We start from the raw sequence: 57,671 nt of genomic DNA on the forward strand, positions 1-57,671 counted from the left end.
CGATCCGCTCGGCGGGCTGGGCCGGGTCCAGCGGCAGGTACGCCGCCCCTGCCTTGAGGACGCCGAGCAGCGCGGGCACCAGGTCGGCGTCCCGGTCGAGGCAGACCCCGACGACGGTCTCCCGGCCGGCGCCGGCCGCGCGCAGGTGGTGCGCCAGACGGTTGGCGGCGGCGTCGACCTGGGCGTACGTCAGCTCGACGGCGCCGGCCACCACCGCCACGGCCTGCGGATCGCGGGCCAGCTGGGCCTGGAACAGCTCGACCACGGTGCCGGTGACCGGCTCGTCCGCGCCGGTGTCGGTGACGCCGAGCAGCCGGTCGCGCTCGCCCCCGGGCACGCAGACCGCCTGGCAGTCGCCGTCGGGGTCGGCGACCATCGCCTCCAGCACCGCCCGGTACATGCCGGCGATCCGGTCCAGGTTGGCCTGGCTGACCAGCCCCGCCCGCGCGGAGAGCGCGTAGCGGCCCCGCTGGGCGAAGCAGGAGAGGTCGAACTCGGTGGCGCCCTCGCCGGCGTTGCCCGTGACCACCGGGCCGGAGCCGTCGCCGCCCTGCGTCGCGCGGGTGAAGTCCTGGTAGTTGAACAGGACGTGCAGCAGCCGGTGGCCGGCCTCGCGCTGCATCTCGGCCAGCGGGAACCGCCGGTGCGGCCACAGCGCGACCTCCCGGTCGAACACCGCGGCGACGAGGTCCCGCCAGCTGCGGGCGGTCCGGTCGTACGGGAACGGCACCGTGTTGAGGTACATGCCCTGCACCCGGTCGGCGCCGAGCACCTCGGGCCGGGCGTCGCAGACGAGGCCGGCGTGGAAGCCCGGCTCGCCGGTGAGCTGGCTGAGCACCTTCAGGTGCGCGGCGTGCAGCACCGCCTTCACCGACACGTCGGTGTCGCGGGCCAGGGCGCGCAGCGCCTCGTCCAGGTCGGTGAAGTCGACCGTGGCGTCGACCGTGGCGTCCGGCGCGTCCGGCTCGCCCCAGCCGGTGGGCAGGGTGAACGGGGCGCGCCCGTCCCACACGGACCGCCAGTGCTCCCGGTCGACGGTCGACTCCAGCGCGGCGAGCTCGGCGGCGATGAAGTCGGCGTAGCGCACGGGCGGCACGTCGGCCGACGCCGGGGTGCGGCCGTCGACCAGCTCGGCGTAGGCGTCGAGCACCTCGGTGACCAGCCGCGCGCTGCTCCAGCCCTCGGTGACGACGTGGCTGATGGTGAAGGTGAACCACCAGCTCTCGTCGCTGTCCGGGTGCGCCGTGACGCGCAGCAGCGGCGCGGTGGAGACGTCGAACGGGCGGGCCCGCTCGGCGGCGACGAACTCCGCGAAGAGCGCGGCATGCCGCTCGGCCGGGACGTCCCGGCCGTCCTCGACGCGCACGTCGGGCTCGGCGTGGGCGTGCACGAGCTGCATCGGCACCGAGTAGCCGACCAGGTCGAACGACGTGCGCAGGATCTCGTGCCGGGCGACCACGGCGCGGACCGCGCCGCGCAGCGCCTCGGCGTCGAACGGCCGCCCGTCGCGGACCTGGTGGGCCAGGACGCTGTGGTAGACCGCGCGGTCGCCGCTGACGGCCGACTCCACCAGCATGCCGAGCTGGGTGCGCGACGCCGGGTAGGCGTCCACCAGGCCGCCGGGCAGCCGGGCCCGGTCGGCGGCGTCGATCAGCGCGTACGGCGCGACCGGGCGGAACTCGTCGGCGTCGGCGTCGCCCAGCGCGGCGGCCAGCCGGCGTACGGTGCGGTGCGCGAAGACGTCCCGCACGCTGGTGCGGTGCCCGGCGGCGCGCAGCGTGCCGACCAGGGTGACCGCGAGCATCGAGTCGCCGCCGAGGTCGAAGAAGCTGTCGGTGACGCCGACGCGGGCCACGCCGAGCACCCGCGCCCAGATCCCGGCGATCTCCTCCTCCACGTCGCCGGCCGGGGCCTGGTAGTCCCCGGTGGCGTACGAGCCGGCGTCGGGGGCCGGCAGCTGGCGCCGGTCGACCTTGCCGTTCGGGTCCTTCGGGACGGCGTCGACGGTGACGTAGGCGGCCGGGACCATCGCCTCGGGCAGCGCGGCGAGCAGCCGCTCCCGCAGCCGGGCCGGGGTCGGCGCGTCGCCGGTGGCGGGCAGCACGTACCCGACGAGGGTGCGGCGGCCGTCGTGCTCGCGTACGGCGGCGACGGCGTCGGCCACGCCGGGGCAGGCCCGCAGGGCCGTCTCGATCTCCCCCAGCTCGATGCGTACGCCGTGCAGCTTGACCTGCGAGTCGAGCCGGCCCAGGAAGTCCACGGTGCCGTCCGGTCGCCAGGCCGCCGCGTCCCCGGTGCGGTAGAGCCGCGACCCGGGCGGGCCGTACGGGTCGGGGACGAACTTCTCGCCGGTCAGCCCCGGCCGGCCCAGGTAACCCCGGGCCAGCCCCGTCCCGCCGACGCACAGCTCGCCGGGCACGCCGACCGGCACGGGGTCGAGCCGCCCGTCGAGGACGTACAGCCGCAGGTTCGGGTGGGGCGTGCCGAGCGGCACCCGGGACAGCCCGGCCAGGGCGTCGGCGGTGCACCGCCAGCTGCTCACGTCGACGGTGGCCTCGGCCGGCCCGTACGTGTTGTGCAGCTCGCAGCCGGGCAGCGCGGCCAGGAACGCCCGCGCCACGTCGACGGCGATCTCCTCGCCGCCCACCGCCACCGACCGCAGCGACCGGCACCCGGCCAGCCCTTCGGCGAGCAGCGCCGGGAGCATCGACGGCACGAAGTGGACGGTGGTGACGCCCTCGCGGGCCATCAGCTCGCACAGGTACGCGGGGTCGCGGTGCCCGCCGGGGCGGGCCACCACGATCCGGGCGCCCGCCGACAGGGCCGCGTAGACCTCTCCCGGCGAGACGTCGAAGCCGATCTCGGTCTTCTGGAGCACGACGGCGTCGGAGTCCAGCCGGTAGACCTGCGCGCCGACGTGCCCGGTGCGGTTGACCAGGGCCCGGTGCGACAGCAGCGAGCCCTTGGGGCGGCCGGTGGAGCCCGAGGTGTAGATGACGACGCTGCCGTTGTCGGGGCCGGTGAGCGGTTCCGGGTCGGTCGGCGGCCGGTCGGCCCCGGCGTCCGGGTCGTCCAGCAGCACCACCGTGGCCTCGACCGGCGGCAGCTGCGCCCGCAGGTCGGCGGTGGTGAGCAGCACCGGGGCTGCCGCGTCGGCGAGCATGAACGCCAACCGCTCCGCCGGGTACGACGGATCCAACGGCAGGTACACCCCGCCGGCCTTGTGCACCGCCAGCATCGCCACGACCTGCTCCACCGACCGGTGCGCACACACCCCGACCAGGACCTCCGGCCCGACCCCCAGCTCGCGCAGGTGGTGCGCCAGCCGGTTCGCCCGGCCGTTGAGCTGCCCGTACGAGAACGACACGTCCTCGGCCGTGATCGCCACCGCGTCCGGCCGCCGCGCCGCCTGCGCCTCGAACGCCGCCGGCACGTACCCGCCGACCTCGACGGTCCGGCCCGGGGTGAACCGGGCGAGGTCGGCACGCTCCCCGGCCGGCAGGCGCGGCGCCGCCGCGTCCCCGTCCGGGTCGGTCACCATCGCCGTCAGCACCTCGCGGAACATCGCCCCGATCCGCACCAGGGCGGCCGGGTCGGCGGTCCGGCTGTCGCTGACCAGGCGGACGGTGCCGCCGCCCGCCCCGACCGACAGGCCGAACTCGGTGGCCCCGGGCCCGCCGACCTCGACGAGGTCGGTGCCGGCGGCGGACGCCTCGGCCACCCCGGCGCCGTCCTGCCGGGTCTCGACGTAGCCGAAGACGACGTCGATCGGGCGGGATCCGGCGTCGGCCATCCGCGCCACGGCCGGCAGCGGGTACCGCCGGTGCGGCCACAGGTCCACCTCGCGGTCGAACACCGACCGCACCAGCTCCCGCCACGTCCCGGCGGTCCGGGCGTGCGGGAACGGCAGCACGTTGATGTACATCCCGTGCACCCGCTCCGCGCCCCGCACCTCCGGCCGCGCGTCGCACACCAGGCCGGTGTAGAAGGCGGACCCGCTGGTGAGCTGGCTCATCACCTTCAGGTGCGCGGCGTGCAGCACCGCCTTGACGGAGGTGCCGGTGTCGCTGGCGAGGCGTCGGACCGCCGCGTCCAGGTCGTTGACGTCCACGGTGTACCGGCAGACCGCCGCCGCGCCGGAGCGGTCACCGAACGCGTCCGGGAGGGTGAGCTTCGGCCGGCCGGTCACCACCGCCCGCCAGTGCTCGGCGGTCTCCGGCGAGCGCAGCGCCGCCAGCTCGCCGGCGACGTGGTCGGCGTACCGGACGGCGGGGGGCTCGACCGGCGTCGGCGCCTCGCCGCGGCTGCGCCGCCCGTACTCGCCGAGCAGCTCGGCGAGCAGGGCGTTGAGGTCCCAGCCGCCAGTGACCAGGTGGCTCACCGCGAGGGTCAGCCACCAGGCCCCGGCGCCGTCGGCGTGCGCGGCGACCCGCAGCAGCGGCGCGTCCGACTCCAGGTCGAAGGGGGTACGCCGCTCGGCGGCCAGGTGTTCGGCGTGGCCGGCGGCCGGGTGCACGGCGACCGGCACGGCGGCGCTCGCGCGCACCAGCTGCATCGGCACCGAGTAGCCGGTCAGGTCGACCGAGGTACGCAGCGTCTCGTGCCGGGCGACCAGCGCGTCGACAGTCGCCTGGAGCGCGTCGGCGGCGAACGGCCGCCCGTCGTCGACCCGGATCGACTGCACGATGTGGTACAGCGACCTGTCGGGGTCCTTCTGGATCTCCACGGCCATGCCGACCTGGGCCTGCGTCGCCGGGTACGCGTCGACCAGGCCGCCGGGCAGCCGGGCCCGGTCGGCGGCGGCGATCAGCGCGTACGGCTCGACGGGGCGAAAGGCCCCCTCCTTGGCGGTGTCGGCCTCGGCGAGGGCGGTGACCAGGCGGCGGATCGTGCGGTGCGCGAAGATGTCCCGCACGGTGACGTCGTGGCCGGCCGCGCGCAGCGACCCGACCAGGGTCACCGCCGTCATCGAGTCGCCGCCCAGGTCGAAGAAGCTCTCGGTGACGCTGACCCGGTCGAGGTCGAGCACCCACGACCAGACGCCGGCCATCGCCGACTCCACCGGGCCGTTGGGGCGCTCGTAGCGACCCCGGGCGTAGGACTTCGCGTCCGGCGCCGGCAGTTGCCGCCGGTCGACCTTGCCGTGCGGGTCCACGGGCACGGCGTCGACGGTGACGTAGGCGGCCGGGACCATCGCCTCCGGCAGCTCCGCCAGCAGCCGCTCGCGCAGCTCGCCGGGGGTGAGCGCGGAGCCTTCGTCGGCGACGAGGTAGCCGACGAGGGTGCGTCGGCCGTCCTGTTCGCGGACCGCGGCGACCGCGTCGGTCACGCCGGGGCAGGCCCGCAGGGCCGTCTCGATCTCGCCCAGCTCGATGCGTACGCCGTGCAGCTTGACCTGCGAGTCGATTCGGCCCAGGAAGTCCACGGTGCCGTCCGGGCGCCACGCCGCCGCGTCCCCGGTGCGGTACAGCCGCGACCCGGGCGGGCCGTACGGGTCCGGCACGAAGCGCTGCGCGGTGGTGCCCGGCGCCCCGAGGTAGCCCCGGGCCAGCCCGAGCCCGCCGACGCACAGCTCGCCGCGCACCCCGACCGGCACCGGTTGCAGGTGCTCGTCGAGCACCCGGACGGTGAGGTTGGTGAACGGGGTGCCGAGCGGCACCCGGGACAGCCCGCGCAGGGCCTCGGCGGTGCAGAGCCAGCTGGTGACGTCGACGGTGGTCTCGGCCGGACCGTACGTGTTGTGCAGCTCGCAGCCGGGCAGCGCGGCCAGGAACGCCCGCGCCACGTCGACGGCGATCTCCTCGCCGCCCACCGCCACCGACCGCAGCGACCGGCACGCGCCGATCCCCTCGGCCAGCAGCGCCGACAGCATGCTCGGCACCAGCTCGACGGCGGTGACGCCCTCGCGGACAATCAGCTCCCGCAGGTACGCCGGGTCCCGGTGCCCGCCGGGGCGGGCCACCACGATCCGGGCGCCCGCCGACAGGGCCGCGTAGACCTCGGCCGGGGAGACGTCGAAGCCGATCTCGGTCTTCTGGAGCAGCACCGCCCCCTCGTCGAGGCGGTTGATCCGCCGGCCGGCGTACGCGGAGCGATTGACCATCCCCCGGTGCGGCACGACGACGCCCTTGGGCTGGCCGGTCGAGCCGGAGGTGTAGATGACGTAGCAGCCGCTGTCGGCGTGGGTGCGCGGCTCAGGATCGGTGGCCGGCTGGCCCGCCCAGGCGTCCGGGCCGTCCAGCAGCACGGTGACCGCCTCGGCCGCCGGGAGCTGACCGCGCAGCTCGGCGGTGGTGAGCAGCACCGGGGCCGCCGCGTCGGCGAGCATGAACGCCAACCGCTCCGCCGGGTACGACGGATCCAACGGCAGATAGACCCCGCCGGCCTTGTGCACCGCCAGCATCGCCACGACCTGCTCCACCGACCGGTGCGCACACACCCCGACCAGGACCTCCGGCCCCACCCCCAGCTCGCGCAGGTGGTGCGCCAGCCGGTTCACCCGGGCGTTCAGGTCCCGGTAGCTCACGCGGGTGCCGTCGCAGGTGAGCGCCACCGCGTCCGGCCGCCGCGCCGCCTGCGCCTCGAACGCCGCCGGGGCGTACCCGCCGACCTCGACGGTGCCGCCGGACGACCAGCCCTCGATCTCGTCGCGCTCCGCCGCCGGCAGCCGGACGGCGACCGCGTCGCCCTCGGGGTCGGCCACCATCGCCGTCAGCACCTGGCGGAACATCGCCCCCACCCGGGCCAGCGCGGCGGGACCGAAGACGTGGCTGTCGCCGACCAGGTCGAGGAAACCGCCGGCGGCGGTCACCTGGAGGGCGAACTCGGTGCCGCCCTCCCCGGCGATGGCCTCGAAGTCGACGGACTCGTCGGCGACGGCCCCGGCCCGGCGGAACTCGGTGTAGTCGAAGACGACGTCGATCGGGCGGGACCCGGCACCGGCCATCCGCTGCACCGCCGGCAGCGGGTACCGCCGGTGCGGCCACAGCTCCACCTCGCGGTCGAACACCGACCGCACCAGCTCCCGCCACGTCCCCGCCGTCCGGGCGTGCGCGAACGGCAGCACGTTGATGTACATCCCGTGCACCCGCTCCGCGCCCCGCACCTCCGGCCGCGCGTCGCACACCAGGCCCGTGTAGAACCGTCCCTGGTCGGTGAGCTGGCTCATCACCTTCAGGTGCGCGGCGTGCAGCACCGACTTGGGCGACACGTCGAGGGTCGACGCGAGCGCGCGCAGCTTCGGCTCCAGGTCCTGGTAGCTGACCCGGGTGCGCAGGCTCTCCCGTGGGCCGTCGGTGCGGCCCCAGCCGTCCGGCGTGGTGAAGCCGGCGTACCCGTCGACGACGCCCCGCCAGTACGCCTCGTCCTCGCCGCCCTTCAGCGCCGCCAGTTCGGCGGCGACGAAGTCGGCGTAGCGCACGGCGATCGGCTCCGGCGACTCGGGCACCATGCCGGCGCTGCGCCGCTCGTAGCAGCCGATCAGCTCGACCAGGAGGGTGTTCAGGTCCCAGCCGCCGGTGACCAAATGGCTGACGGCGACGGTGAGCCACCAGCCCCGCTCGTCGGTGCGGTGCGCGGCGACCCGCAGCAGCGGCGCCGGCTGGTCCAGCTCGAAGGGGCGCGCCCGCTCCGCGTCCACGTACGCCCGCAGCCGGGCCTCGACGTCCCCGCCGGTCAGCTCCGTCACCCGCACGTCGACCGGCGCCTCGGCGTGCACGAGCTGCATCGGCACCGAATAGCTCGTGAGGTCGAACGAGGTACGCAGGGTCTCGTGCCGGCCGACCACGTCCCGCACCGCCGCCCGCAGCGCGTCGGCCGAGAACGGCCGTCCACTGTGCACCCGGAAGCAGCGGACGATGTGGTACAGCGACTTGTCCGGGTCCTTCTGGATCTCCACCGCCATGCCGACCTGCGCCTGCACGGCCGGATAGGCGTCCACGAGGCCGGCGGGCAGGGCGGCCCGGTCGGCGGCGGTCAGCAGGGCGAAGGGCGCGACGGCCTGGAAGGCCGGCGCCGCCGGTGCGGCGTCCTTGGCGCCGAGGTGCCCGGCCAGGGCGGCGACCGTGCGGTGCACGAAGACGTCCCGGACGGCCACCCCGAAGCCGGCCGCCCGCAGCGCGCCGACCAGGGCGACCGCGCGCAGCGAGTCGCCGCCGAGGTCGAAGAAGCTGTCCTGGGTGCTGACCTGTTCGAGGTTGAGCACCTGGCCCCAGATGCCGGCCAGCCGCTCCTCCAGCTCGGTGGCCGGGGCGACGTGCGCCCGCTCGGCGGGCACCGCGGCGTCCCAGAGGGCGGCCCGGTCGACCTTGCCGTTGGCGTTGAGCGGGATCGCCTCCACGGCGACGAACTCGGCCGGGATCATGTACTCCGGCAGGTGTTCCGCGCACCGCTGCCGCACCCGGTCGAGCAGACCGGGGGTCGCCGGCAGGGTCGGCCGGTAGAAGGCCACCAGCCGGGCGTCGCCCTCGGCGGCCGAGCCCGAGACCAGGGCGACCGCGTCGCCGACGCCGTCGGTGCCCTCCAGGACCGACTCGATCTCGCCGAGTTCGATCCGGTAACCCCGGATCTTCACCTGGTGGTCGACGCGGCCGACGAACTCCACCGCCCCGTCGGGCATCCGGCGCACCAGATCCCCGGTGCGGTACATCCGCGCTCCCGCCGCACCGAAGGGATCCGGGACGAAGCGCTCCGCCGTCAGCGCCGGCTGGCCCGCGTAGCCCCGGGCCACGCCCACGCCGCCGACGTACAACTCGCCGACCACGCCCACCGGGGACAGGTGCAGGTCCCGGTTCAACACGTACATCGTCATGCCCGGCAACGCCCGACCGATCGGCACCACCGGACCCGCCTGCTCGGCCACCACCGGGAAGACGCAGGTACCCACACTCGCCTCGGTCGGCCCGTACTCGTTGACCAGACCGCCCGGACCCAACAGACCCAGCCACCGGTTCGCCAACGCCGCCGGCAACGCCTCACCAGCGACCACCACCACCGCCGCCAACGACGCCAACGCCTCATCCGACAACTGCCGACCAAGAATCTCCAGATGACCCGGCGTCAACTTCAAGAAACTGAACGGCCCCGACGACGCCAACACCGCACCCAACTCGGCCAGATCCACATCCTGACCCACCATCACCACCCGCTGACCCGCCACCAACGGCGCCCACAGATTCGGCACCTGCAAGTCGAACGCCACCGACGAGAACACCGCACAACCGCCCACACCCCGCGACGCCAACTCACCCGCCGCCCACCGCACATGATTCGCCAACCCCCGGTGCGTCACCTGCACACCCTTCGGCCGACCCGTCGACCCCGACGTGAAAATCACGTACGCCAGTCCGTCCAGGTCGATCGGCCCGGGCAGGGCCGCGCGCACGGCACCGTCGGCCGTGGCCTCCTCGACGCCGTCGTCCAGGGTCTCGTCCACCCGGAGCACGTCGACCCCGGCGCCGGCGAACCGGTCGGCGTACCGGCCGGAGGTGATCGCGACCCGGGCGCCCGCGTCAGCCAGCATCGCGGCGATGCGGCCCGGCGGATACGACGGATCCACCGGCACGAACGCCGCACCCGCCTTCCACACCCCCAACATCGACGCCACCAGCTCCACACCACGGTCCAGCAGCACACCCACCATCGCACCGGCACCCACACCCCGGCCGGCCAGGCGCCGCCCGACCGCCGCCGCGCGGGCGTCCAGCTCGGCGAAGCCCGCCCCCGCGCCGCCCGGCACCGACACGGCCTCCGCCGACGGCGCCTCGGCCACCCGCGCCTCGAACTCGGCCAGCACCGAACGCGACACCGGCGCCACCGCCGACACCCCGTCGGCCAACACCACCGACACCTCACCCGCCGGCAGACACACCACCGACGCGTCACCGTCCACGTCGGCGACCATCGCCTCCAACACCGCCCGGTACATGCCACCGAGGCGCAGGACGTTGGGGTAGCTGACCTGGTGCGGCCGGGCCAGGATGTTGAGGACGCCGCCGAGCGTGGAGACGTGCAGGCCGAACTCGCCGCTGGCCTCGTAGATCGCGTCGTCGAAGTCGACCCGCTCGGTGTCGACCTGCTCGAAGTCGAGGTAGTTGAAGAGGATCTCGATCGGCCGGCGCCCGTCGCCGAGGCGCTGCACGGCCGGCAGCGGGTAGCGGCGGTGCGGCCACAGCTCCAGCTCCCCGGCGTACGTGCCCCGGATCAGCTCGCGCCAGGTCCGCGCGCCCGCGTCGTGCACGAACGGCAGCGTGTTCAGGTGCATCCCGTAGACCCGGTCGGCGCCGGTGACCTCGGGCCGGCCGTGGCTGACCAACCCGCTGGTGAACACGGGCTCGGCGGTGAGCTGGCTCATCACCTTCAGGTGCGCGGCCAGCAGCACGCTCTTCAGCGACGTGTCGGTACGGCTGGCCAGCTCGCGCAGGTCGTCCATCAGGTCGTGCAGGGGGACGCGGGTGCCGCACTCGTACTCCGGGACCGACTCGTCCTCGCCCCAGCCGGCGGGCAGCTCGAAGACCGGCCGGGCGACGACGCCCTGCCAGTAGTCGCGGTCCTCGGCCAACGCCAGCGCCTCAATCTCGCCGGCCACGAAGTCGGCGTAGCGGACCGGGGGCGCCTCGAACGCGGCCGGTGCGCCGGTGTCGCGCAGGCTGCGGTAGTTGTCGAGGATCTCCATCAGCAGTGAGTGGTGGCTCCAGCCCTCGAGGATGCCGTGCGACATGGTCAGCACGAACCACCACGTGTCGTTGCGGCCGGCCGCCCCGGCGATGCGCATCTGCGGGACCTGGTCTGGGGTGAAGGGCCGGGACCGCTCGGCGGCCAGGTACGCCCGCAGCCGGTTCTCGGCCTCCTCGTCCGTGCCGTCGCGCAGGTCGAGCAGCGTGACGTCGACGGGCACCTCGGCGTGCACGAGCTGCATCGGCACCGAGAAGCCGGTCAGGTCGAACGACGTACGCAGGATCTCGTGCCGTTCCACGACGGTCCGCACGGCCCGGCGCAGCGCGTCGCCGTCGAAGGCGTGCTCGTCGCGGATCGGGAACGCCGACACGTTGTGGTAGGTGCGTCGCTCCGAGTCGGAGAGGGTTACCACCAGCATGGCGAGCTGCACCTGCGCGCACGGGTACGCGTCGGCGAGCCCGGCGGGCAGTGCGGCCCGGTCGGCGTCGTCGAGCAGGCTGAACGGGGCGACCGCCCGGAAGGCGGGCGCGGCTTCGACGTCGTCCCCGCCGGTGAGGTGCTGCGCCAGGGCGGCGACGGTGCGGTGCACGAAGACGTCGCGCACCGAGACCGGGTGCCCGGCGCCGCGCAGCGCGCCCACGAGCGCGATGGCGCTGATGGAGTGCCCGCCGAGGTCGAAGAAGCTCTCCTGGGTGCTGACCTGCTCCAACTGGAGCACCCGGCCCCAGATCTCCGCCAGCCGCGCCTCCAGCTCGGTGGCCGGGGCGACGTGCTGCCGGTGCGCCGGCACCGCGGCGTCCCAGAGGGCGGCCCGGTCGACCTTGCCGTTGGCGTTGAGCGGGATCGCCTCCACGGCGACGAACTCGGCCGGGATCATGTACTCGGGCAGGTGCTCCACGCACCGCTGCCGGATCCGGTCCGCCAGCTCCGTGGCCGGCGCGCCCGGCCGGTAGAACACCACCAGCCGGTCCGACTCGCCGACCAGGGCGACCGCGTCGCCGACCCCGTCGGTGCCCTCGACGACCGACTCGATCTCGCCGAGTTCGATCCGGTAGCCGCGGATCTTCACCTGGTGGTCGACGCGGCCGACGAACTCCACCGCCCCGTCGGGCATCCGGCGCACCAGATCCCCGGTGCGGTACATCCGCGCCCCGACACCGGCGCCGGCCTCGTCTCCGGCTGCGGCGAACGGGTCCGGCACGAAGCGCTCCGCCGTCAGCGCCGGCTGGCCCGCGTAGCCCCGGGCCACACCCACACCACCCACGTACAGCTCGCCGACCACACCGACCGGGGACAGGTGCAGGTCCCGGTTCAACACGTACATCGTCATGCCCGGCAACGCCCGACCGATCGGCACCACCGGACCCGCCTGCTCGGCCACCACCGGGAAGACGCAGGTACCCACACTCGCCTCGGTCGGCCCGTACTCGTTGACCAGACCGCCCGGACCCAACAGACCCAGCCACCGGTTCGCCAACGCCGCCGGCAACGCCTCACCAGCGACCACCACCACCGCCGCCAACGACGCCAACGCCTCATCCGACAACTGCCGACCAAGAATCTCCAGATGACCCGGCGTCAACTTCAAGAAACTGAACGGCCCCGACGACGCCAACACCGCACCCAACTCGGCCAGATCCACATCCTGACCCACCATCACCACCCGCTGACCCGCCACCAACGGCGCCCACAGATTCGGCACCTGCAAGTCGAACGCCACCGACGAGAACACCGCACAACCACCCGCACCCCGCGACGCCAACTCACCCGCCGCCCACCGCACATGATTCGCCAACCCCCGGTGCGTCACCTGCACACCCTTCGGCCGACCCGTCGACCCCGACGTGAAAATCACGTACGCCAGATCGTCGAGACCCGTGGCGCGGGCCGGCAGGGGCGCGTCGCTGGCCCCGATGTCCTCGACGCGCACCACCTCCACGCCGACCGGGGCGAACCGGTCGGCGTACCGGTGCGAGGTCACCGCGACCCGGGCGCCCGCGTCGGCCAGCATCGCGGCGATGCGGCCCGGCGGGTACGACGGATCCACCGGCACGAACGCCGCACCCGCCTTCCACACCCCCAACATCGACGCCACCAGCTCCACACCACGGTCCAGCAGCACACCCACCACCGCACCGGCACCCACACCCCGCGCGGCCAGCCAGCGGGCGACGTTCTCCGCCCGCGCGTCCAGGCCCGCGAAGTCGACCGAGCGGTCGCCCGGGACCGACACGGCCTCCGCCGACGGCGCCTCGGCCACCCGCGCCTCGAACTCGGCCAGGACCGAACGCGACACCGGCGCCACCGCCGACGCCCCGTCGGCCAGCACCACCGACACCTCACCCGCCGGCAGACACACCACCGACGCGTCACCGTCCACGTCGGCGACCATCGCCTCCAACACCGCCCGGTACATGCCACCAAGGCGGGCGACCTGCGCGACGCCCAGGTGGCGCAGGTTGGCCTCCAGCGTGATGAAGCCGAGCCGGCTGATCACGCCCAGCGGGAACTCGTTCGGGCTGTCGTCGATCGAGTCGGCGTAGTCGATCTCGTCGGTGTCGATCTGGTGGAAGTCGTGGAAGCTGAACCGGACGTCGAGCATCCGGCCGCCGTCGCCGACCTCCCGCTGGAGCACCGGCAGCGGGTACCGGCGGTGCGGCCACAGTTCCAGCTCCCCGGCGAACGTCCGGGCGATCAGCTCACGCCAGGTCCGCGCGCCCGCGCCGTGCACGAACGGCACCGTGTTCAGGTGCATCCCGTAGACCCGGTCGGCGCCGGCGACCTCGGGACGGATGTTGCACACCAGTCCGGTGAAGAAGGAGCCCGATTCCGTCAGCTGGCTCATCACCTTCAGGTGCGCGGCCAGCATCACCGACTTGAACGGCACGCCGGTCTGGCGGGCCAACGCCCGCAGGCCCGGCTCCAGGTCGTGCAGCGGCACCCAGTGGTCGTACTGGGCGCCCTCCTCGGCGGTCGGGTCGCCCCAGCCCTCCGGCAGGGCGAACCGGTCCCGGCCGGCGACCCGGTCGTGCCAGAAGGCGCGGTCGACCCCCTCGCCGGTGGAGCGCAGCTCGGCGGCGACCGCGTCGGCGAAGCGCACCGGCGGCGCCGGGCGCGGCTCGACCGGCAGCCCGTCGCGGATCCGGTGGTACGCGCCGACCAGCTCCATCATCAGCGAGTGGTAGCTCCAGCCGTCCATGATCGGGTGGCACTCGGTGAGGGTGAGCCACCAGCTGCCGTCCGCGCAGACCCGCGCGTGCAGCCGGAACAGCGCCGGCCGTGCCAGGTCGAACATGTCGGCCCGCTCGGCGGCGATGAAGTCGCGCAGCTCCCGCTCCAGGCCGGCCCGGTCGGTGGCGCGCGCCCGGTCCATGCCGACGGGCATCTCGGCGGTGGCGTGCACGAGCTGCATCGGCACCGAGTAGCCGGTCAGGTCGAACGACGTGCGCAGCACCTCGTGCCGCCGCACCAGCAGCGCGGCGGCCTCCCGGAACGCGTCGAGCGAGAACTCGCCGGAGTCGGGGATGCGGTAGGTGGTGGCGTTGAGGTAGTGGTTGTGCTCGTCGGCGAGCATCTCCGCGAGCATGCCGAGCTGCACCTGGGTGCACGGGTACGCGTCGACGACGCCGTCGGGCAGCGCGGCCCGGTCGGCCTCGGAGATCAGCGCGAACGCCTCGACGGCCGGCTCCGGCGCGGCCGGCGCGGGGCGGCCGGTGAGGAACTCCGCCAGCTCGGCGATGCTGCGGCGCTCGAAGAGGTCGCGCACCTGCACGTCGAGGCCGGCGGCCCGGATGGCGGCGGCGAGCGCCACGGCGCGGATCGAGTCGCCGCCGACGTCGAAGAAGCCGTCCTCGACGCCGACCCGCTCCAGGCCGAGCAGCTCCGCCCAGATCGCGGCGAGCCGCTCCTCCACCTCGGTACGCGGCGCCAGGTAGGGCCGGTCGGTGGCGGTGACCGTACGGTCGGGCGCGGGCAGCGCCCGCTTGTCGAGCTTGCCGTTGACGGTCAGCGGCAGCCGGGCCAGCGGGACGAACGCCGACGGGATCATGTACTCGGGCAGGGTGCGGGCCAGCGCCGCGCGCACCTGCCCGGGCCGGGGCAGCTCCGCCTGCTCGTCGACGACCGAGTACGCCACCAGCCGCCGGTCGCCGGGAGTGTCCTCGCGGACGACGACCACGGCCTCCCGCACCCCGGGCAGGGCCGAGATGGCGGCCTCGATCTCGCCCAGCTCGACCCGGTAGCCCCGGATCTTCACCTGGTCGTCGATCCGGCCGACGAACTCCAGGCTGCCGTCGGCGCGCCGGCGGGCCAGGTCGCCGCTGCGGTAGAGGCGGGCACCGGGCGGGCCGAACGGGTCGGGCACGAACCGCTGGGCGGTCAGCCCGGGCCGGTTCAGGTAGCCCCGGGCCACGCCGGGTCCGCCGACGTGGATCTCGCCGGTGACGCCGACCGGCACCGGATTGCCGTACGGGTCGAGCAGGTGGATGCTCAGGTCGGCCAGCGGGACGCCGATCGGGTTGGCGGTGCCGGCCAGGTCGTCGGGGCGCACCTCGTAGTAGGTGGCGTGCACGGTGATCTCGGTGATGCCGTAGAGGTTCAGCAGCCGGGGCGCGGTCAGCCCGCGACGGGCCACCCAGGGGCCGAGGTCGGCGTACTCCAGCTTCTCCCCGGCGAAGACGACAGCGCGCAGCGCGAGCCGGTCGATGCGGGGGTCGCCGTCGCGGGCCAGTCCCACCAGGCCGCGGAAGGCCGTCGGGGTCTGGTTGAGCACGGTGGCCTGCTCCTCGACCAGGAGGTCGAGCAGGTCCCCGGGGGAACGGGTGACCTCGCGGGGCACCACCACCAGGCGACCGCCGTGCAGCAGGGCGCCCCACAGCTCCCACACCGACACGTCGAAGGCGTAGGAGTGGAACAGCGGCCACACGTCGGCGGGGCCGAAGTTCAGCTCGTCCTGCGCCACCGTCGTCAGGCGCAGCACGTTGGCGTGGGTCAGGAAGACGCCCTTGGGCCGGCCGGTCGACCCGGAGGTGTAGATGACGTAGATCAGGTTCTCGGGGTCGACGGCGACGCCCGGGTCGGTGCCGGGACGGCCGGCGATCTCCCCGGTGTGGTCGGGGTCGTCCAGCACCACCACGGCGCCGTCGAAGTCGGCGAACCGCGCCCGGTGGGCCTCGGTGGTCACCACGATCCGCGCGCCCGCGTCGGCGAGCATGAAGTCGAGCCGGTCGGCAGGGACGCCGGGCTCCACCGGCAGGTACGCCGACCCGGACTTCAGCACGCCCAGCAGGGTGGAGACCAGCTCCGCGCGGCGGTCCAGGCAGACCGCCACCAGCCGCTCCGGGCCGGCGCCGAGGGCCCGCAGGTGGTGCGCCAGCCGGTTCGCGGTGGCGTCCAGTTCGGCGTACGTCCAGCGTCGCGCGCCGTCCACGACGGCGGTCGCGTCGGTGTGGGCGGCGGCGGTGGCGGCGAAGACGCCGTGCACCGTGCCGGTCACCGCGGCGGCGGGGCGGGCCGGGGCGGGGGTCGCCGCCGCCAGCTCGGCGTCGTCGAGGATGCGCAGCTCGGAGATCCGGGCGTGCGGGTCGGCCCCGACGTGCTCCAGCAGCCGGCCGAGGTGGTCGGCCATCCGCCGCACCGTGACCCGGTCGAACAGCGCGGTCGCGTACTCCAGGTGCCCGCGCAGCCGGCCGTCGGCGCCCTCGACGACGTGCAGTTGCAGGTCGACCTTGGCGACCCGGGTGGGCAACCAGAGCGTCTCGGCGGTGAGGCCGGCCGGCCAGGTGCCGCCGGGGGCGTCGTCGCCGAGGGTGAAGGCGACCTGGTAGAGCGGGGTGCGGGACAGGTCCCGTTCCGGTTCGAACTCGTCGACCAGCAGCGCGAACGGCACGTCGGCGTGCGCGAAGGCGTCCCGCACGGTGGCACGGGTGCCGCGCAGCAGGTCGGCGAAGGTGGGGTCCCCCGTCCAGTTGCCCCGCAGGACCAGGTTGTCGATCCCGTACCCGACCAGGTTGCGCAGCTCGGCGCGGTCGCGTACGGAGGTCACGCTGCCCACGGGGATGTCGGTCCGGCCGGTGTGGCGCGACAGCAGCGCCTGGAAGGCGGTGAGCAGGGTGACGAAGAGGGTGGTCTCCGCGCCGCGGGCGATCTCCCGCAGCGCGGCGGAGAGGTCGGCGGAGAGCGCGAACGGGACCGACGCGCCCCGCCAGTCGCGCACGCGGGGCCGGGGCCGGTCGGCGGGCAGCTCCAGCGGGGCGATGCCGGCGAGGCGGTCGCGCCAGTGCTCCAGGTGCCGCTGGAGCGGCTCGCCGCGCAGCCGGTCGCGCTGCCAGGCCGCGAAGTCGGCGAACTGCACGGCCGGCGGCGTCAGCGGCGACCGCTCGCCCCGGATGAACGCGCCGTACAGCTCGGCCAGGTCGCCGAGGAGCACCGCCGTGGAGGGCGCGTCGCAGGCGATGTGGTGGATCACCAGCACCAGCAGGTGCTCGGCGGGGCCGAGGCGCAGCAGCGTCGCCCGTACCGGCCACTCGGTGGCCAGGTCGAAGCCGGTGCCGGCCAGGTCGGTCATCAGCGCGGCGGCCCGGTCCTCCCGTTCGGCCTCCGGCACGGCGGTCAGGTCAACCAGCGGCAGTTCCTGCGGCCGGGGCTCGTCGACGACCTGCACCGGCGTCAGGTCGGCCATCGCGTACCGGGTGCGCAGGATCTCGTGCCGGGCGATCAGGGCGTTCCACGCCCGGCCCAGCGTGGCCCGGTCCAGCGGGCCGCGCAGCCGCAGCGCCGAGGAGACCAGATACTCCGGGCTGGTGGGGTCCAGCCGGTTGAGGAACCACATCTGCTGCTGGCCGAAGGAGAGCGGCAGGTCGCCCGAGCGGTCGACGGTCGGGATCCCGGCGCGCCGACCGGCGGCCCTGCCCGCCAGCCGGCGTTGGACGAGCGACTCGCGCAGGTTGGGCTGGTTCGCGGTCGAGGTCATGCCTGGTGCTCCTTGGTCTGCCGCAGGTCTTCGGTCAGGTCGGCGTCGGAAAGTGCGTCCACCTCGGCCCGGATGAGGTCCTCCACCGCGACCGCCATCGCCTCGACGGTCGGGTGCTCGAAGACGAGCCGCAGCGACACGTCGAGGTCGAACTCCTCCTGGAGGCCGGCGACCAGCCGGCCCGCCAGCACGGAGTGCCCGCCCATGGCGAAGAAGTTGTGCCGCACGCCGACGGGCACGCCCAGCAGGTCGCTCCAGATGGCGCAGAGGCGTTCCTCGACGACCGTGCGTGGCGCGACGAGGGCGTCCTCGGCGCCGGCGGCGCCGGTCGACACGGCGTGGGAGAGCAGGTCGAGCAGAGCGGCGCGGTCCACCTTGCCGTTGGCGTTGAGCGGGATCTCGGCCACCGGCACGAGCAGGCTCGGCGTCATGTAGTCGGGCAGCAGCCGGGCGCAGTGCGCGGCCAGGTCGGGCGCCTCGCCCCGGTGGAAGGCGACCAGCCGTTCCTCGTGGACGATGACCGCGCACCGGGTCACCCCGGGGTGTTCCTCGACGACCGCGCGGATCTCGCCGAGTTCGATCCGGTAGCCGCGCACCTTCACCTGGTCGTCGACCCGGCCGACGAAGTCCATCACCCCGTCCGGGCGCATCCGGACCAGGTCCCCGCTGCGGTAGAGCCGGCTGCCCGGCGGCCCGTACGGGTCGGGCACGAACTTCTCCGCGGTGAGGTCCGGTCGGCCGGCGTACCCGGTGGACAGGCACTCGCCGCCGATGTGCAGTTCACCGACGACCCCGACCGGCAGCAGCCGCAGCGCGTCGTCGAGCACCCGGACGGTGGTGTTCGCCATCGCCCGGCCGATCGGCACGATGTCGGTCGTCTGCGGCGTCCGCACCGGGTGGGCCGTCATGATGACCGTGGTCTCGGTCGGCCCGTAGCTGTTGGTGAGGCCACCCGGCCCGAGCCGGTCCAGCCACCGGTTGGCGATCTCCTTGCGCAGCGCCGCGCCGGCCGTCCAGATCAGACCGGAGAGCTGGCCCGCCTGCTCGTCGTCGAGCTGCTCGGTGAGCAGCTCCAGGTGCGGCGGGGTCATGATGAACCGGTCGAACGGGCCGGCCTTGACGAGCAGCGCGCCCAGCTCGGCGATGTCGAGGGCGGCGGGCAGCAGCGTCACCGACTGACCCGAGACCAGCGGGCTGAACAGGTTGGGGATGGACAGGTCGAAGGCGATGGTGGTGAACAGCGGCGCGCCGTCGCCCCGCCCCCCGCGCGCCCCCCGGTCGCCCAGGGCCTCGGTCTCGACGGCGCAGGCGAGGAAGTTGGACACCGCCCGGTGCGGCAGGAGCACGCCCTTGGGGCGGCCGGTCGAGCCGGAGGTGAACAGCACGTAGGCCGTCTCGGCCGGGTCGGTGTCCCGGTCCGGCCGGTGGGTGGGGCCGGCGCAGACCATCAGCCGGTGGGTGTCCACGTGCAGGGTCGGCACGGTGAACCTGGGCGCGTACGCCGCCTGGGTGACGCCCAGCTCCACGCCGGCGGTGGCGAGCATGTGCCCGATCCGCTCGGCGGGGTACGACGGGTCGAGCGGCAGCACGGCCGCCCCCGCCTTCCAGGTGCCGAGGATCGCCGCGACCAGGTCGACGCCCCGGTCCAGCAGCACGGCCACCACCGCGCCCCGGGCGACGCCCGAGTGCCGCAGGTGGTGGGCGAACTGGTTGGCCCGGTCGTCCAGCGCCGCGTAGGTGGTGGTGAGGTCGCCGTGGCGCAGGGCCACCGCGTCCGGCGTCCGGCGACGCTGGGCCTCGAAGAGGTCGCAGACCGTGGCGGTGGGGCGGGGCACGGTGGGCCCGTGCGCCTCGTGCAGGAGCAGGTGCCGCTCGCCCGGCGAGAGCAGGTCGAGGTCGTCGAGCGGGGTCCGCGGCTCGGCCACCGCCGCGGCGAGCAGCCGGACGAAGTGGTCGGCCATCCGCCGGACGGTCGGCTCGTCGAACAGGGCGGTGGCGTACTCCAGGCTGCCGGCCAGGATGCCGTCGGGGCGGGGCCAGACGTGCATGGTGAGGTCGGTCTTGGCGATCCGGGCCGCCCGGCGCAGGGCGTCCAGCAGTGCCTCGTCGTCGGTCGACTGGCCGGTGATGCCGCCCTCCTGGGCGTTGAGCATCACCTGGTAGAGCGGGGTGCGGGAGAGGTCGCGGACGTCGACGAGTTCGTCGACCACCCGCTCGAAGGGCAGGTCCTGGTGGGCGAGGGCCGCCAGGGTCCGGGACCGCACGGCCCGCACGGCCGCCTCGAACGGCGCGGCCGGGTCCAGGGTGCAGCGCACCACCACGGGGTTGAGGAAGACCCCGGCGATCTGTTCCGCCTCGGTGGGCCGTCGACCGGAGGTGGGCGCGCCGACGGGGACGTCCCACTGCCCGCTGTAGCGGGCCAGCAGCGTGGCGAAGCCCGCCAGCATGGTCATGAACGGGGTCGCCGAGCAGCGCCGGCCCAGCGCGGTCAGCTTCTCCGCGAGCTCCGCCGGCACCTCGAACTCGACGTGCGCCCCGCGCGGGTCGCGCTCGGCCGGCCGGGGCCGGTCCAGCGGGAGGGCCAGCTCGGGCACCCCCGCCAGGTGTTCGCGCCAGAAGCCGAGCTCCCGCTCGACCCGGTCGTCGGTGAGGTACCGGTGCTGCCAGGCCGCGTAGTCGGCGTAGTGCACCGTCAGCTCCGGCAGGTCGGGTTCCCGGCCGGCGGCACTGGCCGCGCAGAGTTCCCGCAGGTCCCGCTCCAGGACCCCGGCCGTGGTCGCGTCGGAGGCGATGTGGTGCAGGGCCACCAGCAGCAGGTGGTCCGCCCCGGCCGAGGTGACCAGGGTGGCCCGCCACAGCGGCCCGGTGCGCAGGTCGAAGCCCCGGCCGAGCTGCGCGTCGACCAGGTCGACGAGCGGGGTCTCGGCCGCGTCGCAGACCGTGAGGTCGACGGGGCCGGGCGGATCGACGCGCTGGTGCGGCTCGCCGTCGCGGGTCAGGTAGCGGGTGCGCAGCGCCTCGTGCCGGGCCTCCAGCGCGGTCAGCGCCGCCCGTACGGTCTCGGGTGCCAGCGAGCCGGGCAGGCGCAGGTAGAGCGGCACCACCCACTCGGGGCTGCCCGGGTGCAGCTGGTCCAGCAGCCACAGCCGCCGCTGGGCCGGGGAGAGCGGCAGCGGGCCGGTCCGGGGCACCGGGACCACCGCCGACGTCGCGGGGGCGCCGCCGGTCAGCAGGGCGGCCTGCGCCTCGACGGTGGTCGCGGCGAGCAGCTCCCGCAGCTCGATCCGCACGCCGGACTCGGCGGCGAGGCGGCTGGCGAGGCGGACGGTCACCAGCGACGACCCGCCGAGCTGGAAGAGGTCGTCGTGCACCCCCACCCGGTCGACGTCGAGCAGCTCCTGCCAGAGCCGGGCGACCAGCCGCTCGGCGTCGGTGCGCGGGGCCAGGTAGGCCGTCGCGTCGACGGTCTCGACGGGCGGCAGCGCGGCCCGGTCGACCTTTCCGCCGGTGGTGAGCGGGAACTCCGCCACCGGGACGAACACGGCCGGCACCAGGGCGTCGGGCAGCCGGTCGGTCAGGAAGGACCGCAGCTGCGCGGCGGTCAGGGGGCGCCGGCCGGCGACGTACGCGGCCAGCCGGGGGCTGCCGCCGGGCTCGGCGAAGCCGACGACGACCGCCCGCCGGACGTCCGGGTGGGCGGCCAGCGCGGCCTCCACCTCGCCCGGCTCGATGCGCACTCCATTGATCTTGAGTTGGTCGTCGGCGCGGCCGACGAACTCCAGGCTCCGGTCCGAGCGCCACCGGACCTGGTCGCCGGTGCGGTAGAGCCGCGCGCCGGGCGGCCCGTACTCGTCCGGCACGAACCGCTCCGCGGTCAGGTCGGGGCGGCCGAGGTAGCCGCGGCCGAGCCCGGCCCCGCCCACGTACAGGTCGCCGACCACGCCGATCGGCACCGGCCGCCGGTTCGCGTCGAGCACCTGGAGGCGGAGGTTGTCCAGCGGCCGGCCGATCGGCACCGGCCCGGTGCGCTGGGCGAGGTCGACCGGCTGGGCGGTCACGTCGATGGCGCACTCGGTCGGGCCGTAGGTGTTCCAGACCCGTGTCCCGGGCGCCACCGCCAGCCGCTGGCACAGCTCGGCGTGCAGCGGCTCGCCGGCGGAGAAGACCAGCCGCAGCGAGGTGCACCTCGGCCAGTCCGGCTCCTCGGTCACCAGTTGCAGCACCGACGGCACGCCCTGGAGCACGGTCGCCCGGTACCGGACGACCGCCGCCACCAGGGCGGCCGGATCGCGTTCGGCGCCGTCCGGCGCGAGCGCCACCGTCGCCCCGCAGATCAGCGGGGCGAAGAACTCCCAGCCGGCGGCGTCGAAGCTCACCGCGGTCTTCTGCAGCACCCGGTCCGCCGGCGACAGCCCGTGCTGCCGGACCGTCCAGGCCACCCGGTTGCCGATGGCCCCGTGGGTGACGACCACACCCTTGGGGCGGCCGGTCGAGCCGGAGGTGTAGATGACGTACGCCGCGTTGTCGGGGTCGATGCGGACCGGCGGCGCGGTGTCCGGTCCGGCCGCGATCCGGGACCGGTCGGCGTCCAGGCAGACCACGTGGGACGGCCCGGCCAGCGCGTCGTCGCGCAGGTCGGCCTGGGTGAGCACGACGTCCACCCCGGTGTCGGCGACGATCCACCGCCGCCGGTCGACCGGGTGCGCCGGGTCCAGCGGCAGGTACGCGCCGCCGGCCCGCCACACCCCGAGCAGGGCGACCACGAGGTCGATCCCCCGGCGCAGGTGCACGCCGACCGTCGACTCCGGACCGACGCCCAGCCCCACCAGGTGCTGGGCGAGCTGGTTGGCGCGCCGGTCGAGTTCGGCGTAGCCGACCCGTACGTCGCCGGCGAGCACCGCGGTCGCGTCGGGCGTCGCCGCGGCCTGGCGGGCGATCAGGTCCGGCAGGACGACGGGGTCGACCGTGCCCGCTCCGGCGGCCGGCAGGGTGGACAGAGGGGTGCTCATCGGGGTGCTCCTCCGGGGTGGGGGGTCGATCGCGGACGGCCGGGGGTCACGCCTGCCGGGGGCCCGTCAGACGGACGCGCCGTCCATGCGCAGGCGCAGGCTCTTCGGCCGCATGTCGGTCCAGAGCTCGTTGATCCGGCTGAGGCACTCGTCCCGGGTGCCCTCGGTGCCCTCGGCCCGCCAGCCGGCCGGCAGCGCCCGGTCGCTCCACCAGATCGAGTACTGCTCCTCGTCGTTGAGCACCACCAGGTAGCTGCGGTCGTCGTCGCTCATGTTCTCTCCCTCGTGGGTTCCACGGTCGCCACGGCGGCGGCCGGTACGGGTATGAAGTCGTCGATCCGCACGCCGAGGCCACGCCGGGCCGCCGTGCGGCGGACGTGTTCGGCCAGCGCGATGTCCAGCACGCCCAGGCCGAACGGCGAGACCACCACCGGTCCGGGGACGTCGGCCGGGGGCAGCGCCGCGCCGCCGGCCAGCCGGCCGATGGTGGTGTGGATGAATTCCCGGCCGCCGGTGAGCTGCTCGGCCAGGTGCAGCGAGGTGCGCTCCCGGCAGACGTGGTCGGGGTCGTCGACGACGTTGCGGGCCGCCAGCACCGCCCGGGGGTGCAGGTCCCGCAGCGACAGGTGCAGCACCACGCTCTCCGGCTGGCAGGCGGTCAGCTCCAGGTGCGGTTCGCTGGCGGTGGTGGCGATCGAGACCAGCCGGTGGGCGGCCAGGGCCTGCTCGGCGCCCGCCACCACGCTGATCGTCGTGGCGGGCAGCAGGGCCGCCGCGCGGGCGGCGAACGCCTCGGCCCGGCGCGGGTCGGTGTCGTGCAGCACCAGCGAGGCCGGCGGCGCCAGGGCCACCGTCAGGAAGCGCAGCACCTGCTCGTTGATCAGCCCGCAGCCGATCAGCGCCAGGCCGTCCGGGCTACGTCCGGCGGTCAGCAGCTGCGCGGCGAGGGCCGCGCCGGCCGCGGTACGCCGGGCGGAGACGACCGATCCCTCGATGACCGCCTCGGGCCGGCCGGTCTCCAGCGAGTTGAGCACGATGGCGGCGCTGGCGCGGTCCAGGCCCTGCTCGATGTTCGCCGGGAACGAGGAGATCCACTTCATGCCGGCGGCCGGCGGGTCGGCGCCCAGGTACGCGGGCAGCCCGATGATGCGGTTGCGGGCGTTGTCGGGGAAGCGCAGGAAGACCGAGTGCGGCACGCTCGTGCGGCCCTGCTCGTGCAGCAGGTACGCCTGCCGGACGAGGTCGATGACCCGGGCCTCGTCGCCGTCGAGCACGTCCCGGACCACGGCATGGCCGATGATCAGCATTTGTCGCCCTTCCACAGGTGGCTGACCTCGCCGAACTGTTCGGTCACCCAGCGATCGGAGTAGATGGTGTCGAGGTAGCGGTCGCCGTTGTCCGGGAAGATCAGGACGCTGGTGCTCCCGGCGGGCAGGTCCGCCATCCGGCGCCGCAGCGCGGCCACCGTCGCCCCGGAGGAACCGCCGGCGAGGATGGCCTCCCGGATCGCCAGCAACCGGCAGCCGACCACGCAGTCGAGGTCGGAGACGTGCAGCACCTCGTCCGGCCTGGCGTTGGCGGCCAGCGGGGGCACCACCGAGGCGCCGTGCCCGGGGATCAGCCGGGGCGCGGGCGGGTGGCCGAAGATCGCGCTGCCGACGGCGTCGACCGCGACGATCCGGGTGGCGTGGCCGTTCTCGCGCAGGTAGTCGGCGCAGCCGACCAGGGTGCCGCAGGTGCCGGTGGAGCAGAACAGGTAGTCGACCCGGCCGTCCAGCTCGGTCATGATCTCGGCCATGGTCTGCCGCTGTGCCCGGGCGTTGAGCGGGTTGGTGTACTGGTCCGGGCGGTAGGCGCCGGGCACGGTCTCCACCAGCTCGCGTACCCGGCGGCGCCGGACCGCGAGGTACTCGCCGGTCACCGGGTCGGGGTGCTCGATCATGTCGATCTCGGCCTGGTACGCGGCCAGCACCGCCAGGTTCTGCCGGGTGGTCTTCGGGTCCACCACGCAGATGAACCGGATCCCGAAGTACGCGCAGATCTGAGCCAGGCCGATGGCGAGGTTGCCGGAGCTGGACTCCACCACCACGGACCGTCCGGGCACCAGTTCGCCGGATTCGATCTTCCCGCGCAGCATGTTCAGCGCGGCCCGGTCCTTGATGCTCCCACCCGGATTGAACTGTTCGAGTTTCGCGTACGCCCGGGCGGGAAATTCGGGAAACAACCGGTCCAGGCGCACCAGGGGCGTGTTGCCGACCGTGGAGAGAATTCCCTGATCCATTTCAACCCCCTCTCCGGGCTGACGGAAGGTCGCCCGCATCCGCCGTGCGGGCGTCGTGCGGCGCCCGTCGACGACGGGTGCCGGGTGACCGAGGTGCTCAGCTCATGCCGAGTTCGAGCAGCATCCGCTCGTCGACGTCGCCCGCCAGGCGGGCGTCGGCCACCGTCGCGGCCGGGTCGGCGCAGGCGGCGCCGAGCAGGGCCAGGTACTGGTCGAAGAGCCGCTCGACGGTGGCGCGGTCGAGCAGGTCCGTGTCGTAGTTGAACTCGGTGCGCAGGGCCAGGTCGGGCAGCTGGTGCACCGTCACGGCGAGGTCGAACTGGCCCTCGTCGTACGGCACCACCACCTGGCGGACCCGGTGCCCGACGAACCCGTTGCTGGTGTCGGACAGGGTGTCGCCGTGCTGCCGGGTGAGCAGCGTGATGGTGACCCGCACCAGCGGGTCCCGGTCCCGGCGGGCCGCCTGGACCAGCGGGAACGGGTAGGCGGCGCGCGCCACGCCGTCCGAGAGCTGGCGTCCCGCGGCGGAGATCGCCGCCGCGAAGGTGGTCTCCGGGGCGAACGACGAGCGCAGCACGACCGGGTTCACCAGCATCCCGACCACCTCCCGCAGCGCCCGTCCCCGCCGCACCGAGACCGGGCAGCCGATGGTGAACTCGCGCTGCCCGGTGCACCGGTGCAGCAGCGCCTCGAAGACGCCGAGCAGGACGCTGAACGGGGTGACCGCGAGGGCGGCGGCCGTGGCGCGTACCTGCCGGGCGACCTCGTCCGGCAGCATCCGGGCCACGGACGCGCCCCGGTAGGACCGGGTGGCGGAACGGGGCCGGTCGGTGGGCAGGGTGGCGGCGGTGGCCCCGGCGCAGGTGCGGGCCCAGTGCTCGGCCAGCTCGGCGCTGCGGGGGCCGGCCAGCATGGCCTGCTCCCGCGCGACGAACTCGTCGTAGCGGGGTCGCGTCGGCCAGTCGACCGTGCCCCCGCCCCGCAGCACCCGGTACGCGTCGCCGAGGTCCCGCCAGATCAGGTACTGCGAGAGCCCGTCGGTGGCGATGTGGTGGATGACCAGCACCAGCGCGCAGTCCGTGCGCCGGCGCAGCAGCACCACCCGCAGGGGGCCGTCCCGTTCGAGCCGGAGCGGCTGCTCGCCGACGGCGTGGATGAGCGTACGCAGGGCCGCGTCGTCCACGTCGCCGACGTCGCGGACCTCGATCGCGTCGGAGCCGAGGGGATCGACCAGCCGCACCGGCCCCGCTCCGGTCTCGGCGAACCGGGACCGGAGCAGGTCGTGCCGGTCCTGGACGGCGACGAGGGCGGCCCGCAGCACGTCGGTGTCGAGGACCGGCTCGGCGAGCACGGCCGTCACCACGTTGCTGGTCGAGCTCTCGGGCGCGAGTCGGTACAGCGCCCACTGCGCGGCCTGACCGACGGACAGCTCCCGGGCGTCCCCGTCGCCGGCGTTCACTTGGCGCCGAGCACGAAGTCGGTCAGGTCCCGGACGCGGACGAAGTTGCCGACCTCCTCGTCCGGCACCTCGATGTCGAAGTGCACCTCGGCGGCGCCGAGCAGGTCGACCAGCTTGAGCGAGTCGAGGCCCAGGTCCACGAAGGTGTCGTCGGCGGAGATCGGCCGGTCCAGCTCCTCGGTCATCAGCTTGCGGGTCAGCTGCTCGACGTCGGCGGCCACCTGGTCAACGGTCATGTCAGTGTCCTTTCGGGAGGGTGTTCAGGGCATCCGGACGATCTGGCCGGCGTACGCGAGGCCGGCGCCGAAGCCGAGCAGCAGCGCCTTGTCGCCGGGCTTGGTCCGGCCGCTCTCGTGCAGCCGGCTCAGCGCGAGCGGCACCGAGGCCGCCGAGGTGTTCCCCGTGTCGATCACGTCCCGGGCGACCTTCTCCTCCGGGATCTCCAGAATCTCGGCGAGCTGCTCGATGATCCGCAGGTTCGCCTGGTGCGGCACGAACCAGTCGATCTCCGACAGGTCGATCCCGGCGCGGGCGCAGGCCTCCCGCGCGACCGGGGGGATGTTCTTGGTGGACCACCGGTAGACCAGCGGCCCGTTCATCGAGGCGTACTCCTTGCCGTCCTTGGCCCACTTCGTGCCGAGGATCGGGGCCCGCCGGCCGTCGCTGCCCCACACCACGGGGCCGATGTCCTGGTTCTCGGAGCGGGAGATCACCGCGGCGCCCGCGCCGTCGCCGAAGATCACGTAGGTCGCCGGGTCCTCGGGGTCGATGAACTCGGTGAGGTGTTCGGCGCCGACGACCAGCACGTTGCGCGCCTCGCCGAGCCGGACCGCGTTGGACGCGACCGACACCGAGTAGGCGAAGCCCGCGCAGGCGGCGTTCAGGTCGAACGCGCCGGTCGCCGGGATGCCGATCCGGTGGGCGACCTCCGGCGCGCCGCCCGGGATCCGGTCCCGCTTGGTGGCGGTGGCCAGGATGAGCAGGTCGACCTCGGAGGGGTCGACGTTCGCCATCGCCAGCGCCTTCGCGCCGGCCTCCGCCGACATCACCGGCACGGTCTCCCCGGGACCGGCGGCGTGCCGGGTCTTGATGCCCGTGCGCTCCTCGATCCACTCCGTGGTCACGTCCGTACGCAGTGCGATGTCCGGGTTGGTGACCACGCGGGTGGGCCGATAGGCGCCGAGCCCGGTGATCGCCGAACCGAAGATGCTCGACATCGTTCTCCCTTCGTCAACCCGGACGGCAGCCGCGTCGAGGACTGCCGGGAGAGAGGCTCGGGCAGCCGCCTCATAGCTTCTCTACATATCGACGCGGCATAGGAATGCCATAGCCGGCGGGGGAAGTCTGCGTCGGGCGCGGACCGCCGAGGCCCGAAGGCCGAGCGAGAAGGTCCAGGATGAGAGACTTCACTGACAGGGTGGCGGTGGTCACCGGCGCCGGCTCGGGCATCGGCCGCGCGCTCGCCGTCGAGCTGGCCGCCCGGGGGGCCCGGCTCGCCGTCTCCGACGTGGACGACGAGGGGCTGCGGGAGACCGTACGGTGCTGCGCGGGCCTCGACGGCCAGGTGCGCGGGTACCGGTTGGACGTGACGGACCGGGCCGCGGTGCTGGCGCACGCCGAGCGGGTCGACGCCGACTTCGGCCGCGCCGACCTGGTCGTCAACAACGCCGGGGTGACCCTGCTCGCCTCGGTCGCCGACGGGGCCTGGGAAGACCTCGAATGGGTGATGAACGTCGACTTCTGGGGGGTCGTGCACGGCACGCGGGCGTTCCTGCCGCTGCTGACGGTGTCGCGCGGGCACCTGGTCAACGTCTCCAGCGTGCTGGGGCTGGCCGGCGCGCCGATGCAGAGCGGGTACAACGCCGCCAAGTTCGCCGTCCGGGGCTTCACGGAGGCGGTGGCGCAGGAGCTGCGGGCCGACGGGGTGCCGGTCAGGGTGAGCTGCGTGCACCCGGGCCGGATCAGGACGAACATCATGCGCAACGCCCGCAACGACGGCCTGCGCGACTACCAGGCGGTGCGGGAGCACTTCGAGCGCTCGGTCGACATCTCGGCCGAGTACGCCGCCCGCGCCATCCTGCGCGGGGTGGCCCGCAACCGGGCCCGGATCCTGGTCGGGGCGGACGCCTACCGCACCGAGATCCTGACCCGGCTGCTCGGACCGTGGTACCCGAGGGTGGCGGCCGGCCGCGTCCGGCGGCCGGTCACATCGACAGGCCGCCGTCCACGGTGATCACCTGACCGGTCAGGTACGACGCCCGGGAGGAGAGCAGGAACGCCACCACGTCGGCGATCTCCTCGCTGCGCCCGAGCCGGCCCAGGGCCACCCGGTCCCGGGCGATCGCGCCCAGCTCGTCGGAGAGGGCGGCGATCATGTCCGTGTCGACGTAGCCGGGCGCCACCACGTTCGCCCGGATGTCGTACCGGCCGACCTCCTTGGCCAGCGCCTTGGTGAAGCCGATGATCCCGGCCTTGGAGGCGGAGTAGTTCGTCTGCATCGCGTTGCCGGCCACCCCGGACACCGAGGAGACCGTGACGATCGACCCGCCGCGCCTGCGCATCATCCGGCGGATCACCGCGCGGCAGACGTGGTAGGTGCCGTCGAGGTTGACCTCCATCACGGAGCGCCAGTCGGCGTCGGCCATCAGGGCCAGCGGCCGGTCCCGGATGATCCCCGCGACGGTGACCACCGCCTCGGGGTCGCCCAGCTCCCGCTCGGCGGTCGACACGAAGTCCCGCACCGCGGCGGCGTCGGCGACGTCGACCGCCAGCGCGAGCACGCGTCCGCCGTCCGCGGCCGCCTGCGCGACCACCTCGTCGGCGGCGTCCTTGCTGGACTGGTAGCACATCGCCACGTCGTAGCCGTCCCGGACCAGCCGCAGCACCACCGCCTGGCCGATGCCCCGGGAGCCGCCGGTGACCAGGGCGACGGGCCGCCCACCGGCGCTCACCGCGCCGCCCCGGACGCCGCCGGTGTCGGCTCGGCCGGCTGCGCGGGGGCGGCCGCGCGGGACTCCCGGGTCGCCGCGTCGAGGGACGCCCGCAGGGACTCCACCGATCGCATCGCACCGACCAGGCGGCCCACCCGCAACACCACGGTGGACCCGACGACGCTCTCGCCGGTGACGAAGGCGGTGTCGGCGACCAGCCGGTTCATGGTCACGTGGTGCTCCACCGTCTCCCCGGGCAGCACCGGCCGCCCGAACCGGATGTGCTCGAAGACGCCGGCCACCGGCACGCCGTCGGTCAGCACGTCCGGCATCGGCCGGTCGTGCCGGATCAGCACCAGCGCCGCCTGCCCCCAGGACTCCAGCAGCAGCGACATCGGCAGCGGCCGGTCACCGGTGACGGTCAGCGAGCCCACCAGCCGCCGCCGGGGCACCAGCTCGGTGACCCGGTCGACCAGCAGCATCGGCGGCCGGTGCGGGATGATCCGCCTGATCTCCTCGATCCCCATCATGGGGCTCACTCCTCGCTCGCGTAGCGCAGCAGCACCTCGGCGACCGGCACGGCGGCGGCGGCGACCTCGCCCCGCCACAGGTCGCCGCTGCGGCGGATGGTCACGACGAGTTCGTCGTCGCCCCGGAAGGGCAGCAGGAACCGGCAGCTGACGATCTCGGTGAGCGTCAGCCCGGGGGCCGCGGCGCGGACCGCCCGGTGCACGAACTCGAAGATGTGGACCCCGGGCAGCAACGGAAATCCCGGGTAGTGGCCGGCGAAGACCGGATCGCCGAGGTCGGGGCGGATCCTGGCCACGATCGTGTCGGGTGCGACGTGCTCCACGTCGATGGGAACGGCCGTCGCGCAGTCGGCCGATGTCAGGGCGTTCACCAGGCCACCATGGGGTCGGCGGCTATATCTTCTCTACTGTCCCGGCCCGCCGCGTGCCCGCAGGGATCGAGACCGGCGTGGGGGTCAGTTCCCCACCGCGCTCAGCGCCCCGGCGCCGGCCACCAGCACCCGGTCGGCCTGGTCGGCCTTCTCCCGGGCGAAGACGCGGACGAGGTCGTGGAAGCGGAACCGCTGCCGCCGGCCGCCGTCGGACTCGACGATCTCCAGCAGCCGGGCGTCGACCAGGTTCTCCCCCACCTCCTCGCCGGCGTGCCGGGACACGCCCAGCACCTCCGCGGTGCACCAGCTGGGGAAGGCCGGCGTACGCAGCAGCGCCAGCCGGCGCAGGGCGAGCTGGCCCAGGTCGGCCAGCTGGTGGTAGCTGCTGTCCAGCCGTTCCCGGACGTCCAACGAGCCCAGCCGGAGCTCGTCCAGCCGGTACCGCTCGTCGGCGAGCCGGTCCGCCAGGTACCCGAGCGACCAGTGCGGGCGCGCCAGCAGCCGGGATCCGGCGACCCGGACGCCGAGCGAGAGCCGGCCGCACAGCTCGACGATCCGGCCGGCCGCCTCGGTCTCCTCGGCGACCCGCTGCGCCCCGATGATCCGGCCGAGCAGCGCGAGCGCCTGCCGCCGGTCGAGGGTGCCGACCTCGATCGACGTGGCGCCGGCCAGCTCGGGCATGCGGAGCCGGCTGGTGACGATGACCTGGCAGCCGGGGTCGCCGGGCAGCAGCGGGCTCACCTGCGCGTAGTCCGCGGTGCCGTCGAGCATGACCAGCAGCCGCCGGCCGGCGAGCTGGCTGCGGTAGAGCCGGACCCGCTCGTCGAGCCCCTTCGGGATCGCCGACTCGGCGTGGCCGAGGCTGCGCAGGAACCAGCCGAGCACGTCGTACGGCTCGACGGCGTTGCCCCTCGCGCGACCGAGGTCGGCGTAGAGCTGACCGTCGGGGAAGGCGGTCCGGGTGAGGTGGGCCGCGTGCAGGGCGAGCGTGCTCTTGCCGACGCCGGCCATCCCGGTGACCACGGCGACCGGCGGGCAGGCCCTCGGCTCGGCGGTCAGCACCCGCAGCAGCCCGTTCAGCTCCTCCTCCCGCCCGGCGAAGTCACCGACGCCGGGCGGGAGCATCGCGGGCCGTACCCCGTGCCAGCTCGGCTCCGCGACGACCGCCGGGGCCGGGGGGCCGGCGAGGATCGACCGGTACGCCTCGGTGAGCAGCGGCCCCGGGTCGACGCCCAGTTCGTCGGCGAGCACCCGGCGGCCCTCGTGGTAGGCGGCCAGCGCGTCGGCCTGCCGGTCGCTGTGCAGCAGGGCGGTCATCAGCTGGCCCCGCAGCCCCTCGTGCAGCGGGTGCTCGGCGACGAGCTGGGTGATCTCGGGGACCAGCCGGACGTGGCGCCCCAGCCGCAGGTCGGCCTCGATCCGGCTCTCCAGGACCGCCATCCGCACCTCCGCCATGCGGTGCGCCTCGGCCGCCGCGAGGTGCTCGGTCACGTTGGACAGTGCGGGCCCGCGCCACAGCGACATGGCGGCGTGCAGCCGCTCGGCGGCCTCGGCGTGCCGCCCGTCGCGCAGTGCCTCGCGACCGGCCTCGGCCAGGCGTTCGAACTCGTCGAGGTCGAGCCGGGCGGCGCCGATCCGGATCTGGTACCCCGACCACTGCCGGACGATGTCCACCTCGGCGCCGAGGTACTTGCGCAGCCGCGAGACGTAGTTGTAGAGCTGGGCGGCGAAGGTGGCCGGCGGGCGCTCCCCCCAGAGCAGCTCGCACAGCCGGGTGTCCGGCACGGTACGCCCCTCGGCGAGCAGCAACGCCGCGAGCACCGTGCGCTGCTTCGCACCGTCCAGCGCCACCTCCGAGTCACCCTTCCAGGCCCCCACCGGCCCCAGTACCCGAAACTCCATCCCTGGCTCCGTTCATCGCGCCGCCCCGGGTAGAACAGTCGCCCGAAGACTCATCGGCACCGGCACTGTCCACATGCGTGGGCGGCACTCAATTTCCCGGCGGCGTCACGCTGGCTGTTCAATTGATCACTGATCGTGACTAGGATGGGGCGGGTCACATGTGGAGCGAGGAGCCGCTACCGACCCGGTCGGTCCCGCCGTCCGCGGGCCCCGGCGGGCTCGCGCGCACCGGCGCGGCCAGCGACGGGGCACGAATGTGAGTAGTTTCCACGCATGAACTCCGCGCTCCCCTCTGGCACCGTGCAACGGTGACCTCGACTCCCCTGGCCGGCGCCACCGATCACGCCTGCTCCGGCGTACGGCTGGCCCCGCACTGGTGGGCCTCGGGGCTCGCGCTGCACGAACGCGCGCCCGGCCCGGCCGGCGGCGCACCGGGCCGGCGCCCCGCCGACGCACCGCGCGACGCCGACGGCCCGGATGCGGGCGACCCGGGCAACGCCGACGGCACGCGCGGCGTCGACACCACGCGCGGCGCGGCCGGCACGGCCACCGACGGCACCGACCGCACGGGCAACGCCGACGGCACGGGCAACACCGGAGGCGCGGGCGACATCGACCGGCGGCTGGCCCGGTGGCGGGACGGGCACGGGCCCGGCCTCGGGGCGCGCCTCGCCGAGGTCGGCCTGGACGAGGCGGCGCTGCGCGCGCTGCTGGCCGAGGACCGGTCCGCGCTCGCCGCCAGGACGGCCCGCCCGGGATGGGCGCAGAGCGTCGAGGCGGCCCTGGCCGCCGCGGCCACGCCCCGGCCGCCGGCCGATCCGGCGGACTGGCGGGCCGCCCTCGCCGCGCCCCTGCGGCCGTTCGTCGACGTCGCCGCCGACCGGTTCCTCGCCGGAGCCCGTCCGATCGCGACGGAGAAGACGGTCGACCTGGCCGCCCTCACCGACCAGTTCGCCGCCGCGCTGGGTCGGCGCCTGCTCGCCGTCGCGGCCCGCACGCTGGTCTCGGAGCTGCACCGACGCCGGGCGGCCGGCCGGCTCGCCGGCGCCGACGGCCGGGCCCGCTTCGCCGACTTCGTGGCGCAGCTCTGCGTCCCCGCCGGGCTGGTCGAGCTGGTCGACCGCTATCCCGTGCTGGCCCGCCTGCTGGCGCAGGCCGGCACGGCGGCCGCCCGCTCCGGGCTCGAACTCCTGACCCGGTTCGTCGCCGACCGCGACGACCTGGTGGGTACCCTGCTCGGCGGCGACGACCCCGGCCCGCTCGTCGCGGTCCGCAGCAACCTGGGCGACGCCCACACCGGTGGCCGTACGACCACCGTGCTGCGTTTCGCGGACGGCCGACGCGTCGTCTACAAGCCGCGCGACCTGGCCTCCCAGGTCCGCTTCACCGGGTTCGTCGACTGGTTGGAGCGGCGGGCGCCGGGGCTGGGGCTGCGCGGGGTCGCCGCCCTGACCCGGCCGGGCTACGGCTGGTCGGAGTACGTGGACGCGACCGCGCTGCGCCACCCGGGGCAGGCGGACGGGTTCTACCGCCGGCAGGGCGCCCTGGTCGCGCTGCTGCACGCCCTGCACGCCACGGACATGCACTACGAGAACCTGATCGCCGCCGGCGACACACCGGTCGTGGTGGACACCGAGACGCTCTTCCACCCCGCGCTGGGCGAGCCGGTGGGCACCGGCGACCCGGCGGCGGACCTGCTGACCGCCTCGGTGCACCGGACCGGCCTGATGCCGGTGATCGTCGTCGGCGACCAGGGGGCGATGGACCTGTCCGGCGTCGGCGGCGACCGGGGCGGGACCGCACCCGTGAGCGCGCTCGACTGGGCCGACCCGGGCACCGACCGGATGCGGCTGACCCGCCGGGCCGTCGACTTCGCCGGCGGCCGCAACCGCCCCCGCGTCGGCGACTCCCCGGTCGATCCCGCCGCCCACGAGCCGGCGCTGCGGGCGGGGTTCCGGCAGGCGTACGAGACGATCCGGGCACACCGGCGGGAGTTCACCGAACTGGTCGCGTCCTGCGCCGACGTCCCGGTACGGCTGGTCGCCCGGCCCACCTCGGCGTATTACACCCTGCTCACCGAGACCACCCACCCGGACGTGCTCGGCGACGCGCTGGAGCGCGACCGCGCGCTCGGCGTCCTCTGGTCCAGCGTGGACGGGCACCCCTTCCTCGCCCAGTTCCCGCGACACGAGGCAGCCGCGCTGTGGGCGGGCGACGTCCCGCTGTTCGAGGGCACTGCGGGCAGCCGCACCGTCCGGGTCGCCGGGGGCGGCGAACCGCTGCCCGTGCCGCTGGCCCGCTGCGGGCTCGACGCCGCGCTGGGCAAGATCGCCGCGCTGGACGAGGCCGACCGGCGGCACCAGGAGTGGATCGTCGCGGCGACGCTGGCGACCCGTCGCCCGGTCGACGGCCGGCACGTCGGGACACCGATGTCCCGGCCGGTCGCGGACGCCGCCGCGTCGCCGGAGCGCCTGCTCGCCACGGCGTGCGCGCTGGCCGACGAGATCCAGGCCCGGAGCGTGACCGGCACGGACCGGGTGAACTGGCTCGGCCTGGAGCTGGTGGACGACCGGCAGTGGCTCGTCCTGCCGATGGGGGCCGGCCTGGCCAACGGGCACCTCGGGGTCGCGCTCTTCCTCGGCCAGCTCGCCGCGGTGACCGGCACCGCCCGCTACGCCGAGCTGGCCCACCGGGCCGTTGCCGGGGTGCCGAGGCTGTTCCGGTTGCTCGGCGCGCGCCCGGACCTGACCGCCGCGATCGGCCCCGGCGGGCTGTACGGCCTCGGCGGCATCGCGTACGGGCTCGCCCGACTGTCCACCCTGCTGGCCGACCCCGGGCTCGCCGGACAGGCCCGCGTGGCGGTCGACCTGGCCGCCGCCGCCAGCGCGGGCTCGGCGGCCGTGGCCTGGGCCGACGGCGGCGCGGGCTGCCTCGCCGCCATGGACGCGGTGCACGCCGAGCTGGGCCACGCGCCGGCGGCGGCGCTCGCCCGGGGCTGGGCCGACCGGCTTGTGAACGTGGTCGAGCGGGACGACCTGCCGACGGAGCCGGGCTTCGCCGACGGGCTGGCCGGCATCGGCTGGGCGCTGGGCCGGCACGCCCGCACCGGTGGCGCCCGCTACGCGCGGGCGGGCCGGCGCGCGCTGCGCCGGGCGGGCACCCCCGGCGGCGACGGGCCGGCGGGGTACGGCTGGTGTCGCGGCGCGGCCGGCCTCGCGCTCGCCCACCACGCCCTCGCCCCCGACGCCGGCACCCCCGACGCCCCTGCGCCCGGCACCCGGGGCGCGGCCGACCGGGTCGTGCCGCCGGGCGGCGGACCCGGACCCGCGCCCGACGGGGCGGTACGCCTGCTCACCGACCGCCCGCTGCTCGGCGACCTCAGCCTCTGCCACGGCGAGCTGGGCGTCGCCGAGGCGACCGGTGTCCTGGACGGCGGCGGCGCGGCGCGGCGACGTGCCGGTCGGATCCTGGACGCCGTCGACCGGTACGGGCCGTCCTGCGGGACCCCGGGCAACGTGTCCACCCCCGGCCTGCTCACCGGCCTCGCCGGCATCGGGTACGGCCTGCTCCGGCTCGCCGAGGCCGGGCCGGTGCCGTCGGTGCTGCTGCTGGAACCGACCCCTGAACCGGGCCCCACGGGTTGAGGACCGCCGGGCGAGCGACGACGATCTCCAGAGGAGCCGCCAGCTCCGGAAACGACCGACGAAGTCACCAACAGGAGGAATGACAGTTGTCCGAGAACCAGCTCCCCCCGTACCGCGTCGACGAGACCGACTCCGCGGCGCCCGTCGACGACCCGGCCGGGGCGATGTGGCTGCAGCCCGTCGTGACGTTCGGGATCCGCGCGGCCGCCCTCGCCAGCCTGGTCGTGCCCGTGGGCATGGTGATCGGCGGTCTCGTCGGTGACGCCGGCGCGGCGGCGGACTCCGCGCCCCTGACGACCTGTTGCCCCGAGAAGCCGCTGTGATGACGGCGCGGTAGCCGCCCGGGGGCAGCGTCGGCCCGCACCGCGTTGGGCCGAGGCCTGTCCCCTCGGATAGCGTGCGCAGTGTGTACCGCTCCTCGAAGTTCATCGGCAGGGACGCCGAATTGCGCGCGGTGCTGAACAGCCTCGAATCGGCGCGGGCGGGGCGGGGCGGCGCGGTCTTCGTGGTCGGCGAGAGCGGCGTGGGCAAGTCCCGCCTCGCGTCGAGGGTCGCGGAGCTGGCCACCGCGGCGGGCATGCGGGTGATGCGGGGCCGGGGCAGCACGATCGGTACCGCGGTGCCGCTGCGCCCGCTGACCGAGGCGCTGCTGTCGTTGCTCCGGTCCGGGCCGGTCGACCCCACCGTGCTCGGACCGTACGGCCCGATCCTCGGCCGGCTCGTCCCCGACTGGGGCCGGCCGCCGGCCGACCAGGAGAACGCGTCCCTGGTGATCCTCGCCGAGGCCGTCCTCCGGTTGACCGGGGTAGCCGGCGCGGGGCGGGGTTGCCTGATGCTGCTGGACGACCTCCAGGACGCCGACACGGAGACGTTGGCCGTGCTGGAGTACCTGATCGACAACCTCGCCCTGCAACCGACCCTACTGCTGGGTGCGATCAGGGCGGAGCCCTGCGCCGCGTCGACGATCGCCCGGTCGGCCGCCCAACGCGGTCAGTGCACCCTCATCGAGCTGGGTCGGCTCGACGACGACGGGCTGCGGCAGATGGTCGGCGCCTGCCTCGACGCCGACCCGGAGCGGGTGCCGGCGGCCGCGCACGCCCTCGTGGCGACGGGCAGTGCCGGCAACCCCTTCCTGATCGAGGAGCTCGTCGCCGGCATGGTCGACGGCGCGCTGCTGATCGGCGGCCCGCAGGGCTGGCGGCTGTCCGAGGAGCTGCCCGCCGCCCTGCCGGGCACCCTGGCGCGGGGCATGGCGCAGGGGGTCGAGCAGCTCGGTCCCCAGGCCCGGGAGCTACTCTCGATGGGCGCGCTGCTGGGCCAGCGGTTTCCGCTGGCCGTGGTGCAGGCGGCCACCGGGCTGAGCGACCACGAGGTGCTCGACCACCTGTGCGGCGACGTCGCCGGGCGGCTGGTCACGGTGGACGACCAGCTCACCGACTGGTACGCCTTCCGGCACCGGCTCACCCGGGAGGCGCTGCTCAGCCTCCTCGGCCCCGCCGACCGTGCCCGGCTCGCCCAGCGGATGACCGACGCGGTGGAGGCGGTCTTCCCCGGTCTGCCCGGCGAATGGTGCCAGGTGTCGGCCACCCTGCACCTGGAGGCCGACAACCCGGAGGCGGCCGGCCGGCTGTTCACCGAGGCGGGCCGGCGGGCGATCGCGCAGGGCGGCGCCACCACCGCGGTCTCCCTGCTCGACCGCGCGATCGGCCTGCTCGGCGACAATCCCGTGGCCCGCGCGGCCGCCCTCGAAGCCCTCCTGCACGCCTTGGCGGAGGCGGGGCTGGTCGAGCGGGCGCTCGCGTCGGTCAGCACCCTCGACCAGATCGGTGGCGTCGACCCGCGCCGGCGGGCGCAGCTGCACACCCGGCTGGCCTGGGCCGCGACGGTCGCCGGCCGTTCCGCCGAGGGGTTGGCACAGGTGGCGCAGGCGCGCGCCCTGCTCGGCCCGGACGCCGCCGCGGAGGACACCGCGCCGGTCGACGTGGTCGCCGCCCACCTGGTGCTGGACACCGCCGGGCAGGACCAGCTCGCCACCGCCGAGGCGCTGGCCCGCCGGGCCGCCACCGTCGCCGAGACCGTCCCCCTGCCGGTGGTGGCCTGCCAGGCCTGGCAGCTGCTCGGCGCGTTGATCCGGCACCGCGACCCGGCGGAGGCGACCCGGTGCCTGGAACGGGCCCTGGCCATCGCCGCGCAGCACCGGCTGCCGATCTGGGAGATCCACGCGCTGATCCGGCTCGGCAACGACGACGCGCTGCGCAACGCGCGCCTGGACCGGCTCGAACAGGCCCGGGAGCGGGCCTCGCAGGCCGGCGCGGTGACCGCGCGCCACCAGGCGGAGGCGAGCCTCGCCCTGCACGCGGTGCTGCGGGGCGACTTCGACACCGCGAACGCCCTCGTCCAGCAGGTGCTGGCCGCGACCACCCGGCTGAAGCTGCTGGAGACCACCCAGTACGTGCTGCTGGTCAGCGCGGTGCTCGCGGCGCACCAGGGGCGGCGCCGGGAGATGGAGCACGCGCTGGCCGAGTTCCGCCGGTGGAGCGGCGACCAGGCCCTGCACGCCTCCCGCGTACACGGGCTGGCCAGGGCCTTCTGCGCGCTGCTGGAGGAGGACCGGCCCCGCGCCCTCGACGAGTTGGCCCGCGCGTTCGACGCCGAGGCGCAGAGCCCGACGGTCTTCCACCTCTCCGGCCGGCACGGCCTGCACGTGCTGCTCCAGGTCGCCTCCGGCGAGGCCGGCTGGCCGGCCTACGAGGCGGTGCAGGGCGACTCGGCGAGCAGGCTGCGCTGGGATCTGCAGTTCGCCCTCTTCGCGAAGGCGGTGCTGCTCGGCCGGTCCGGTCGGCAGGAGGAGGCGGAGGCGGCGGCGGCCGAGGCGATGCGGGCCGGGGCGCCGTACGCGATGGGCCGGCACCTCGCGTTGCGGCTGGTGTGCGAGTCGGCCCTCGCCGACGGGTGGGGGACGCCGGTGCAGTGGCTGCGCGCCGCCGAGGAGCACTTCCACCGCAGCGACGTGCCGGCCGTGGCCAGCGCCTGCCGGGCCCTGCTGCGCCAGGCCGGCGTACGCATGACGCAACGCCGCTCCGGTGCGGGCGACATCCCCTCCGGCCTGCGGTCGGTGGGCGTGACGGTGCGGGAGTTCGAGGTGCTTCGGCTGCTGGTCGGGCGGCTGAGCAACCGGGAGATCGCCGGCCGGCTGCACCTCTCCCCGCGCACCGTGGAACGGCACGTGTCCAGCCTGCTCGGCAAGACGGGCCTGCCGAACCGGATCGCGCTCAGCGAGTACGCCGCCGAGGTGGAGAGCGGCTGAGCGGCCACGCGGTGCAACATTCCTGCAATCGACGAACGTTGACGTCGATGTCCGGGCGGCCCTAGCGTCACGGGAGGGAAAGCCCTTTCCCATATGGCCCGGTGCCCCGCCGGACGGCGCACCGCCGCCCGCCGGCCAGCCCGGACCGCTCCCCGCACCGCACCAGGAGGACCCCCGTGCGTGACAGGCGCATCAGACGTACCCGCGGCGCGGTCGCCGCGGTCGGCGTGTCGGCGACCGCGCTCGCCCTGGCCGCGACCATGGTCTCGACGGCCCACGCCGCCACCCTCTTCTCCGACGACTTCGGCGACGGCGACAGCGGCGGCTGGTCGAAGTCGGGCGGCACCTGGTCGGTGACAACCGACGGTTCGCCGGTGCTCCGCCAGTCGAACACCGGCAGCGAGCTGGCCCGGATGTTCGCCGGGCAGACGAGCTGGACCGACTACGAGGTACGGGCCCGGGTCAAGCCGGCCTCGTACGGGAGCGGCGGTCTCGTCGCCATCGCCGCCCGGGCCAGCAGCTCCACGAAGATGTACCGGCTGTCGCTGCTCGCCGACGGTCGCGCGGAACTGCAGGCCGTCAACGGCAGCGCGGTCACCGTGCTCGGCTCGGCGGCCGGCGTCGGCTCCACCGGCGCGTGGCACACGCTGCGGATCGAGGCCGCCGGCAGCACCGTACGCGGATTCGTCGACGGCGTGCGGGTCGGCGACACGAACGGCACCCTGACCGGCGCGGGGCGGATCGCGCTGGTCACCGCCCACGCCGGCGCGAGCTTCGACGACGTGGTGGTCAGCTCCGGCGGCACCGGCCCGACCACCCCGCCGACCACCGCCGCCCCGACCACCGCTCCCCCGACCACTCCACCGCCGACCACGCCGCCCCCGACCACGCCGCCGCCGGCCGCCGGCACCCTGGTCGTCGCCACGAACGGCGACGACGCCGCCCCGGGCACCCTGGCCCAGCCGCTGCGGACCATCCAGCGCGCCCACGACCTCGTGCAGCCCGGCGGGACCATCGCCGTGCGCGCAGGCACCTACGCGCCGGCCAGCACCATCAAGATCCTCAAGGACGGCACCCAGTCCCAGCCGATCACCCTCACCGCCTACCAGGACGAGCGCGTGGTCATCGACGGCGAGAACATGCCGTACACCCCCGGGGCCGTGGGATCCTCGATCCCCCGCGCCGACCGGGGCGCCCTACACGTCGAGGGCGACTGGTGGCGGTTCGTCGGCCTGGAGATCGTCAACGGCCCGTACGGCATCTTCGGGGTGGACACCAACAACGGCCGCTACGAGCGCCTGGTGACCCGGGACAACTACGAGACCGGCCTGCACCTGCAGGGCGCCTCGTCGGGCAACCACGTCGTCGACCTCGACAGCTACGGCAACCGCGACCCGCGCAAGAACGGCGAGAGCGCGGACGGCCTGGCCATCAAGGAGGGCTCCGGGACGGGCAACGTCGTCCGGGGCGCCCGGCTGTGGCGCAACGCCGACGACGGCTTCGACGCCTGGCTGTTCCTGTCGCCCGTGCTCATCGAGAACAGCGTCGCCTACGACAACGGCTACAACTACTGGGGCCTGCCCGACTACACCGGGGACGGCAACGGCTTCAAGAACGGCGGCGGCACGGATCCGCGCCCGGCGGTCGCCCACGTCACCCGCAACAGCATGGCCTGGGGCAACTCGGCCGGCGGGTTCATCGACAACGGCAACCCGGGCTCGCTGGTCTTCGAGCGCAACACCGCCTGGGACAACGGCAAGGACGGCTTCAACGTGTCGCGCTCCGCCTCGGTGCTCACCCGCAACCTCGCGGTCGGCAACACCACCGACGTGTCGCTCGGCGCCTCCACCGGCTCCGGCAACTCGTGGAACCTCGGCGGGTCGTGGTCGCTCGTCAGCACGGACCCGGCCACGATCACCGGCCCCCGTACGGCGGACGGCGCCATCCCCACCTCCGCGTTCCTGCGCCCGGCCAACGGCGCGGACGTCGGCGCCCGGATCTGAGCCGGACCGGCCGGGGCGGTCGGCGGTGGCTCCGCCGGCTCCCCGGCCGCCCGGCGGCCTCCCGCACCGGCGCGGGAGCGTGCCGTGCGGGTCGCCCGTCGGGGCCACCGTCCGGCGCCGCGCGCTGGCAGGATGACCGGATGGACCTCGACACCGGGGCCGGGCTGCTGCACCGGCTGACGTCCTACGAGCCGAGCCGCGAGTGGGACGTGCCCGTGGACGATCCGCGCGTCCGCCAGGACCTCGTCCCGAACGACCCCGAGACCCTGCCGCCGCCCATGAAGGGCTACCCGGACGGTCCCGCCGTCCTCGCCCTGCCGCGCGACCTGCCCGACCCCGGCGTCCCCGCGACCGCCGTGCTGGCCGGCGTCGCGTCCCCCGCGCAGCCCCTCGACGCGGCGCAACTCGGCCGCGTGCTCTTCCTCGGCGCCGGCGTCGTGCGCACCGCCGAACGCAACGGCCACCCCTTCCTCTACCGCGCCTCCGGCTCGGCGGGGGCACGGTTCCCGCTGGAGGTCTACGCGAGCACCCGGGGCGTCGCGGGGGTGCCGGACGGCGTGCACTGGTACGACGCGCGGCGGCACGCGCTCGTCCAGGTGGCCCCCGCCGCGACCGGGGCGGTCACGACGCTGGTGGTCACGGGCGTGCCGTGGCGCACGGGCTGGCGCTACGCCGAGCGCGGCTGGCGGCACCTCTACTGGGACGCCGGCACCCTGCTGTCCCAACTGTCGGCCGCCGCCGACAGCGCCGGCCTGTCGCCGCGGCTGCGGTCGCTCTTCCCGGACGCCACCGTGCGCGCGCTCGTCGGCGCGGACGGGGTGCACGAATACCCGCTGGCCCTGCTGTCCCTCGGCGACGGTGCGCCGGCGATCGGGCCCACCGGGCCGGCGGTCCCCGGCGAGCTGCCGCCGGTCGAGCTGCCGCTGTGCACCGCCGCCCAGCGCGCGGGCGACCGGGAGGTGCTCGGCGCGCCCTGGCCGCGGGCGGAGCCGCTGCCGGCGTACCCGCCGTCCGACCCGCTCGACGAGGTCGTCCGGCGGCGCGGCTCGCAGCGGCGGATGGACAGGTCCCGGACGCTGCCGCGCGCCCTGCTGGAATGGCCCCTGGCGGCGGCCCTGCGCGGCGTGCCGGTGCCGCACTGGGTCGCCGTGCACGGGGTCGACGGCGTGCCGCCCGGCCTCTACCGGTGGCCCGACCTGTCGGCGCCGCTGCGCGCCGGTGACCTGCGCGACGAGCTGCTCCGGGTCTGCCTGGACCAGGCGCTCGCCGGCGGCGCGGCCTACGTCGTCATCGCCGCCGCGCCGCTGGCGGCCCTCGACGACCGCGGCTACCGCGACGCCCAGCTCGCCGCCGGGCTCGTCGAGGGCCGGCTGCACCTCGCGGCGTACGCCCTCGGCGCGGGCGCCAGCGGCATGACCTTTCTCGACTCGGACGTCCCGGGGCTGCTGGGCGAGCCGGACGACCTCGCGGCGCTGCTCTTCACCTGCGTGGGCGTCCCCGAGTACCGGTCGCGCGCGGGCGGGCGACCGGGCGCCCCGGTCGCGGTCCGCCCGGTGGTGCCCCGCGTCGGCGGTTCGTGACGCCGCTCAGCGGGGCACCCACCACAGGCACCGCCGACCGGCGGTAGCTCAGCAGGTTGGCAGGGCCGGGACCACGCCGCCGCGCCCGCTTCGTCGGTGCGCATGCGCCCGCGGGCGGCTCGACGCGTCCACCGTTGAAGGTTTCCGCCATTCAGCCACACCGGCACGGCAGCCGTTTACATCAACACCCGTCGCGGTGTACGTTACCGCCACCCGCCGATACTCATCGATGGCGGCGGATATCTGGAGGGGTGCAGATGACTGCTCGACCCGCCGTGCGACGCAGGCGTGGGCTGCTCAGCGCCGTGCTGGCCGCGACCCTGGTCCTGACTGCCGAATCAGCCCTGGCCGCCGCGCCGGTGTCGGCCGCCCCGGAGGGTGCCCCACCGGCGTCCGCCCGGCTGGCCACCGCCTTCGACACCGCCGCCGGCCGGTACGACGTCCCCCGCGACCTGCTCGTCGCCCTCGGCTACGCCGAGACCCGCCTGGACGGGCACGGCGGCGCTCCCAGCGCGGCGGGCGGCTACGGCATGATGCACCTGGTCAGCAACCCCAAGCTGCACACCCTGGACGAGGCGGCCACGCTGACCGGGCTCAGCCGTGCCGCGCTGCGCGCCGACCCCGCCGCGAACATCGCCGGAGCGGCCGCCGTCCTGCGCTCCTACGCCGACCAGGCGGGCCTGACCGCGGCCGAGCGTGACGACGTCGACGAGTGGTACGCCCCGATCGCCCGCTACGGCGGCGCGTCCCAACCGTCGCTCGCCCGCCTCTACGCGGACGCCGTCTACGACCTGCTCGGCACCGGCTTCGAGACCGGTCACGCCGGGGTGGCGAAGGTCCCCGGCCGGCAGGTGGCCCCGGAGCGGGACCTGCCGGGCGCCGCGTCGGACGGGGCCGGCATCCTCAGCACCGACTACGGGCCGGCCGCGTGGGCGCCGGCGAGCACCAGCAACTACACGGTGGCCAGCCGACCCACCAGCCACTCCGTCAGGTACATCGTCATCCACGTGACGCAGGGCAGCTACGCCGGCTCGATCAGCTGGTTCCAGAACCCGGCCGCCCAGGCCAGCGCGCACTACACGTTCCGCTCCTCCGACGGGGCGGTCACCCAGTCGGTGCGGGAGAAGGACATCGCCTGGCACGCGGGCAACTGGACCTACAACACCCAGTCCATCGGCATCGAGCACGAGGGTTACGTCGACAACGCGGCCTGGTTCACCGACGCGATGTACCGGGCGTCGGCGACGCTGACCCGCAGCCTCGCCAACAAGTACGGCATCCCGAAGACCAGGACGCACATCATCGGCCACAACGAGGTGCCCGGGGCCACCCACACCGACCCGGGCCCGAACTGGAACTGGGCCTACTACATGCAGCTGGTGAACCAGCAGACCGGCGTCGGCTCCGGCACGGTGAACACCGAGGGGGTGAGCCTCAACGTGCGCTCCGGGCCCGGCACCGGCTACGCCGTCGTGGGTTCCGTCGCCGACGGCGCGACCGTCAGCATCTACTGCCAGGCCGTCGGCACCACGGTGACCGGCCCCTACGGCACGAGCAACATCTGGGACCGCATCGGCACCAACCGGTACGTCGCAGACGCGTACGTCCTGACCGGCCACGACGGCTTCATCCCCGGCGTGCCACGCTGCTGACCACCACGGCCGGTGCCGTCCATCCCCGCGGGTGGACGGCACCGGCGCGTCACAGCCGCGCGACGACGAGTTCGTGGATCGCGGCGAGCAGCTCCTGGTCGCGCTCCGCGTGCGCGGTCACCGTGACGGCGGCCCGCCGCGCGGGGCTGACCACCACGTACTGGCCGTAGCGGCCGTCCAGCCGGTACGTGTCGGCCCGGTCGATCCACACGCCCAGCCCGTACCCGTGGGTGTACGGCTCGCCGTACGTGACGGCGCTCGTGTCGACCCGCTCCCCCGCCATCCGCCGCACGTACTGCGCGGGCAGCACCTGCCGGCCGTTCCACCTGCCCTCCTGCACCAGCAGCTGGGCGAAACGCGCGAGTTCCTCGGTACGGAGGAAGAGGTCGCTCTCCGCGAGGGGGTGACCCAGCGGACACGTGTGCCAGGGCGGGTCGTGCAGGTCCAGCGGCGCGAACAGGCGCGGCAGCAGGAACGAGCGCAGGTCGGCCCCGGTGACCCGGGCGATCACCCGACCGAGGGCGTACGGGCCCGAACCCGTGTAGGCGAAGCGGGTGCCGGGCGCGGCGGCGAGCGGCGCGGCGACGATCTCGTGGAGCAGGTCGGCGGCGGTGATCGGCTCGTCGGCGAACCAGCGGTGGCTGGTGCCGCTGGTCATCGTCAGCAGCTGGCGGAGCGTGACGGCACCGAGCCCGTCGGCGGCGATCGGCCGCAGCTCGGGCAGGTGGTCCAGGAGGCGGTCGTCGAGGCTCAGCCGCCCCTCCGCCTCGGCGAGCCCCACGGCCACGGACGTGAACGTCTTGGCGACGGAGTACAGGTTCACCCGGTCGTCGGAGCGGAAGCGGTGTTCCACGGGCGGGCGGCCCTCGCGGTGCACGCGGATGCCGTACGTGCCCAGCGCACGGTCGCGGTCCGCCCGCACGAAGTCGTCGAGGAGGTCGGCGCTCACGGGCGGACGATACGCGAGCCGGCGGGCCGGCGGCGCGTCCCCGTTTCCGCCGCCCGGCTCGGGGTACGGGCCAGGACGCCTGCTCAACACCGTTCTCGTGGAGGAACTCGCCAGATGGATGCCAGCAAGCCCGCCAAGGCGGTCAAGGACGTGGTGGAGGCCGCAGCCGGGAAGGTGGCCGACGCGCTGACCCCGGACGTGCCCGGCGCGCCGGGCAGCGCCCCGCCAACCGTCGAGGAGCCGACGACGCCACACGATCCGCTGCCGCCCAAGAAGGAACAGGGCGCCCCGGAGACCCGTACGCCGACCGGCGCGGCGACCGGCGCGCCGACGACGGCGAACGGTCAGCAGGGCGCCTTCCTCACGACGGCGCAGGGGGCGCGGCTGCGCGACACGGACCACTCGCTGAAGGCCGGGCCGCGCGGTCCGGTCCTGCTCCAGGACCACCACCTGCGCGAGAAGATCACCCACTTCGACCACGAGCGCATTCCCGAGCGCGTCGTGCACGCGCGTGGGGCCGGCGCGCACGGCGTCTTCGAGGCCTACGGCACGGCCGAGGGCGTGACGAAGGCCGGCTTCCTGGCGAAGGGCAGGACGACCAACGTCTTCGTGCGGTTCTCCACCGTCCTCGGTTCGCGCGGCTCGGCCGACACGGTCCGCGACACCCGCGGCTTCGCGACGAAGTTCTACACCGACGAGGGCACCTTCGACCTGGTCGCCAACAACATGCCGGTCTTCTTCATCCAGGACGCCATCAAGTTCCCCGACATCATCCACGCCGGCAAGCCGCACCCCGACCGGGAGATCCCGCAGGCGCAGAGCGCGCACGACACCTTCTGGGACTTCGTCTCCCTGCACACCGAGGCGCAGCACCACACCATGTGGAACATGTCCGACCGGGGCATCCCGCGCTCGTACCGGATGATGGAGGGCTTCGGCGTCCACACGTTCCGGCTCGTCAACGCCGCCGGCGAGACGGCGCTGGCGAAGTTCCACTGGAAGCCCAAGCTGGGCGTGCACTCCCTGACCTGGGAGGAGGCGCAGCTGCTCGGCGGCGTGGACCCGGACTTCCACCGCCGGGACCTCTACGACGCCATCGAGGCCGGCGCCTTCCCCGAGTGGGAGCTGGGCCTCCAGGTCTTCCCCGACACCCCCGAGGAGACCTTCGCCGGCATCGACCTGCTCGACCCGACCAAGATCGTGCCGGAGGAGCTGGCGCCGGTGCAGCCGCTCGGGAAGCTGACGCTCAACCGGACGCCGACGAACTTCTTCGCCGAGACCGAGCAGGTCGCCTTCCACGTCGGCCATCTGCCGCCGGGCATCGACGTCACGAACGACCCGCTGTTGCAGGGCCGGCTCTTCTCGTACGTCGACACGCAGCTCACCCGGCTGGGCGGGCCGAACTTCTCGCAGATCCCGATCAACCGTCCGCACGCCCCGGTCAACGACATGCTGCGCGACGGCTTCCACCAGCAGGCCGTCCACGCCGGGGTCGCACCGTACCGGCCGAACTCGCTCGACGGCGGCAACCCCTTCCCGGCCGGGGACACCGACGGCGCGTTCGTCGACGTGCCGGTGACGGTGACGGAGGCGCCCAAGGTGCGCGCCAACCCGGCCTCGTTCGACGACCACTACAGCCAGGTCCGCCTGTTCTGGCTGAGCATGTCGCCGGTCGAGAAGGAGCACATCGTCCGCGCCTACACCTTCGAGCTGGGCAAGTGCTACCACCAGGCGATCCGGGAACGCCAGCTCCGGTGCCTCGCCAACATCGACCCGGTGCTGTGCGCGGAGGTCGCCACCGGGCTGGGTCTGCCCGCGCCGGAGCCGACGGTGCCGCTCGTCGACCCCGCGCCCAGCCCCGCGCTGTCGCAGGTGGGCAGGCAGTGGCCGGCCGACGGCCGCACCGTGGGCATCGTCGTCGACCCCACCGCCGGGCTCGACGACGTCGACGAGGCACGCCGGGCGGTCTTCGCCGCCGGCATGGTGCCGCTCCTCGTCGCCCCGCACGGCGGCCTGGTGGGCGGCCTGCCCGTGCAGCGGACCTTCGCCACCGGCCGCTCGGTCGAGTTCGACGTGCTCCTGCTGGCCGGGGCGCCGGCGCCCGCGTCGGACGCGTCGCCGGCGCGCGACGCCAAGGCCGGCGCGGCGGACTCCGCCGCCGTGGATCCGCGGGTGCTGCTGCTGGTCGACGAGTGCTGGCGGCACGCCAAGGCGATCGGCGCGTGGGGCGCCGGCGTCGACGTGCTGCGGCAGGCGGGGGTCGCCGGCACGCCCGGCGTCGTCACGGGCGGCTCCGGCGCCGAGGTCCTCACCGCCGTGCAGCAGCTGCTGGCCGCCCACCGGGTGTGGGAGAGGTTCCCCGCCTCGGTCGCCTGACGCGCTCGTCCGCCGACGAGGGCCGTCCCCCGCAGCACCGGGAGGACGGCCCTCGTCGCGTCCGGTCCGCGCCGCGCCGCCGCCCGTGCGGCGGGTGCGGCGGGGCTGTCGCGGTCAGTCCCACCTGTCCTGGTTGAGGAAGCGGGCGAAGCCGCGCCACGAGTTGGGCCCCATGACCCCGTCGATCGGGCCGGTGTAGCCGTAGCCGGAGGCGAGGCGCTGCACGGCGCGCCAGGTGTTCGGGCCGGGCTGGCCGTCGATCGGTCCGGTGTAGCCGTAGGCCCGCATGGCCCGCTGGAGGGCGGCGTAGGTGCCCGGCCCGGGCGCGCCGTCGATGGGGCCGGTGTATCCGGCGGTGAGCCGCAGCCAGTTCTGCATGCGCTGGTAGAAGATGGTGCCGGGGATGCCGTCCTGCTCGGTGGAGGTCTTGGGCAGTCCCCCGGGTGCGGGGTTCTGCCCGACGTAGGCCAGCGGGTTGATGCGTACGCCGGCCGGATTGATCATGTGCCAGTGCACGTGCGGCCCGGTCGACGAGCCCGAGCCCGGCGCGCCGGCCGCGCCGCCGGAGAGACCGACGACGGTGCCGCTGGACACGGCCGCGCCGTTGCCGAGCAGGAACTGCGACAGGTGCATGTACTGGCTGCGGTACCCGTCCGCGTGCTGGATGGTGACCGTGTGCCCACCCGTGCCGTTGTACGGGATGTTCTGGATGGTGCCCGCGCCGCAGGCGGGCAGGCGGGTGCCGACCGGCATGCCGAAGTCGACGCCGCCGAGCGAACCCCGGTTCAGGTGGTCCTGCCAGGTGCCGGTGACGGGATAGCCGGAGAAGGGGTTGTAGATGGCGGGCGCGGCGTACGCGCGGCCGGGAACGGCCAGCCCGGCCAGGGCGCCCGCGCCGAGGGCGGCGCCGAGCAGCACCGCGCGGCGGTCGACACCGGCGGCCGCCGGGCCGTCGCCGCAGCATCCGGGTTGGTCGAGATGGTCCATCGCGTGCTCCCTGCTGATCGGTACGCCGGTCGGGCCAGTGACAATACATAGCCACGAATGAATCTGTCGACAGCCCGCTCCGCCACGGCTTCGGGTCACGGGCGACGTCCCGTCCGGCGCCGGAGATCCGCGCCGGCCGCTTCGACTCACCCAGCCGCCGCCGCAACCGCACCGCCGGGTCGCTCAGCCGCCCGGGCAGCGGTTGTCACCGCCGCTGTGCTCCTGGCAGGTCGTCGGCGCCGGGACGGGCGCGACCGGCGGCCTGAGGGTGCGCGCGGCATCCACGGCCGCCGGCGTCAGCGCCGCCGCGACCACGACGGCCAGGAACAGGTAGACCAGCCCGGTGCGGCGGTACCGGCAGCCGAACGCCACCAGCGCGATGACGGCCGGCCCGCCCGCTGCCGTCGCCGCGAGGAACAGCAGCACCCGGGCGGAGCGCCGCCCGATCTCCGCCGCCCGCCCGTCACCGTTCGAATGGTGGTCGGCCCACCCCTCCATGCCGATGGTGAACAACCACCACAGCAACGCCAGGCACGCCCCCACCCAGACCACCGTCAGGAGCACGACGGCGTACCGGGACCGGGCGGCGGGTGTCGACGAGGTCATGCCGTACAGCCTGCCCGGGCCGGGGCCGCGGGACGTGAGCCCGCGTACTCACCGCGGGGGCGAATCCTGCGCACCCGGGCGCACGCGCGGGGGCCGGTCGGCGGTGGCCACGCGCCGGACGGCGGTCGTCGCGGCGGTAAGGGCCGCCGCCGGCGAGGACGGCGGCCCGCCGGTGCGGTCGCGACGGCGACCGCACCGGCGGGCCTGGCCTCGTCACCGACGGGCCGGGTCGGGAGGTCCGCTCACCACCCGCGGCACTGGCCGGACGTCGGGCCGCTGACCGTGTTGGCCACCCCGCCGTCCACCGGTGGCGGCTGGTTGCCGACGCACCGCAGCGGCCCGTCGATCCGGTTGCCGGACACCACGACCGGCGTGTCGCCGGTGCGGCTGTCGACCACGCTGACCGGCCCGGTCACCCGCGTCCCGCTGATCAGCACCGAACCGGTGACGCCGGTGACCGACAGCGGGCCGTCGACCGTGCTGCCCGTCAACTCCACCACCGTGGCCCCGGTGGCGGTCACCGGGCCGCTGACGCTGGCGTCGAGCGCGATCAGGCCCGCGCCCTTCGCGACGTTGACCGGTCCGAACACCGTGGCACCCGGCGCGAGGCAGGTCACCCCGCCGTTGACCGGCAGCGGACCCCGACGCTCACCGCTGACGACCTGGGCGCAGGTCTGGTCGGTGACCTCGAGCGTCACCGGCAACGTCGTCAGCGGGTTGGACGGGTCGTCGCTGGTGACGCAGAGCTGGGCCCGGTAGGTACCGGCGGCCAGCCCGGTGCTGTCCATCGAGAGCGTCACCTCGGTGGACCGGCCGGCACCGGTGCCGGCCGACGTGCGGGACGCCGTCAGCCACGGCACCTCGTCGGGCGTCACGCACGGCTGCAGGTCGGGCAGCCGGACGTGGGTGATGAACCGGGCAGCACCCTTGTCGTTCTCGACCTCGACCAGGCGGCCGGAGCGGTCGATCTCGTGGACCCCCTTGGAGCTGGTGGTCAGGATGTTGCCGTTACCGAGCGGGTGGACGCCCTGGTATCCGCTTCCGCCGGGCGGCGTGTAGACGCCGATCAGCTTGCCGTCGCGGTCCATCTCCCAGACTCCCGGGGTGGAGCCGCTGCCCCAGCTCGCCGCGAGCACGTTGCCGTTCGGCAACTCCACGAGCTGGCCGGGCCAGCTCAGCCCCTGGAAGAAGCGGGCGTTGGCGGCGGAGCCGTCCTTCTTGAAGCTGTGGATGGCGTCACTGTCGCTGGCCGAGACGAGCACGTCGTCGCCGCGGAACAGGATGCCCCACGGTCCCTTCAGCCCGTCGGCGCCCGGCGCGATGAACGTACCCAGGAACTTCCCGTCGGCGTCGAACTCGACCACCGAGTTGGCGTTCGCCTGGGAGGCGACCGTCACCAGCACGGTGCCGCGCGGCGAGAGCGCGATGCCCCGGGTGTTGCCCATGACCGTCGGATCTCCCGCACCGCCGGCGGGGGCGAAGACGCGCCGGAAGCTGCCGTCCAGGCCGTGCTCGGTGACCACCGAGTTGACCTGGTCGGACATGAGGAAGCCGCTGCCGTCCGGCTTGGCGACGACCTGGAACGGCGTGTAGAGGTTGCTGGTCGGGTCGAACTTGAAATGCGGGATGAACTGTGGGTCGATCTGCTTGCCGGTCTGCGGATCGAACGCCATCACCCCACGGGTCGCGCTGCCCGAGTTGGGGATCAGCAGGACACCGTCACGCAGGAGCCGGATCCGCTCGTCGCTCGGGCCGGCGTCCGGGTCGTCCAGCCGCCAGTCCAGCACGCCGTGCCCGGCGTTGCGTACCGCGAACTTCTGGCTGGTGACCAGCCCGGCCGGCTGCCGCGCGGAGAGCGACTTGGGTGCCACCTCGATCTTCGGCACCGGCACCACCGTCAGTTCCAGCGCGATCTTGGTCGTCGGCTGGTCCTGGTCGTTGCTGGCCAGGCACAGGTCGGCCCGGAACACGCCACCGTCGTCCAGGCCGGTCGAGTCGAGCGTGATCTGGATGTCCTGGCTCTTGAACGCGCCCAGGGTGCCCTGCGCCGGGGTCACCTTGACCCAGGTCGGCCAGGCGCAGTCGGCGCCGCCGCCGGTCGCCCGCCAGGTGAGCTCGGCGCCGCCGGCGTTGCCCACCTTGACGGTGTGGCTCTCGTTCTGCGCGACGTCCATGCTGGAGCTCAGCGCGGTCCTGTCGACCGTCAGGTCCGGGGCCGCGGGAAGGACGGCGACCGGGAAGTGAGCCTGGGCGATCGGCTGCCCGTCCGGCGCGTGCCGGGCGTCGGTGCTCAGGTTGATCGCGCCGAAGAGCCAGTTCTTGCGGGCGGTCCCGGTGACGTCCACGGTGACGGTCAGCGCCTGACTGGCGCCGGGCGCCAGGGTGAACTGCGTCGGCGCGACCGTGATCCGCGCCCCGGTCGGGGCCTGCGGCGCCACCTGGTAGGTCGCGGACACCTTGGCCACGCTGGACACCGTCCGGGTGAAGGTGCAGACCTTGAGGCAGTGGTGCTCGACGACGGCCGGCAGGTTCAGCGTCTGCGGGTCGCCACCGGCGTCGGGGTTGGCCGCGACGAAGTTCGCGGCGGTCTCGTCGAGCACGATGCCGGTCCGGGCGGCCTGGGCCAGGTTGATCCGGCCGGAGCCGATGTCGAACGCGTCGGCCGGCGTGCGGCCGTCCTCCTTGACCACCCCGTCGCGGTCCGCGGTGACCGCCAGCGCGGACCGGATCCGCGTCGGCGACCAGTCGGGGTGCAGCGCCGCCAGCAGCGCGCCGGCGCCGGCGACGTGCGGCGACGACATGGACGTGCCCTGCATGAAGGCGTACGTGGCCGGGTTGTCCTTCGCCGCCATGGTGGCGGCGAGGATGTTGCGGCCCGGGGCCGCCACGGTGGGCGCGAGCATGTCGAACTTGCTGGGTCCGCGCGAGCTGAAGTCGGCCACGACGTCGGTCCAGTCGCCGTCGCGCAGCACCTCGCTGCCGGGGTCGACGCGCACGGTGACGGGGCCGTCGGTGGCCGCCGCGTGGTCGCGCAGCCGCTGCCCGTCGGCGAGGGAGACCATCACGGCGGGGATGGTGGTCCCGGCGAGCGCGCCCATCGTGATCGGCGGGCCGCTGTACTGGTTGTGCACCACCACGCCGGTCGCGCCGGCGGCGGTGGCGTTCTTGACCTTCACGGAGAAGTCGCAGCCGCCCCGGGGCAGCAGGGCGACCTTGCCGCTGAACGCCGCTGCCGGGAACGGAACGCAGGCCTGCACGTTGTTCGCGTCGACGGTGCCGGAGTACCGGATCTCACCCTCGATGGGCGGGTTCGGCGAGTTCTCCCCGATCACGGCGGCGATGCCGGTGAGCGCCGCCGGGACGGGCGTCGGGCCCGTCACGTCGAGCCGGTGGGCGATGACCCGCTCGTGGCTGACCGCGGCCACGGACATGTTCCACGGCGCGGTCTTCGCGACGGTGCTGGCGCCCGGGCCGCTGTTGCCGGCGGAGGCGGCGACGAAGATGCCGGCCGAGTACGCCTCCAGGAACGCCTGGTCGACGAGGTCCTTCCAGGGGTCGTCGCGGCCGGAGATCGAGTAGTTGAGGACGTCCACGCCGTCGGCGATCGCCTGGTCCACGGCGGCGATCGTCGCCGAGGAGAGGCAGCCGATGGCCATGCAGACCTTGTAGGAGATGACGTTGGCCCGCGGCGCGACCCCGGAGACCGTGACCTTGTGCGTGCTGGTGCCGACGGTCATGGTCGCCTCGTGCCGGTTGCCGGCGGCGGTCGAGGCGGTGTGGCTGCCGTGGCCGTTGTCGTCCCGGGCGTCGGTGCCGACCATCGACCAGGCGCCGATCAGCTTGTCGTTGCAGATCGCCTTGTGCTGGGGATGGGTCGGGGCGCAGACGCCGGTGTACGTGCCCGCGCCGTACGGGTTGGTGTGCCGGTAGCCGTCGCCGTCCACGGCCGCGAACGAGGGGTGCTCGGGGTTGATGCCCGAGTCGAGGATCCCGACGATGGCACCCTCGCCACGGGTGCCGACGTTCTCCGCCGTCCTGCCCTCCCACACCGCGGGCGACTGGATCAGCGCGTTGCTGGTGTCGGTCGTCAGCTCCAGGACCTCGTCGGGTACGACCGCGCTGACCCCCGGCAGGCCGGACAGGTGCGCCGCCTCGTCCGCGCTGACCTCGACCGCCAGGCCGTTCACCACGTTGCGGTAGGTGTGGGCGACCCGCACGGAGCGGCCCAGGATCGCCTCCATCTCGTCCACCAGCGTGTCCTGCTGCCGCGCCAACTCCTGCGCGTAGGAGGTGCTCGCCGCGGACCGGGTGTCGATCCCGCCGGTGCGTGCCGCCCTCGCCTGCGAGGCGGCCACCACCGACGGCTTGTCCATCTTCACCAGCCAGAGCCCGCTCTTGGGCTGCGCCTTGCTCGACGCCGGGCGGGCTGACGCCTCGGCTGTCGTGTCGCCCGCCGGCAGCGGTGCCGCCACGGCCGGGACGGGGGCCACGGCGAGCAGCATGGTGCTCGCCGTCACCGCCACGACCAGACGGGCCGGTGTCCGCCGACGGGAGGGGAACCTTCTTCGGGAGGGGGGATGTGCCACGGTGAGCTCCTAAGTCACTGAGCGGCGCGATCGGTGCTGTCTCGCTGCCTCGCCAGAGCCGGGGAGTGCTCGGTGCGGCTGGGTGCGATCGTGTGAAACCTAGGTGATCACGCAGGCCAAGGCAATGGCGTCCGTCCATCCGCGCACCTCACCGGGGCGCGCGGGGGAACACCGCCCGCCGGCCTGCGGGACAGGTCCTCACCGTCGGGTCAGTTCGGACAGCCAGCTCTCCAGGGCCGCCGGGGAGCGGAACAGCAGCACCGGCGGCCCGGCCGGATCGGCCTGCCAGGCGCGCATCCGCCGCCGGGCCCGGCCGAACGCGGTGGCGTGCCACACCAGGATCGAGTCCCGGGACAGCACGCTGCGCAGCGACTCGCGGTTGCCGTTGCAGATCTCCTCGCCGCTGACCAGCCGGTGGGCGGTGCGCCGCAGCAGCCGCCAGAAGGAGAGCCAGCGCGGGTAGTCCAGGCCGACGACCAGGTCGGCGCGCGCCAGCACCACGTCGCGCCAGCCGTGGTACGCCCCGTCGAGGATCCAGCGGTCGCGTCGGCAGACCGCCTCGATCCGGCTGCGCTGCTCCGCGACCGGCACCTCCACCCAGCCCGGCTGCCACAGCAGGTCGTCGACCGGGTGCCACGGCGAGCCGAGGCGCTCGGCCAGCCGCGCCGCCAGGGTGGACTTGCCGGCGCCGTACACCCCGTAGACGAGGATGCGGGCCGGTGCGGTCATCGCGGCAGCGTACGCCGCCGGTCGGGTCCCGGCCCGGTGGCGCCTCGATCCGGACGGATGCGGGCGGGCGGTGGCGTCACCGGTCCCGGTCGCGGCGACGGCGACGGCGACGGTCCGGGTCGCCGGCACGGCGGGCCGTGACCGGGGCCGCGCCACCGGGTCATACACTCATCCCCTGGTCACGCGCCCGGACGCGCTCACGTCGGGGCGGCGACGCAGCGGAGCCGGGCGGACGGCAGCCGGTCCCGGCACACGGCGTGACGCCCGGGTCGGCGGGTGTGGATCGCCGGTGCGCGCACCGGCACCGAATTGCCGGACGGAGCGGACCGGCACTGAAAGGGACTGCTGGTGAGGCGACGAGGCAACGGGACCTGGCGGCTGCGGGTCGCGGCGGGGACGGTCGTCGTCCTCGCCGTCGCGACGGCCCCCGGTGGTGCCGTGGCCGACCCGACACCCGCGGCGGCCCCCGGGACGCCGGTGTGCGAGGTGCGTGGCGGCCGGCTGAGCGAGATCTCCGGCATGGTCGCCACGGACGACGGCTTCGTCATGGTCAACGACGGCGCGGACGACGAGGCCCGCCGCCGCATCTTCTTCCTGGACGATCGGTGCTCCGTCGTGCGGACCGTGTCCTATCCGTCCCGGCCGCGCGACACCGAGGACCTCGCCGTCGGCGCGGACGGCACGGTCTGGGTGGCGGACATCGGGGACAACGACCGGTCGCGGCAGACGATCGCGGTGTGGAAGCTGCCGCCGGGAGCCGACCGGCCGGTGTTGTACCGCATGGCCTATCCGGACGGTCCGCACGACGCCGAGGCCCTGCTCGTGACCGGCGACGACCGGCCGGTGGTCGTGTCCAAGTACTCGGCCAACGTGTACGCGCCGAGCGGCGCCCTGCGTGCGGGTGCGACGACGCCGCTGGTGAAGGTGGGGCAGGTCCGGCTGCCGGCCTCCACGACGAGCAACCCGTTCGGGGCGCTCGGTCGCACGGCGGTCACCGGCGCCGCCACCGCACCGGACGGGCGCCGGATCGTCCTGCGCACCTACGCGGACGCGTACGAGTTCGACGTGACCGACGGCGACGTGGTCACCGCGTTGACCGGCGGGACGCCACGGATCATCGCGCTGCCCGACGAGCCGCAGGGCGAGTCGGTCACCTACAGCCGCGACGGGCGGTCCCTGCTCACCGTGTCCGAGACCGCCGACCAGCCGCCGGGGACGATGCCCGCGGTCCGGCGCTACCCGCTGCCGGCGGCCGCCGGGTCCCCCGCCCCGTCCAGCACGCCCGGGCCGACGGCCCGCGCCGCCGGCGACGGGACCGGCCGCTCCAGTGCCGTGGGGACCTACCTCGTGGCGGCCGGAGCGCTCGGGCTGGCCCTGATCGCCGTGGGGCTGCTCGCACTGACCCGCGCGCGGCGCGCCAGATCGCACTGACCCGCGACCGGGGTACCCGGGTCGCGCCGACCCGGACGCGGCGGGTCAGGTCCCGCCACGCGGTTTGCCGGGTCGCCTATCCGCGCGGCGGGCCGGGTCGCGCCAGCCGCCGCGGCTTCCGGGGTGCGCGCCCGGGTCAGGCGCCGTCCCCACGGCACGGAGCCGCGGTGTGGAGGCCGGTGAACAGGGCGGCCAGCAGGTCGCTGCGCGCGTCGATGCCGGCCGCCGAGACCCACTCCTGCCAGGCGTGTGCGCCGCCACCGGGCGGGGCGAGCCCGTCGACGGTGGGGCGGCCGAGCGCACCCGTCGTGTTGGTGTCGGCGGCACCGTCCGCCGGGCGACCGGCGAGGCCGCCCTGACCGAGGTCGGCGGCGATGCCCACGATCCGGTCGAGCAGGTGCGCCCCCGCCTCGTCCGGCCGCCAGGTGGGCCGGTGCGAGAGCAGCCGGGTGTCGAGCCGGGCGCGGTCGCGCACCGGACGCAGCGACCGCAGGCCGGTGAGGACGGCGTCCTCGTCCGCCGGGTCGCTGAAGCGCAGTCCCAGTTCGACGTGGGCCTCGCCGGCCACCACGTTGGTCCGCCCCCCGCCGGCGATGGTGCCGGTGTTGAGCAGGACCGGCCGGCCCCGCACGAGTGCGCGGAGCCGCACGAGCTGGTCGACGAGCTCGTCGATGGCGTTGACTCCGGCGTCCGGGTCGAGCGCGGCGTGCGCCTCGATCCCGGTGACCTCGATGCGGACCCGGGTGCTGCCGCGCCGGCCGGTCTTGAGGTCGCCGCCGGGGTGCGGCGGTTCCAGGCCGAGCACCGCGCGGGCCCGGGCCGCCTCGGCCCGGACCAGCCCGGTGGCGGTGGGCGAGCCGATCTCCTCGTCGGCGACGACGAGGACCCTGATCTCGGGGTGCGGGGCGCTCTGCCGCTCGACGCGTGCCGCCGCCGCGAGCAGTGCGACGATCCCGGCCTTGGTGTCGTACACGCCCGGGCCGCGGACGACGTCTCCCTCGACGGACCACGGCATGCCGGACAGCGTGCCGACCGGCCAGACGGTGTCGTAGTGGGTCAGCAGCAGCACCGGGTCGCCCGGGACCCCTCGCGCGGGAAGGGTCCAGACCAGATGGTCGCCGCTCGGGTGTGGCACCCGGGCGGTGTCGAAGCCGGCGCGGGCGGCGTCGGCGTCGAGCACGTCGGCCAGCGCGGCCAGCGCCCGCCGGTCACCGGTCGGCGACTCGTGCAGCGTGTAGCGGTGCAGCGCGTCGAGCGCGGGGCTGGATTCCGAGGACGACATATGCGGACCATATGATTCACTCGAACACCTTGTCAACGGGCCAGATCGGCGGCAGCATGGGCGACATACGATCGCTATCTTTCACAAGGGAGTGGCTGATGACCGCTGACCCGCAGGGGATCGTGGCGCGTGACCTCGCCGGGCTCGCCGAGTGGACGGCGGCATCGGCGCTCTACCGGACCGTCTTCGGTTACCAGGGCCCCGAGCACGCCGTCAGCCCTCGCCTCCTGGCCGCGCTGCGCGAGAACGCCGGGACCGTGGTCGGCGCGTTCGACGGGGACGGCTCCCTCGTCGGCTTCTGCTACGGCTTCACGGGCGTCGAGCACGGCGAGCTGTACCACTATTCGCAGGCGGCCGTCGTCGACGCGCGGGCGCAGGGGCGCGGCGTAGGCCGCCTGCTCAAGCACGCCCAG

At 74.7% G+C, this 57,671-nt stretch carries 28 protein-coding genes (2 of these 28 cut by a window edge); 10 read left to right on the forward strand and 18 right to left on the reverse strand.

Going from position 1 to position 57,671, the window contains the following annotated elements; genetic code table 11:
* From ACLQ22_RS24345 to ACLQ22_RS24380, 8 genes are all read right to left on the reverse strand, one after another.
* Positions 1-17,644, reverse strand: the 5' portion of a protein-coding gene (locus ACLQ22_RS24345) for a non-ribosomal peptide synthase/polyketide synthase (protein WP_425694357.1). Its footprint begins 5,702 nt before the window's first position; the window shows 17,644 of its 23,346 coding nt (coding positions 1-17,644); the start codon lies at positions 17,642-17,644; its stop codon lies beyond the left edge, outside the window.
* The gene (locus ACLQ22_RS24350; RefSeq protein ID WP_425694358.1) at positions 17,641-22,653 is read right to left on the reverse strand and encodes an amino acid adenylation domain-containing protein; all 5,013 of its coding nucleotides are present in this window, start codon (positions 22,651-22,653) and stop codon (positions 17,641-17,643) included. The genes ACLQ22_RS24345 and ACLQ22_RS24350 overlap by 4 nt, the downstream gene beginning before the upstream one ends.
* Positions 22,654-22,719: 66 nt before the next feature.
* Positions 22,720-22,926 carry an MbtH family protein gene (locus ACLQ22_RS24355; protein WP_121401347.1) on the reverse strand — a complete coding sequence of 69 codons (207 nt, stop codon included), beginning with the start codon at positions 22,924-22,926 and terminating at the stop codon, positions 22,720-22,722.
* Positions 22,923-23,960, reverse strand: a complete 1,038-nt coding sequence (gene sbnB / locus ACLQ22_RS24360) for a 2,3-diaminopropionate biosynthesis protein SbnB (protein ID WP_425694359.1) — start codon at positions 23,958-23,960, stop codon at positions 22,923-22,925. Before sbnB ends, ACLQ22_RS24355 begins: the two co-directional genes overlap by 4 nt.
* On the reverse strand, positions 23,954-24,934 hold the full coding sequence (gene sbnA, locus ACLQ22_RS24365; protein ID WP_425694360.1) for a 2,3-diaminopropionate biosynthesis protein SbnA: 981 nt from the start codon (positions 24,932-24,934) through the stop codon (positions 23,954-23,956). The genes sbnB and sbnA overlap by 7 nt, the downstream gene beginning before the upstream one ends.
* A 97-nt stretch (positions 24,935-25,031) precedes the next feature.
* Positions 25,032-26,393 carry a condensation domain-containing protein gene (locus ACLQ22_RS24370; RefSeq protein ID WP_425694361.1) on the reverse strand — a complete coding sequence of 454 codons (1,362 nt, stop codon included), beginning with the start codon at positions 26,391-26,393 and terminating at the stop codon, positions 25,032-25,034.
* A complete protein-coding gene (locus ACLQ22_RS24375; RefSeq protein WP_425694362.1) occupies positions 26,390-26,629 on the reverse strand; it encodes an acyl carrier protein in 240 nt (79 codons plus the stop codon). Before ACLQ22_RS24375 ends, ACLQ22_RS24370 begins: the two co-directional genes overlap by 4 nt.
* A gap of 24 nt (positions 26,630-26,653) precedes the next feature.
* Positions 26,654-27,610 (reverse strand): beta-ketoacyl-ACP synthase III, encoded by a 957-nt coding sequence (locus ACLQ22_RS24380; RefSeq protein WP_121401343.1) that lies wholly within the window; start codon positions 27,608-27,610, stop codon positions 26,654-26,656.
* Between the two features lie 179 nt (positions 27,611-27,789).
* Between ACLQ22_RS24380 and ACLQ22_RS24385 the strand changes: the two genes are divergently transcribed.
* Positions 27,790-28,626, forward strand: a complete 837-nt coding sequence (locus ACLQ22_RS24385; RefSeq protein WP_425694363.1) for an SDR family NAD(P)-dependent oxidoreductase — start codon at positions 27,790-27,792, stop codon at positions 28,624-28,626.
* On the opposite strand, the gene fabG is transcribed toward ACLQ22_RS24385, so the two are convergent.
* The 4 genes from fabG to ACLQ22_RS24405 all read right to left on the reverse strand — a co-directional run bounded on the left by fabG (position 28,598) and on the right by ACLQ22_RS24405 (position 32,126).
* Positions 28,598-29,344 carry a 3-oxoacyl-ACP reductase FabG gene (gene fabG, locus ACLQ22_RS24390; RefSeq protein WP_425694364.1) on the reverse strand — a complete coding sequence of 249 codons (747 nt, stop codon included), beginning with the start codon at positions 29,342-29,344 and terminating at the stop codon, positions 28,598-28,600. The genes ACLQ22_RS24385 and fabG overlap by 29 nt on opposite strands.
* Positions 29,341-29,853, reverse strand: coding sequence for a 3-hydroxyacyl-ACP dehydratase FabZ family protein (locus tag ACLQ22_RS24395; protein WP_425694365.1), 513 nt, complete (start codon positions 29,851-29,853; stop codon positions 29,341-29,343). The genes fabG and ACLQ22_RS24395 overlap by 4 nt, the downstream gene beginning before the upstream one ends.
* A 5-nt stretch (positions 29,854-29,858) precedes the next feature.
* Entirely contained in the window at positions 29,859-30,224 is a 366-nt protein-coding gene (locus tag ACLQ22_RS24400; RefSeq protein ID WP_425694366.1) for a hypothetical protein, read from the reverse strand.
* An 84-nt stretch (positions 30,225-30,308) separates the two neighbouring features.
* Positions 30,309-32,126, reverse strand: a complete 1,818-nt coding sequence (locus ACLQ22_RS24405; protein WP_425694367.1) for a BTAD domain-containing putative transcriptional regulator — start codon at positions 32,124-32,126, stop codon at positions 30,309-30,311.
* Positions 32,127-32,434: 308 nt separating this feature from the next.
* On the opposite strand from ACLQ22_RS24405, the gene lanM reads away from it, so the two are divergent.
* The 6 genes from lanM (at position 32,435) to ACLQ22_RS24435 (ending at position 44,312) form a co-directional block, all read left to right on the forward strand.
* Positions 32,435-35,770, forward strand: a complete 3,336-nt coding sequence (lanM, locus tag ACLQ22_RS24410; RefSeq protein ID WP_425694368.1) for a type 2 lanthipeptide synthetase LanM — start codon at positions 32,435-32,437, stop codon at positions 35,768-35,770.
* 86 nt (positions 35,771-35,856) lie between these two features.
* Positions 35,857-36,093 carry a hypothetical protein gene (locus tag ACLQ22_RS24415; protein WP_425694369.1) on the forward strand — a complete coding sequence of 79 codons (237 nt, stop codon included), beginning with the start codon at positions 35,857-35,859 and terminating at the stop codon, positions 36,091-36,093.
* 83 nt (positions 36,094-36,176) lie between these two features.
* Positions 36,177-39,077, forward strand: a complete 2,901-nt coding sequence (locus ACLQ22_RS24420; RefSeq protein ID WP_425694370.1) for an ATP-binding protein — start codon at positions 36,177-36,179, stop codon at positions 39,075-39,077.
* 176 nt (positions 39,078-39,253) lie between these two features.
* The gene (locus ACLQ22_RS24425; protein ID WP_425694371.1) at positions 39,254-41,080 is read left to right on the forward strand and encodes a right-handed parallel beta-helix repeat-containing protein; all 1,827 of its coding nucleotides are present in this window, start codon (positions 39,254-39,256) and stop codon (positions 41,078-41,080) included.
* Positions 41,081-41,220: 140 nt separating this feature from the next.
* Entirely contained in the window at positions 41,221-42,660 is a 1,440-nt protein-coding gene (locus tag ACLQ22_RS24430; protein WP_425694372.1) for a hypothetical protein, read from the forward strand.
* A gap of 257 nt (positions 42,661-42,917) precedes the next feature.
* On the forward strand, positions 42,918-44,312 hold the full coding sequence (locus ACLQ22_RS24435; protein WP_425694373.1) for an N-acetylmuramoyl-L-alanine amidase: 1,395 nt from the start codon (positions 42,918-42,920) through the stop codon (positions 44,310-44,312).
* 49 nt (positions 44,313-44,361) lie between these two features.
* Here ACLQ22_RS24435 and ACLQ22_RS24440 read toward each other — a convergent pair whose 3' ends face one another.
* Entirely contained in the window at positions 44,362-45,261 is a 900-nt protein-coding gene (locus ACLQ22_RS24440; RefSeq protein ID WP_425694374.1) for a serine hydrolase domain-containing protein, read from the reverse strand.
* 114 nt (positions 45,262-45,375) lie between these two features.
* Here ACLQ22_RS24440 and ACLQ22_RS24445 point away from each other — a divergent pair, with 114 nt between their 5' ends.
* Positions 45,376-47,637: a catalase gene (locus tag ACLQ22_RS24445; protein ID WP_425694375.1), complete on the forward strand. Its 2,262-nt coding sequence runs from the start codon at positions 45,376-45,378 to the stop codon at positions 47,635-47,637.
* Positions 47,638-47,751: 114 nt separating this feature from the next.
* On the opposite strand, the gene ACLQ22_RS24450 is transcribed toward ACLQ22_RS24445, so the two are convergent.
* The 4 genes from ACLQ22_RS24450 to ACLQ22_RS24465 all read right to left on the reverse strand — a co-directional run bounded on the left by ACLQ22_RS24450 (position 47,752) and on the right by ACLQ22_RS24465 (position 54,545).
* Complete coding sequence (locus ACLQ22_RS24450; RefSeq protein ID WP_425694376.1) at positions 47,752-48,624, reverse strand: peptidoglycan DD-metalloendopeptidase family protein; 873 nt, start codon at positions 48,622-48,624, stop codon at positions 47,752-47,754.
* 183 nt (positions 48,625-48,807) lie between these two features.
* Positions 48,808-49,230: a hypothetical protein gene (locus tag ACLQ22_RS24455; RefSeq protein ID WP_425694377.1), complete on the reverse strand. Its 423-nt coding sequence runs from the start codon at positions 49,228-49,230 to the stop codon at positions 48,808-48,810.
* 242 nt (positions 49,231-49,472) lie between these two features.
* Positions 49,473-53,747 (reverse strand): S8 family serine peptidase, encoded by a 4,275-nt coding sequence (locus ACLQ22_RS24460; protein WP_425694378.1) that lies wholly within the window; start codon positions 53,745-53,747, stop codon positions 49,473-49,475.
* Between the two features lie 267 nt (positions 53,748-54,014).
* Complete coding sequence (locus tag ACLQ22_RS24465) at positions 54,015-54,545, reverse strand: adenylate kinase (RefSeq protein WP_425694379.1); 531 nt, start codon at positions 54,543-54,545, stop codon at positions 54,015-54,017.
* Positions 54,546-54,893: 348 nt separating this feature from the next.
* Between ACLQ22_RS24465 and ACLQ22_RS24470 the strand changes: the two genes are divergently transcribed.
* Entirely contained in the window at positions 54,894-55,976 is a 1,083-nt protein-coding gene (locus tag ACLQ22_RS24470) for a hypothetical protein (protein ID WP_425694380.1), read from the forward strand.
* A 136-nt stretch (positions 55,977-56,112) separates the two neighbouring features.
* Here the strand turns inward: ACLQ22_RS24470 and ACLQ22_RS24475 are convergent, their stop codons facing one another.
* Positions 56,113-57,258, reverse strand: coding sequence for a M20/M25/M40 family metallo-hydrolase (locus tag ACLQ22_RS24475; protein WP_425694381.1), 1,146 nt, complete (start codon positions 57,256-57,258; stop codon positions 56,113-56,115).
* 98 nt (positions 57,259-57,356) lie between these two features.
* Between ACLQ22_RS24475 and ACLQ22_RS24480 the strand changes: the two genes are divergently transcribed.
* Positions 57,357-57,671, forward strand: partial view of a GNAT family N-acetyltransferase gene (locus ACLQ22_RS24480; protein ID WP_425694382.1) — the beginning only. 378 nt of this gene lie beyond the right edge of the window; 315 of the gene's 693 nt are visible here — the first part of the coding sequence; its start codon is at positions 57,357-57,359; its stop codon lies off the right edge, out of view.

The organism is Micromonospora sp. DT178, assembly GCF_049841695.1.
Lineage (GTDB): Bacteria > Actinomycetota > Actinomycetes > Mycobacteriales > Micromonosporaceae > Micromonospora.

Excerpts from the sequence above, each read along its gene's own strand:
- ACLQ22_RS24350 (WP_425694358.1), bottom strand. The coding sequence starts at position 22,653 with ATGAGCACCCCTCTGTCCACCCTGCCGGCCGCCGGAGCGGGCACGGTC.
- ACLQ22_RS24355 (WP_121401347.1), bottom strand. The coding sequence starts at position 22,926 with ATGAGCGACGACGACCGCAGCTACCTGGTGGTGCTCAACGACGAGGAG.
- sbnB (WP_425694359.1), bottom strand. The coding sequence starts at position 23,960 with ATGCTGATCATCGGCCATGCCGTGGTCCGGGACGTGCTCGACGGCGAC.
- sbnA (WP_425694360.1), bottom strand. The coding sequence starts at position 24,934 with ATGGATCAGGGAATTCTCTCCACGGTCGGCAACACGCCCCTGGTGCGC.
- ACLQ22_RS24375 (WP_425694362.1), bottom strand. The coding sequence starts at position 26,629 with ATGACCGTTGACCAGGTGGCCGCCGACGTCGAGCAGCTGACCCGCAAG.
- ACLQ22_RS24380 (WP_121401343.1), bottom strand. The coding sequence starts at position 27,610 with ATGTCGAGCATCTTCGGTTCGGCGATCACCGGGCTCGGCGCCTATCGG.
- ACLQ22_RS24385 (WP_425694363.1), top strand. The coding sequence starts at position 27,790 with ATGAGAGACTTCACTGACAGGGTGGCGGTGGTCACCGGCGCCGGCTCG.
- ACLQ22_RS24395 (WP_425694365.1), bottom strand. The coding sequence starts at position 29,853 with ATGATGGGGATCGAGGAGATCAGGCGGATCATCCCGCACCGGCCGCCG.
- ACLQ22_RS24405 (WP_425694367.1), bottom strand. The coding sequence starts at position 32,126 with ATGGAGTTTCGGGTACTGGGGCCGGTGGGGGCCTGGAAGGGTGACTCG.
- ACLQ22_RS24430 (WP_425694372.1), top strand. The coding sequence starts at position 41,221 with ATGGACCTCGACACCGGGGCCGGGCTGCTGCACCGGCTGACGTCCTAC.
- ACLQ22_RS24435 (WP_425694373.1), top strand. The coding sequence starts at position 42,918 with ATGACTGCTCGACCCGCCGTGCGACGCAGGCGTGGGCTGCTCAGCGCC.
- ACLQ22_RS24445 (WP_425694375.1), top strand. The coding sequence starts at position 45,376 with ATGGATGCCAGCAAGCCCGCCAAGGCGGTCAAGGACGTGGTGGAGGCC.
- ACLQ22_RS24450 (WP_425694376.1), bottom strand. The coding sequence starts at position 48,624 with ATGGACCATCTCGACCAACCCGGATGCTGCGGCGACGGCCCGGCGGCC.
- ACLQ22_RS24455 (WP_425694377.1), bottom strand. The coding sequence starts at position 49,230 with ATGACCTCGTCGACACCCGCCGCCCGGTCCCGGTACGCCGTCGTGCTC.
- ACLQ22_RS24465 (WP_425694379.1), bottom strand. The coding sequence starts at position 54,545 with ATGACCGCACCGGCCCGCATCCTCGTCTACGGGGTGTACGGCGCCGGC.
- ACLQ22_RS24475 (WP_425694381.1), bottom strand. The coding sequence starts at position 57,258 with ATGTCGTCCTCGGAATCCAGCCCCGCGCTCGACGCGCTGCACCGCTAC.